The sequence below is a fragment of the Fundicoccus ignavus genome (assembly GCF_009659375.1).
GTDB lineage: Bacteria > Bacillota > Bacilli > Lactobacillales > Aerococcaceae > Fundicoccus > Fundicoccus ignavus.
In genome coordinates, this window is the sequence record NZ_WJQT01000003.1 from 115344 (window position 1) to 173014 (window position 57671).

General features: G+C 35.1%; 49 protein-coding genes and 1 tRNA gene (2 of these 50 cut by a window edge). 39 read left to right on the forward strand and 11 right to left on the reverse strand.

The genetic code is table 11. The features are described 5' to 3' along the window. Positions 1 to 2178: the 3' portion of a glycoside hydrolase family 2 TIM barrel-domain containing protein gene (locus tag GF867_RS03710; protein ID WP_153831769.1), read on the forward strand. 831 nt of this gene lie to the left of the window's left edge; only the last 2178 of its 3009 coding nucleotides appear in the window; its start codon lies off the left edge, out of view; the stop codon is at positions 2176 to 2178. 77 nt (positions 2179 to 2255) lie between these two features. Here the strand turns inward: GF867_RS03710 and GF867_RS03715 are convergent, their stop codons facing one another. After that, positions 2256 to 3089: an AraC family transcriptional regulator gene (locus GF867_RS03715; RefSeq protein ID WP_172973949.1), complete on the reverse strand. Its 834-nt coding sequence runs from the start codon at positions 3087 to 3089 to the stop codon at positions 2256 to 2258. A gap of 118 nt (positions 3090 to 3207) precedes the next feature. Between GF867_RS03715 and GF867_RS03720 the strand changes: the two genes are divergently transcribed. The 3 genes from GF867_RS03720 (at position 3208) to GF867_RS03730 (ending at position 6285) form a co-directional block, all read left to right on the forward strand. Continuing rightward, the gene (locus tag GF867_RS03720; RefSeq protein WP_153831771.1) at positions 3208 to 4476 is read left to right on the forward strand and encodes an ABC transporter substrate-binding protein; all 1269 of its coding nucleotides are present in this window, start codon (positions 3208 to 3210) and stop codon (positions 4474 to 4476) included. 107 nt (positions 4477 to 4583) lie between these two features. Beyond that, entirely contained in the window at positions 4584 to 5465 is an 882-nt protein-coding gene (locus tag GF867_RS03725) for a carbohydrate ABC transporter permease (protein ID WP_172973950.1), read from the forward strand. Then, positions 5458 to 6285 carry a carbohydrate ABC transporter permease gene (locus GF867_RS03730; protein WP_153831772.1) on the forward strand — a complete coding sequence of 276 codons (828 nt, stop codon included), beginning with the start codon at positions 5458 to 5460 and terminating at the stop codon, positions 6283 to 6285. Before GF867_RS03725 ends, GF867_RS03730 begins: the two co-directional genes overlap by 8 nt. Before the next feature lie 526 nt (positions 6286 to 6811). Here GF867_RS03730 and GF867_RS03735 read toward each other — a convergent pair. Continuing rightward, on the reverse strand, positions 6812 to 7855 hold the full coding sequence (locus GF867_RS03735; protein WP_153831773.1) for an aldose epimerase family protein: 1044 nt from the start codon (positions 7853 to 7855) through the stop codon (positions 6812 to 6814). A 138-nt stretch (positions 7856 to 7993) separates the two neighbouring features. Between GF867_RS03735 and GF867_RS03740 the strand changes: the two genes are divergently transcribed. Then, positions 7994 to 9169 carry a galactokinase gene (locus GF867_RS03740; protein ID WP_153831774.1) on the forward strand — a complete coding sequence of 392 codons (1176 nt, stop codon included), beginning with the start codon at positions 7994 to 7996 and terminating at the stop codon, positions 9167 to 9169. Positions 9170 to 9238: 69 nt separating this feature from the next. Here the strand turns inward: GF867_RS03740 and GF867_RS03745 are convergent, their stop codons facing one another. Then, positions 9239 to 9691 carry a MaoC/PaaZ C-terminal domain-containing protein gene (locus GF867_RS03745; protein WP_153831775.1) on the reverse strand — a complete coding sequence of 151 codons (453 nt, stop codon included), beginning with the start codon at positions 9689 to 9691 and terminating at the stop codon, positions 9239 to 9241. Between the two features lie 135 nt (positions 9692 to 9826). Between GF867_RS03745 and GF867_RS03750 the strand changes: the two genes are divergently transcribed. The 15 genes from GF867_RS03750 to GF867_RS03820 all read left to right on the forward strand — a co-directional run bounded on the left by GF867_RS03750 (position 9827) and on the right by GF867_RS03820 (position 24522). Beyond that, entirely contained in the window at positions 9827 to 10354 is a 528-nt protein-coding gene (locus GF867_RS03750; protein ID WP_153831776.1) for a GNAT family N-acetyltransferase, read from the forward strand. Positions 10355 to 10366: 12 nt separating this feature from the next. Beyond that, a complete protein-coding gene (locus GF867_RS03755; RefSeq protein WP_153831777.1) occupies positions 10367 to 11152 on the forward strand; it encodes an MBL fold metallo-hydrolase in 786 nt (261 codons plus the stop codon). 28 nt (positions 11153 to 11180) lie between these two features. Then, entirely contained in the window at positions 11181 to 12146 is a 966-nt protein-coding gene (locus GF867_RS03760; protein WP_172973951.1) for an ATP-dependent 6-phosphofructokinase, read from the forward strand. Between the two features lie 9 nt (positions 12147 to 12155). Then, positions 12156 to 12614: a YaiI/YqxD family protein gene (locus GF867_RS03765; RefSeq protein WP_153831779.1), complete on the forward strand. Its 459-nt coding sequence runs from the start codon at positions 12156 to 12158 to the stop codon at positions 12612 to 12614. Positions 12615 to 12651: 37 nt separating this feature from the next. Then, the gene (locus tag GF867_RS03770) at positions 12652 to 13599 is read left to right on the forward strand and encodes a LacI family DNA-binding transcriptional regulator (protein ID WP_436718596.1); all 948 of its coding nucleotides are present in this window, start codon (positions 12652 to 12654) and stop codon (positions 13597 to 13599) included. A 341-nt stretch (positions 13600 to 13940) separates the two neighbouring features. Continuing rightward, positions 13941 to 15182, forward strand: coding sequence for an extracellular solute-binding protein (locus GF867_RS03775; protein ID WP_153831780.1), 1242 nt, complete (start codon positions 13941 to 13943; stop codon positions 15180 to 15182). 132 nt (positions 15183 to 15314) lie between these two features. Beyond that, a complete protein-coding gene (locus GF867_RS03780; RefSeq protein ID WP_153831781.1) occupies positions 15315 to 16619 on the forward strand; it encodes a carbohydrate ABC transporter permease in 1305 nt (434 codons plus the stop codon). Between the two features lies 1 nt (position 16620). Beyond that, positions 16621 to 17472 (forward strand): sugar ABC transporter permease, encoded by an 852-nt coding sequence (locus tag GF867_RS03785; protein WP_153831782.1) that lies wholly within the window; start codon positions 16621 to 16623, stop codon positions 17470 to 17472. A 102-nt stretch (positions 17473 to 17574) separates the two neighbouring features. Continuing rightward, a complete protein-coding gene (locus GF867_RS03790) occupies positions 17575 to 18474 on the forward strand; it encodes a hypothetical protein (protein WP_153831783.1) in 900 nt (299 codons plus the stop codon). Positions 18475 to 18718: 244 nt separating this feature from the next. Beyond that, positions 18719 to 19534, forward strand: a complete 816-nt coding sequence (locus GF867_RS03795) for a metallophosphoesterase (RefSeq protein WP_153831784.1) — start codon at positions 18719 to 18721, stop codon at positions 19532 to 19534. A 91-nt stretch (positions 19535 to 19625) separates the two neighbouring features. After that, positions 19626 to 21122, forward strand: coding sequence for a UDP-glucose--hexose-1-phosphate uridylyltransferase (gene galT / locus GF867_RS03800; protein WP_153831785.1), 1497 nt, complete (start codon positions 19626 to 19628; stop codon positions 21120 to 21122). 159 nt (positions 21123 to 21281) lie between these two features. Continuing rightward, positions 21282 to 21434: a hypothetical protein gene (locus GF867_RS03805; RefSeq protein ID WP_153831786.1), complete on the forward strand. Its 153-nt coding sequence runs from the start codon at positions 21282 to 21284 to the stop codon at positions 21432 to 21434. 903 nt (positions 21435 to 22337) lie between these two features. Next, the gene (locus GF867_RS03810; protein ID WP_153831787.1) at positions 22338 to 23057 is read left to right on the forward strand and encodes an HAD family hydrolase; all 720 of its coding nucleotides are present in this window, start codon (positions 22338 to 22340) and stop codon (positions 23055 to 23057) included. A 16-nt stretch (positions 23058 to 23073) separates the two neighbouring features. Further along, positions 23074 to 24042 carry a sugar-binding transcriptional regulator gene (locus GF867_RS03815; protein WP_153831788.1) on the forward strand — a complete coding sequence of 323 codons (969 nt, stop codon included), beginning with the start codon at positions 23074 to 23076 and terminating at the stop codon, positions 24040 to 24042. A 15-nt stretch (positions 24043 to 24057) separates the two neighbouring features. After that, positions 24058 to 24522 (forward strand): S-ribosylhomocysteine lyase, encoded by a 465-nt coding sequence (locus tag GF867_RS03820; RefSeq protein WP_153831789.1) that lies wholly within the window; start codon positions 24058 to 24060, stop codon positions 24520 to 24522. Between the two features lie 61 nt (positions 24523 to 24583). On the opposite strand, the gene GF867_RS03825 is transcribed toward GF867_RS03820, so the two are convergent. Together GF867_RS03825 and malQ are read right to left on the reverse strand one after the other, a co-directional pair. Beyond that, complete coding sequence (locus GF867_RS03825) at positions 24584 to 26857, reverse strand: glycogen/starch/alpha-glucan phosphorylase (protein WP_153831790.1); 2274 nt, start codon at positions 26855 to 26857, stop codon at positions 24584 to 24586. Between the two features lie 126 nt (positions 26858 to 26983). After that, complete coding sequence (gene malQ / locus GF867_RS03830) at positions 26984 to 28552, reverse strand: 4-alpha-glucanotransferase (protein WP_153831791.1); 1569 nt, start codon at positions 28550 to 28552, stop codon at positions 26984 to 26986. Positions 28553 to 28773: 221 nt separating this feature from the next. Between malQ and GF867_RS03835 the strand changes: the two genes are divergently transcribed. Further along, entirely contained in the window at positions 28774 to 29772 is a 999-nt protein-coding gene (locus GF867_RS03835; RefSeq protein ID WP_153831792.1) for a LacI family DNA-binding transcriptional regulator, read from the forward strand. 90 nt (positions 29773 to 29862) lie between these two features. Here GF867_RS03835 and GF867_RS03840 read toward each other — a convergent pair whose 3' ends face one another. Next, a complete protein-coding gene (locus GF867_RS03840) occupies positions 29863 to 30693 on the reverse strand; it encodes a DUF368 domain-containing protein (protein WP_246168124.1) in 831 nt (276 codons plus the stop codon). A 263-nt stretch (positions 30694 to 30956) separates the two neighbouring features. On the opposite strand from GF867_RS03840, the gene GF867_RS03845 reads away from it, so the two are divergent. From GF867_RS03845 to GF867_RS13810, 15 genes are all read left to right on the forward strand, one after another. Beyond that, complete coding sequence (locus GF867_RS03845) at positions 30957 to 31775, forward strand: hypothetical protein (RefSeq protein WP_153831794.1); 819 nt, start codon at positions 30957 to 30959, stop codon at positions 31773 to 31775. A gap of 400 nt (positions 31776 to 32175) precedes the next feature. Continuing rightward, entirely contained in the window at positions 32176 to 33633 is a 1458-nt protein-coding gene (locus GF867_RS03850; RefSeq protein ID WP_153831795.1) for a hypothetical protein, read from the forward strand. A gap of 96 nt (positions 33634 to 33729) precedes the next feature. Next, positions 33730 to 34011 carry a glutaredoxin gene (locus tag GF867_RS03855; RefSeq protein ID WP_153831796.1) on the forward strand — a complete coding sequence of 94 codons (282 nt, stop codon included), beginning with the start codon at positions 33730 to 33732 and terminating at the stop codon, positions 34009 to 34011. 30 nt (positions 34012 to 34041) lie between these two features. Next, positions 34042 to 34455, forward strand: a complete 414-nt coding sequence (cdd, locus tag GF867_RS03860) for a cytidine deaminase (RefSeq protein WP_153831797.1) — start codon at positions 34042 to 34044, stop codon at positions 34453 to 34455. A gap of 30 nt (positions 34456 to 34485) precedes the next feature. After that, positions 34486 to 34866, forward strand: a complete 381-nt coding sequence (gene gloA / locus GF867_RS03865; RefSeq protein ID WP_153831798.1) for a lactoylglutathione lyase — start codon at positions 34486 to 34488, stop codon at positions 34864 to 34866. A gap of 1461 nt (positions 34867 to 36327) precedes the next feature. After that, positions 36328 to 38235, forward strand: a complete 1908-nt coding sequence (glgB, locus tag GF867_RS03870) for a 1,4-alpha-glucan branching protein GlgB (protein ID WP_253940720.1) — start codon at positions 36328 to 36330, stop codon at positions 38233 to 38235. 81 nt (positions 38236 to 38316) lie between these two features. Next, positions 38317 to 39468: a glucose-1-phosphate adenylyltransferase gene (locus tag GF867_RS03875; RefSeq protein ID WP_153831800.1), complete on the forward strand. Its 1152-nt coding sequence runs from the start codon at positions 38317 to 38319 to the stop codon at positions 39466 to 39468. After that, positions 39452 to 40615 (forward strand): glucose-1-phosphate adenylyltransferase subunit GlgD, encoded by a 1164-nt coding sequence (gene glgD, locus GF867_RS03880; protein WP_253940721.1) that lies wholly within the window; start codon positions 39452 to 39454, stop codon positions 40613 to 40615. Before GF867_RS03875 ends, glgD begins: the two co-directional genes overlap by 17 nt. Then, positions 40612 to 42048 (forward strand): glycogen synthase GlgA, encoded by a 1437-nt coding sequence (gene glgA, locus GF867_RS03885; RefSeq protein WP_153831801.1) that lies wholly within the window; start codon positions 40612 to 40614, stop codon positions 42046 to 42048. The genes glgD and glgA overlap by 4 nt, the downstream gene beginning before the upstream one ends. A gap of 361 nt (positions 42049 to 42409) precedes the next feature. Further along, entirely contained in the window at positions 42410 to 44545 is a 2136-nt protein-coding gene (locus tag GF867_RS03890) for a transglycosylase domain-containing protein (RefSeq protein WP_253940722.1), read from the forward strand. 118 nt (positions 44546 to 44663) lie between these two features. Further along, positions 44664 to 45011, forward strand: coding sequence for a YlbF/YmcA family competence regulator (locus GF867_RS03895; RefSeq protein ID WP_153831802.1), 348 nt, complete (start codon positions 44664 to 44666; stop codon positions 45009 to 45011). Positions 45012 to 45151: 140 nt separating this feature from the next. After that, positions 45152 to 46429 (forward strand): metallophosphoesterase family protein, encoded by a 1278-nt coding sequence (locus GF867_RS03900; protein WP_153831803.1) that lies wholly within the window; start codon positions 45152 to 45154, stop codon positions 46427 to 46429. Further along, positions 46419 to 49295 (forward strand): ATP-binding protein, encoded by a 2877-nt coding sequence (locus GF867_RS03905; RefSeq protein ID WP_153831804.1) that lies wholly within the window; start codon positions 46419 to 46421, stop codon positions 49293 to 49295. Before GF867_RS03900 ends, GF867_RS03905 begins: the two co-directional genes overlap by 11 nt. A gap of 11 nt (positions 49296 to 49306) precedes the next feature. After that, complete coding sequence (locus tag GF867_RS03910; RefSeq protein WP_153831805.1) at positions 49307 to 50251, forward strand: 3'-5' exoribonuclease YhaM family protein; 945 nt, start codon at positions 49307 to 49309, stop codon at positions 50249 to 50251. 16 nt (positions 50252 to 50267) lie between these two features. Then, entirely contained in the window at positions 50268 to 50852 is a 585-nt protein-coding gene (locus GF867_RS13810) for an SRPBCC domain-containing protein (RefSeq protein WP_153831806.1), read from the forward strand. A gap of 451 nt (positions 50853 to 51303) precedes the next feature. On the opposite strand, the gene GF867_RS03920 is transcribed toward GF867_RS13810, so the two are convergent. From GF867_RS03920 to GF867_RS03930, 3 genes are all read right to left on the reverse strand, one after another. After that, entirely contained in the window at positions 51304 to 52320 is a 1017-nt protein-coding gene (locus tag GF867_RS03920) for a peptidylprolyl isomerase (RefSeq protein ID WP_153831807.1), read from the reverse strand. Positions 52321 to 52448: 128 nt separating this feature from the next. Next, on the reverse strand, positions 52449 to 52787 hold the full coding sequence (locus GF867_RS03925) for a YtxH domain-containing protein (protein WP_153831808.1): 339 nt from the start codon (positions 52785 to 52787) through the stop codon (positions 52449 to 52451). Between the two features lie 32 nt (positions 52788 to 52819). Continuing rightward, a complete protein-coding gene (locus GF867_RS03930; protein WP_153831809.1) occupies positions 52820 to 53239 on the reverse strand; it encodes an HIT family protein in 420 nt (139 codons plus the stop codon). 298 nt (positions 53240 to 53537) lie between these two features. On the opposite strand from GF867_RS03930, the gene GF867_RS03935 reads away from it, so the two are divergent. Beyond that, complete coding sequence (locus tag GF867_RS03935) at positions 53538 to 54245, forward strand: hypothetical protein (protein WP_153831810.1); 708 nt, start codon at positions 53538 to 53540, stop codon at positions 54243 to 54245. Between the two features lie 86 nt (positions 54246 to 54331). On the opposite strand, the gene GF867_RS03940 is transcribed toward GF867_RS03935, so the two are convergent. Further along, positions 54332 to 54892, reverse strand: a complete 561-nt coding sequence (locus GF867_RS03940) for a Gx transporter family protein (RefSeq protein ID WP_153831811.1) — start codon at positions 54890 to 54892, stop codon at positions 54332 to 54334. A 130-nt stretch (positions 54893 to 55022) separates the two neighbouring features. Beyond that, positions 55023 to 55094 (reverse strand) — tRNA-Arg (locus tag GF867_RS03945). A 291-nt stretch (positions 55095 to 55385) separates the two neighbouring features. Here GF867_RS03945 and GF867_RS03950 point away from each other — a divergent pair. Together GF867_RS03950 and GF867_RS03955 are read left to right on the forward strand one after the other, a co-directional pair. After that, on the forward strand, positions 55386 to 57263 hold the full coding sequence (locus tag GF867_RS03950) for an NAD(P)/FAD-dependent oxidoreductase (protein ID WP_153831812.1): 1878 nt from the start codon (positions 55386 to 55388) through the stop codon (positions 57261 to 57263). A gap of 189 nt (positions 57264 to 57452) precedes the next feature. After that, positions 57453 to 57671 carry the 5' portion of a polyprenyl synthetase family protein gene (locus GF867_RS03955; protein ID WP_153831813.1) on the forward strand. Its footprint extends 759 nt past the window's final position, so 219 of the gene's 978 nt are visible here — the first part of the coding sequence; it begins with the start codon at positions 57453 to 57455; the stop codon falls past the right edge of the window.

Sequence of the window (57671 nt, forward strand, 5' to 3'; positions counted from 1 at the left end):
CAACCAGCATTGTGGGATGCGGAACATCCAAACTTATATTTATTAGTGATTCAAGCTGGAAATGAGTTTTATCGCCAAGAAGTTGGGTTACGACGCGTAGAAATAAAAGATAAACAGTTGTACGTTAACCATCAATCGATTAAATTAGTCGGTGTCAACCATCATGATACGAATCCAAATACGGGAGCGACAGTCACAATTGCTGATCAGATTCATGATTTAGAGCAAATGAAATTGTACAACTTTAACTCGATTCGTACAGCTCATTATCCTAAGACTGCAGAATTTTATGAGTTAACAGACCGTATGGGCTTCTATGTGATGAGTGAAGCAGATGTTGAGACGCATGGAGTAGTTGATTTATATGGAGTAGGTGGCAATGACAACTATAACTTAATCGCAGATGACCCACAATTTACGGCTAGCTTTGTCGATCGTATGGATGCAAGTATCGTTCCGTTTTATAATTATTCATCTATTATTATGTGGTCAGCTGGAAATGAATCTGGTTATGGATGCGGTATTGAGGAAATGTTGCGTCATGCTAGAGGTCTTGATTCAATTCGTCCATTACATTATGAAGCTTATTGGTACCGTGATCGTTCAATTGATTTTAATGATGAGTTTATTGATATGTATAGTCGCATGTATCCTTCTGTTGATGAGATTGAAGAACTATATTTTAAAGATGGTATTGATCGTCCATTTATTTTATGTGAATACATTCATGCAATGGGGAATGGGCCTGGTGACATTAAAGAATACTATGACTACATGATGTCGAAACCTGAATTTATTGGTGCATTTGTTTGGGAATGGGCTGATCACTCTGTAAACTTAACAAGAGGTACTAATGAAGATCCGGTCTATCGTTACGGAGGAGACCACGGGGAATATCCGCATGCTGGCAACTTCTGTATGGATGGTTTAGTCTATCCAGATCGTACACCACATACAGCGGTACTTGAGCATCGTCAAATCTTTAGACGCATTCTATTGACTGCATATGAATTAGATACGTTAAGTTTCACATTTAAAAACTTATATGATTTCAGTAATGCAAGTGAAAAAGTACAGTTATCAGTTGAATATTACGATGTGCGAGGTCGTTTGCTCGAAACTAAAGTACTTTCTGATTTTGATGTAGCACCACAAGGAGAAACAACCATTATATTGGAAATTCCAGCTCACTTATCGGATAAGGTCGCAAGCATTCGTTTTGTTACATCAATGGTCAATCAACCTGGTTTTGAAGGGCGTGAATTAGGTTTCGATCAAGTTATTCTGAAGGAATTTGAAACTGATTTAACATCTGTTCCGTCAATTAAAGCGATTAAAGTTGAAGAAACTTTAGGTGAATATATCGTAACAATTGGTACAGATATCGTGAAATTTAGTAAACGTAATGGTGCAATTAGTCAAATTAACCGTAATGGACGTGATTTATTAGTTCAACCAGGAGAGTGGTCAATTTGGAGAGCGCCAATTGATAACGACCGCAACATTAAGAAAGAATGGTATCAAGCTAATTACGATCGCGCACAAACTCGAGTTCATTATTCTGATTATGTTGACCACATGGATGCACACATCATTACATTTAGAGGAGTTATTAACTCAGTAGCAAGACAAGACATTGTTAAGTTTGAAGTAAAATGGTTTGTTAAGCAAGATGGATCAATTTATCTAGATTTAGAAGCTGAGAAAAATCCGTTAATGCCATTCTTGCCTCGTTTCGGTATGAAATTACCGTTAATTTCTGAGTTTGATCAAGTATCTTATTATGGAAACGGACCATTTGAAAGTTATGAAGATAAACACTATGCTAGCTATTTAGGTCACTTTGAAGGGAAAGTTGCTGATTTCTATGAGCCTTATGTTACACCTCAAGAAAATGGTAGCCATAACTTCGTCAAAAATCTAATAGTAGCAAGTCAAAGTGAAAAGCTAGGATTCACAAGTGAAATGAGTTTCTCATTTAACGTTTCGAATTATTCTGTAGAGCAATTGACAGAAGTAATGCATAGAGACTTATTAGAAATTGAAGATGTAACTTATTTACATTTAGACGTTAAACAGAGCGGTTTAGGTAGTAATGCGTGTGGACCAGTCTTACATGAGAACTATCAATTTAATGACCCACAATTCATCTTTGGGTTAGGTATCTTTTTGATATAACAGACTAGTAAACATAAAAGACCGAAGCGAAATTTTCGCTTCGGCTTTTTATGTTTAATCGACATAAAAATTTGAAATCATTCGTGTTCAGTTGTCATTTCTCGATAACGCGTCGGACTCATACCAAACTCTTTTTTAAAGTTTTTAGAAAACAGTAGCTGGTTTTCATATCCCACGCCGTAAGCAACTTCATTAATCGTCTGGCTCGTGTTTTTGAGGAGTTTTTTGGCTGTTTGAAGGCGTTTCTCTTGTAAAAACTCTTGAGGCGACAATTCATATTTATGCTTAAATAAGCGATAAAGATAACTTCGACTAATGCCGATATAGTTTGCGACATCGGTGATGGTCATTCTTTTTGTATAATTTGATTGAATATAATCGAACGCAATTTCTTCGTAACTACGTTGAGGTAGTTCTAAAGAATAATCTTTATCACGGAATTCTTTCGATAAAATCCATAGTAGTTCGTAAACTTTGAATTTATACCAGACGGTATTGCTCGAAGAATCTTGATTATTTTTAGTGAAATGACAAATTTCCATAATAATACTTGCTGCTTGGCTATTATCCGGATACTTAAGCACAACTGAATCTTTAATCGTTGTTAAACTAATGTAGCTTTTCAAATGACGACCACTTAAACCTACCCAATAGTATTTCCATGGATTCTCTTTGTCGCCATAATAGGTTACTTTAGTCCCACGGCGTACGATAAAGCCTTCTCCAGCAGACAGTGTATAACGCTCATTATTAATCTCATAATAGCCTGTACCGGATTCAATATAATGAAGTACAAAATTTTTATAAGTAATGTAAGCGTAGGCTTGATTTGGGAAGAATTGTTGGATACCGCATTCGTCCAGACTAATATCATGATCATTTTTTTCGAAATATTTCCAAAGCTCTTTCATAGATATCTCCATTCTAAGAAACATTTTGATATATACTGTACCCATTATAACATATTAGTAAGCGTTTTAAGACGATATAATAAATATAAATAAAACGCTTACAGAAAGGAATGTCAAAATGAAGAAAGTTGTTAAGTTATTTGCACTGTTCGCTTTACTGATGAATGTTGGAGGATTTACTGCTCAAAAGGTAAACGCTCAAGAAGAGGTCACTGTTTGGGCTTGGGATCCAGCTTTTAACATCCGTGCTTTAGAAGTCGCTCGAGATATTTATTTAGAAGAGAATCCTGATTTTAATCTCAATATTGTTGAGAGTGCTCAAGATGATATTGTCTCAAAATTAAACACATCACTTAGTTCAGGAGTAACTGTCGGTTTACCAAATATTGTGTTAATTGAAGATTACCGTGCACAAAGTTTCTTACAATCATATCCGGATGCGTTTTTCCCATTAACAGACTTCTTCAATGTGGAAGATTTTGCAGAGTATAAAGTTACGGCAACTTCATTGGATGGTGTTAGCTATGGTGTGCCATTTGATACAGGTGTAACTGGCTTATATGTACGTGTAGACTTATTAGAGGAAGCTGGTCTTACATTAGAGGATGTAACAAATATCTCATGGACAGAGTTACAAGAAGTCGGTCAAGCAATCTATGATGCAACAGGTGTTAAATTATTATCAATGGACTTAAATGACTTAGGTTTATTAAGAGCAATGATTAACGCAAGTGGTTCATGGTATACAGAAGATGATGGTGTAACACCTAACATTACAAATAATGATGCCTTAAAAGAAGCGTTCGCAACGTTTAAATCAATGTATGAAGCTGATTTAGTAAATGTGCATAATGACTGGGCACAAATGTTACAAGCATTCAATACAGGTGTTGTTGCAACAGTACCACAAGGAAACTGGATTACGCCATCAATTACAGCAGCAGAAGATCAATCAGGTCAATGGGCTGTTGTGCCTTGGCCACATCAAGATATTGAAGGATCAGTTAACGCATCTAACTTAGGTGGCTCATCTTTCTATGTGCTAAACGTTGACGGAAAAGAAGCAGCAGCAGAATTCATTGGTGCAACAGTAGGTGGTAATGAAGAATTCTACCGTACAATTATGACTGAAATTGGTGCTTTGGGCACATACTTGCCATTGTTAGAAACAGACGCTTACGATATTGAATCTGAATTCTTTGGCGGCCAAACAATTTATGCAGACTTTGCTGAGTGGGCTGGACAAATTCCATCAACTAACTATGGTTCACATACTTATGCAATCGAAGATATCATGAAAAATGCGTTACAACAATATTTATCAGGTGGCGACATCGATGAAATCTTTGAACAAGCTCAACAACAAGCTGAAAATCAATTACAATAATACGTTTAGATTAAACTAGTAGTTCAATTTGCTTGTAACCAAATATTTCTGGTCATTACTTTGCGACAGCGATATTTGGTTACTTTCTTTATATCCAAGGGGGGATTATGATGCATATGAGTAATACGAAACGAACTAAAGTTATGGGAATGTTGTTTATAGCAATCCCAACGCTACTCATTCTATTATTCTATTTTTATCCTATGCTACGTTCATTTTTATTATCATTACAGAGTGGTATGGGGGTCAATTTAAGCTGGGTTGGTTTTGCTAACTATCGTCGTTTGCTTGCCGATCCTGTATTTAAACAAGCATTTAGTAATACGCTGATTTTCTTGATTTTCCAAGTGCCAATCATGGTAGTGCTAGCGATGTTTTTTGCAGTTTTATTAAATCAAAAAACTATAAAATTACGAGGGTTATTTAGAACAATTGTTTATTTACCTTCGGTAACATCCCTAGTAGCTTACTCTTTAGTCTTTAAATATTTATTCTCAAATAGTGGAATTATCAACCAATTTTTAATGAGTTTATCGATTATTGACTCACCAATTTTGTGGTTGTCAGATCCAGTCTTATCAAAAATTGTGATCATTATTGCAATCACTTGGCGATGGACGGGATACAATATGATTTTCTTCCTGTCAGCACTACAGAATGTTGATCCAGGTATTTATGAAGCAGCTGACATTGATGGAGCAAATAGCGTACAACAATTCTTTAAAATTACAGCACCTTTATTGAAACCAGTGATACTTTTTACATCCGTAACGTCAACTATTGGTACATTACAACTATTTGATGAAACGATGAACATTACACAAGGGGGACCAGGAAATGCAACCTTAACTGTCTCTCAATATATTTATGACTTAAGTTTCAAATACACACCTGACTTCGGTTATGCGTCTGCAGTATCCTTTGTGATTGCCGTCGTCATTATTGTCTTATCAGCATTACAAATGAAAGTAGGTAATCGCAATGACTAAAAAATCTAACAAAATACTTACTTACATCTTCTTAGTGTTTATGTCGATTGTGTTTGCATTTCCATTTTATTTCTTAATTGTAAGTGCGACGAACACAAGTGTTGATGTGACCAGTGGACGTATGCTTCCAGGAGCGGCTATCTTAGAGAACTGGAAAGCTTTAGCAGAAAGAACAGATTTATTAAATGCTTTTAAAAATTCTTCAATTGTGGCGTTTGGACAAACTACTTTAGCTTTGTTAGTGGGCTCAATGGCAGGTTATGGCTTTGAAATTTATCGTACTAAAACAACGGACTTTATTTTTAATTTCTTGTTAACCTCTATGATGATTCCTTTTGCAGCGATCATTATACCATTATTCCAATTATTTGGTTTAATCAGCAATATAGCGCCTGGAATCGGTATTAACTCATATGTATCAGCATTCTTACCATACATTTCAACAGCATTTTTAATTTTCTTTTTCCGTCAGAATACAAAAATGTTCTCACGTGAATTACTCGAAGCAGGTCGAATAGATGGCTTAAGTGAATTCGGCTTGTTTATCAGAATTTATCTACCAACTATGAAAAATACATTTGCTGCAGCAGCTATCATTACGTTTATGAACAGCTGGAATAACTACCTGTGGCCTTTAATTACGTTGTTAACACCTGATAAACAAACTGTACCTTTACTATTATCAAACCTCGGTTCAAGTTATGCGCCAGATTACGGAATGATGATGTTAGCCATTCTAATCTCAATGGTGCCTACTTTAATTATTTTCTTTGTACTACAAAAATATTTTGTAGCAGGTATGTTAGGTTCAGTTAAGTAATTATCTTTGAATGACTAATAATGGTGGAGCATATATTACCTCTACTATTATTAGTCTTATTTTCTCTTAGGTTACGACTGAAGACAGATCATACGATTCATGCCAAATAATATTTGGTAAGTTATTTTGTGAAGTTGAACAAAGAAAAGAGGGAGGACGTTTAAACTTAGAAGAAGCGTCTTATGTGAAAGGAAGTAATCGTCATTTAAACAAGCAGTCACTAAAAGTTTACGGTTTTATTCATTTCGGCATGAGTATATTTACGAAAAGTGTAATGGGGACATGATCATGAAGCACCAGAATCGAAGAACTCGTAATTTCAGGTAAAATAAATGGTGAATGGCAACTACTAAAGGAAACTGGCTCAATCGGTTTTAAACAAATCATTGAATTTTCACCAACTGAATTAGAAGGCCTCAAACTAAAATTTACTCAGTACAGAGGTTTCCTTGCAATTAATTATCTACAAGCTCTAAACATTTAAAAAATCCCACCAAAATATTTGGCAGGATCATGTTCGAATTAATTATAGACTAAGATGATAACGAGTAGTACTTTCGAAAATTTCACCTTTTTCAAGGATAACATTTCCGAATTGAGGTCGATTAATGGCATCAGGAGCAGCTTGTAATTCAATTGCTACACCTGCATAGGGTTCTAAGTCGTGGCCCCAAACCGCCATTGGAACTGGAATCGCACTGTGTGTATATATGACCACAATCGGTCGGTCAGTCGTCACTATAATAGAACGTTTATTATCAGGTTGTTCGATTCTTAACGCATAAGGTGATTCATTATCTAAAACAAACGGATGATCAAAACCATCAACTAACTTAAATTGAGGGTGGTCACTCGATAATAAGTCACCAAATTTTACAGGTGAGCGTAAATCGAACGGCGTATCATCAACTATCTCGATTTCACCAGTAGGAATCGCATCCTCTTTCGTTGGTAAATAATGAGTTGCTTTAACTTCAAATAAATGGTTAGTAATTGCTTCATGATTGCTACCATTTAAGTTAAAGTAAACATGATTCGTCGGATTATAAATAGTCGCATCTGAACTTTCAGCATAGTAATCAATTGTCCAATTATTATCATCATCGAAAGTATGCGTAACACGATTATAGATATCAGCTGGGAATCCACTTGTCCCGTCTTTTTCAGTGTAATTGAAGATAACTTTAATTGAGTTTTCTTCTTCAACAATTTCATAATGCCATTTTTGGATATCATAACCATCAGCACCACCATGAAGATGGTTATCATTATTATTGATATCTAATTGATAGTCTTGATTATTTAAACGGAATTTCCCTTGTTTAATTCGACCAGCAATTCTACCAATAGTAGCACCATAGTAATAAGTACGACCTTCAAATACTTGGTTTGCATCATCATAACCTAAGATAATATCATCTTTAGTACCATCAGCATTTGGTACTTGCCAACGATTGATGCGAGCACCTAAATCAGAGAAGCTAACCACGACACCGTGCTTATTTTCAATAAAAATTTCATCGAAGCTTTGACCCTTGTATTGGCCAAAAGATTTAATTTGAACTTTCATAAAAGACTCCTTTATTACAATATTCTTTTATCGAATCATCGATAATGTTGTTGCTAATAATTCAGGAATATTATACCATATTATGGTAAGGTTTTCACAATTAAAGATTTAATAAATAGATAGTTAGGAGAAATATTAATGACGTCAATCATTTCAGAATTACAAGCAAAATTTCAAATAGTGTTTAACCACAAAGAAGCAGGTAGTGCTTTCTTTTCACCAGGTCGTGTGAATTTAATTGGAGAACACACGGATTATAATGGAGGTCATGTATTCCCGTGTGCCATCACTCAAGGAACCTACGCGGTAGCAAGTAAACGTGAAGATCGCGAAATTCACTGCTATTCCATGAATTTTGAAGAAAAAGGCACGATTGTGTTTAACTTGGATGAATTAACTTACAGAGAAGAAGACAGCTGGGCTAATTTCGTCAAAGGTATGGTGAAGTATTTAATCGAAGCAGGGCATTCAATTGATACCGGCTTTGATGTACTTATTTACGGTAATATTCCTAATGGAGCGGGCTTATCTTCATCTGCATCACTTGAACTATTAATTGGAGTAATTGCAGAGGAATTATTTGCATTAGAGATCGAACGCTTAGATTTAATTAAATTAGGTCAGAAAACTGAGAATCAATTTATGGGTGTCAATTCAGGTATTATGGATCAGTTTGCGATCGGTATGGGACGCAAAGACATGGCAATATTCTTGAATACTAACACTTTAGAGTATGAATTAGTGCCTGCAGAATTCGGTGATAATGTCATTTTAATTATGAATACAAATAAACGACGTGAATTAGCAGATTCGAAATATAATCAAAGACGTAGTGAATGTGAAGAAGCATTAAGCCGTCTACAAAAAGAATTAGATATTCACAGCCTAGGTGAATTAAGCGAAGCTGAATTTGAAGCTAAGCGTCATTTAATTAATGATGAAGTCCTAGAAAGACGTGCTAAACACGCAGTTTATGAGAATATTCGTACCGTTAAATCTAAAGAAATTTTAGCAAAAGGTGATTTAGTTGGGTTCGGAGAACTATTAAATCAATCACACATCAGTTTACAAAACGATTATGAAGTAACTGGAGAAGAACTGGATACATTAGTTTCTGCAGCTTGGAAACAAGAGGGCGTATTAGGTGCTCGAATGACTGGTGCAGGAATGGGTGGATGTGCGATTGCATTAGTAAATGAAGATAAAGTAGAAGCAGTTAAATCAGCTGTACAGAAAATTTATACAGATAAAATTGGATATGCTGCTGATTTCTACGTCGCTAAGATTGGTGATGGAAGTAAAGTATTAGCTTAATTATATAAAATCTGACTAATAAAAAAGGACCATTTTTTCATTCAGTTGAAAATTTGGTCCTTTAGCTATTTATTCGGTTGGTCTTCTAAACACTAGAATATTTGCACGACAAATTTGACGAATCTCTTGATGCTGATTTTTAGTGACAGTTTCATAAGTCACAATCCCTTGTTGTGGTTTACTCTTAGAAGGAATAATGTCGACAATCGTAATAACAATTGTTAATTCGTCTCCAACTCTTGTTGCTGAAGGCCATTTTAAATCTGCATTAGCACCAATTAAACCTTCAGCTATTGGAAAAGCTTTGGCGGTTAAGTGCATACTAATGGCTGCTGTTAACCAGCCACTTGAAGCTAAACCGTTGAAGAAAGTTTCTTTAGCTTTTTCTGGATCAGTATGGAAAACTTGTGGGTCATACTGTTTAGCAAATGCAATAATTTCTTCTTCAGTTACTTCATAAGAATCATTATTAACAAATATATCGCCAATCGTTAGGTCATCTAAATATAATTTATCTATCAAAATACTCCTCCTTAATACTTGTAATATATCTATTTTACAGTTCTTGTTTTTAATAAGGTAATTCGACTTTATAATAGAATTTATTACTTTTACTTAGATGTTACATGGTATAATAGTTAAGGTGGAGGCGATAACATGCAAATAAGAAAAATTTCCAAAAGTAACGACTTGGACTTAAAACTTCTAAATGAACCATTTGAAATAAAGGGTAAAATAATCGTTACACGTGTACAAGAAAAGTGGCAGTATCGTTTTCAAGAAAATAAAGAAACTTACTGGATGAGTTTTCCGGATGAAGACTATCAAATGGAGGATATCGACGCAAAGGGCTTCGCCTTAGGTGCCTACAATAATGGTGAATTAATTGGCTTAGCTATTTTTCAGAATAATTGGAATCGCTTTTTATATTTATCTGACTTAAAAGTTAAAAAAGATTTCCGAAGAAGAGGCGTTTCAAAAGCATTAATTAACAAAGGCTTTGAAATAGCTTGCCAAGAAAAATACAAAGGTCTGTATACGATAGCCCAAGATAATAATATTGTTGCTTGTCAATTCTATCTCAAACAAGGTTTTGCTATCGGTGGTTTTAATAATCGTGTTTATCAATATACGCAGCAAGAAGGAAAAGCGGATGTCTATTTTTATTTAGATAAATTAGATTAAAGAGGTGACGGTTTGCAAATACAACATGAGTGGTTTGATGTCGCAGAAATTGGACCTCAAACTTACGCAATTAGTGAGTGGGGTCATTGGGAGAAAGTCCATTCATTTCTTTTAATAGGCGATAACAAAGCTGTGCTAATTGATACAGGTTTAGGAATTGCGAATATAAAAGAAGTTACGGATCAATTAACTTCTCTACCAATTGAGGTTATCACAAGTCATGTTCATACCGATCATATTGGATCACATGCCTCTTTTGATAACATATTTGTACATGCCGAGGATAGAGATTGGTTAGAAAATGGGATTCAAGGCCCAAATTTAGAGCAAATTCGCTTCAATCTGATGAGAGACATCGCGAAGGAAGTACCAGAGGCATTTGATATTAATGAATTTTATCCCTATCAAGGAGAAGCAAAAGGTTTATTAATTGATGGACAATGGGTTGAATTAGGAAATCGATCGATTCGAATTATTCATACACCAGGACACTCGCCAGGGCATATCAGTATTTGGGACCAGTTGACAGGTTTTTTGTTTACGGGTGATGTACTTTATTTGGAGACACCTATTTACGCTTTCTATCCTTCAACAGATCCAGTCCTATTAATAAATTCTTGGAAGAAGTTATTAACCATCAAAGGTGTGACGCGTCTTTTTGGTTCACATAATCAATTAGGTTTCGATATTGAGGTTTTAGAGGATGTTAAAACAGCCATTGCCTATTTAGAACAAAATGATTTGGTCAAATGGGGCACAGGCTTACATTCTTTTAAACATATTAGTGTTCAATTTTAAAAAAATTACGATGAATAAAGGAGTAGCTATGAAAAAGATTGGGATTTTGACTAGTGGTGGCGATGCACCAGGAATGAACGCAGTAATTAACGGAGTTGTTACTGCTGCAAGTGAATTAGAAATTGAAGTAGTAGGGTTTGTGAATGGTTATGATGGTTTAATAAATAACGAAGTGATGCCGCTACCGATTTCTTATGTTAAACAGATTAATGCTTTAGGTGGAACAGTGCTTGGTACAGCACGCTCAGCTGAATTTATGAAACCCGAGGTTCGTGAAGAAACTATTGCGAGATTAAAAGCTGAGGGCTTTGCTGGTTTAGTGGTTATTGGGGGCGATGGTAGTTATAAAGGTGCAAAAGCAATCATGGATTTAGGTTTACCAGTTGTAGCTTTACCAGGGACAATTGATAATGATATTCCAATGACTGATGCGACGATTGGGTTTAGAACTGCATTAAATAATGTGATGGATTCTGTTGATCGCATTGTAACTTCAGCTGCCAGTCATGGACATAATTTTGCGATCGAAGTAATGGGACGTCATGCGGGCGATATAGCTTTATGGTCTGGTTTAGCCTTGGATGCAGATGTGATTATTACGGATAAAGCAGAATTTGAAGCTGCGAACGTAGTCACTGCATTAGAAAAATCTAAAGCATCTGGTAAGAAATATCGTTTAATTATTATTGCAGAGGGTGCAATGACAGCAGAAGCTTTTAAAGAAATTATTGAAGCAGAATCTGACTTTAAAATCCACCCATTATTATTAGGACATATTCAAAGAGGCGGAATGGCATCACTAGATGATCGAATTATGGGCAAACTATACGGAGAAAAAGCAGTTCATTATTTTGAAAATGGTGGTACTGGTTGTTGTATGGGCATTCAAAAGGATCAAATCGTGATTCAAGATTTAACAGAAGTATTATCAGCACATAAAGAAATGATTTTACCTTTCGACTATACAGGTGCTAAATACCGTTTAATTGATTAGGAGTCAATCATGAAGATTTTTATTGATGGAGATGCTTCACCTGTAAAGCAAGATGTCGTTGAAATTGCTATTAATCATCAAGTAGAAGTAGTGATTGTGACGAGTGTCGATCATTTCACAACAAAAGAGTACCCGGCTAACGTATCGGTTGTATATGTAGACAAAGGACAAGACATGGCTGATTTTAGGATAGTCTCTTTAATACAAAAGTGTGATATACTAGTTACACAGGACTATGGGTTAGCGTCATTAGTATTGGCAAAAGCAAGAGTGATTCACCATTCTGCTTGGGAATATACAACGGATAATATTGATTTATTATTAGCCCAGCGTTATCACGGTGGACAACTGCGCAAAGCAGGGCACCGCACTAAAGGACCAAAACCTTATACTGATGAACAGAGATACTCATTTAGAAGAATTTTAACTAAAGTACTTAATGAACAGTTGGCCATTAATGCTGATTAATGCTTAAGTTATGTAATTGAGTAAGGGGGAAAAGACAATCGCAACTTTAAAAGATGTCGCACAAAAAGCAAATGTATCCAAGATGACAGTTTCGAGAGTCATCAACCAACCTGAACTTGTAACTGAAGAACTGAAAACGCTAGTTTATCAAGCAATGAAAGAACTGAATTATCGACCGAATACTGCAGCAAAAGCTTTAGCTCGTAATCGAACGATGATCATTAAAGTTTTAATACTAGAAAAGATGGATATTACGGAACCGTATTATATGAATCTGTTAAATGGTATTGCGCAAGAACTAGATAAGTACAATTATGCTTTACAGTTAATGACTGAAAATTCAGTTGATTTAGGTAACTGTGATGGCTATATCATTACTGGAACGCGTAAATCCGACTTCGAATGGATTCCACAATTAGATAAACCAGTTGTTCTGTTTGGCGAGAATGATCGTCAAATACCCTTTGTCGATTCAGATAATGAAGCAGGTATTGCGACTGCAACCCAATATGCAATCGACCGAGGTTACGAGCATGTGCATTTTATTGGAATCGATGTGCCTGAATTGTTTGAAAAGTCACGTGAGAAAGGCTATTTATCTGTTATGGCTCAGTATCCAGATAAAAAGCAAGTTATTCACCGCATAAAGAATAGCTCATCTCTTTCAGAACGGCTGATCCGTGAAGAAAGCAAACTTGAGTCTAATACTTGTTTCATTTGTGCGTCAGATAGAATTGCCATTGGTGTAGTACGCGGATTACAAGCTGAGAATTATGCTATCCCACAAGAATATGGCATTATTGGTTTCGATGGTGTTTTTCTTGATCAAATTGCATCGCCAAAATTAACAACGATGAAACAAGATATAGTAGGCATGGGGCAAACTTGTGTGAAACAATTAATGCGTTTAATTGACAAAAAAAAGCTTAAGAATAAGAACGAATTATTTTTTGCTAAGTTAATTGAACGAGGTACAACCAAATAGACCATCTTTAGGACTTCTAGAAAAGAGAAGTCCTTTTGTTGATTAACGGGGATAAAACAAAAGGATTCTAACTTAATAAGAATCTTTATGTACAACGAAATTGTTATATGAATATTGATGGTTAAATTTATATTAAAACTACACATAAATCATTGATAATCATATTTATATAAAATTAAAGATGTAATTATTAAAATTAAAAAATAATATGACTAGACCATCTCAACAAAGATGTTAACGGTAACAAATGAAAACGCTTGAAAATACTATTTTATTAATGCATAATGTATTTAGGGAATAAAACGGTTGCATCAGTAACCATAAAATAAGGAGGATCCCAAATGAAATTAAATTGGAAGAAATTAGCTTTAGCTTCTGTTTCAGCATTAGCCGCTTTATCAACTGTAGCAGGTACTGTGACTCAAGTTACAGCCCAAGAAGGTGAAACCTTAATTGTTTCAGCAGCAGGCGTATACGATTATGTTAGCGCACACATCGCAGAATTCGAAGAAGAATACGGTGTAACTGTAGAGGTTTTAGATGCTGACATGTTTGAAATGTTAGATGGTATTGCTTTAGATGGACCTGCTGGAACAGGTGCTGATGTCTATATATCACCATACGACCGAATTGGTTCTTTAGGAATGACAGGTCAGTTAGCTCCTGTAACATTGATTGATGAAGCTGGTTACGATGAAACAGATATTCAACAAGTATCTGCAAATGGTCAAGTTTTTGGAGCGCCAGCAGTAATTGAAACTTTAGTTATGTTCTATAATACTGACTTATTAGATGCAGCTCCAACAACTTTTGAAGAATTAGAAGCAATCGCTCAAGATGAAGCGTATGCATTTGAAAATGAAGAAGGCAAAAACGTTGGTTTCTTAGCTAAATGGACTGACTTCTACATGTCATACGGATTAATCGCTGGATATGGTGGCTATGTGTTCGGATCAGATGGTACAGATTACACTGATGTTGGTTTAAACACTCCAGAAGCAGTTGAAGGTATTGAATATGCTGTTAATTGGTTCCAGAATACTTGGCCACAAGGAATGCAAGATGTTACAGCATCAGGAGACTTTGTTATCCAATCATTCATCAATGGTGACACAGCAGCGATTATTAGTGGACCATGGGATGCAGCTGCTTTTGAAGATGCAGGTATTCCTTACGGTGTAGCTAAAATCCCTACATTACCAAACGGTGAAGAATATACTCCATTTGGTGGGGGTAAAGGTTGGGTAATTTCTAACTATTCTGAGAAAAAAGATTTAGCTCAATTATTTATTGACTGGGTTTCAACTGAAGAACAACAAACACACTTATATAATGAATTAAACGAAGTCCCAGCAAACCACGCATCTCGTGATGCAGCAATTGAGATAAATAATGAATTGACTACTGCGGTAATTGAAGTATATGCTAACGCAGAACCAATGCCAAATATCCCACAAATGTCAGAAGTTTGGGTTGGCGCTGAGAACTTAATGTTTGACGCTGCGTCAGGTAATAAAACAGCTCAAGAATCAGCAGATGCTGCTGTTGAGTTAATTACTCAAACAATTGAACAGAAATACTAAAAAAAGAGTCGAAGTATTTGAGAAAGGTCTGGTGGGCTATAATTGCTCACCAGATTTTTGTTCAAATTATCAATAATAAGAAAGAAAATGTGCGAAAAAGTGGTCAACTCGCACACTAAGGAGGTTTTTGACATGGATCAACTAGCAAAGCCAAATCACAAACCAGGGACAGCAAGAATGCTTTCGATTATTCCTGGTTTAGGTCAGTTCTATAATGGACAGTTAATAAAAGGTATCTTATTTTTAGCCATCGCACTTCTATTTATTTATGAAATGATTACATATGGAATTTCAGCTTTTACAGGCTTAATCACACTTGGAGAAGTTCCTGGAGAAGATCATTCATTATTTCTCATGATTCAAGGGACGATTCAAATCTTAGTGACTGTAATTTTTGTAACTTTTTATTTCTTTAATATATATGATGCAGGGAAGGTCGCTAAGAATAGAAAACTTGGTTTAAAAGTTAATGAAACATTCGGTGAATTGTTCAGTAACATTTATCTTAATGGTTTCCCTTATTTATTAATTATACCAGCTTACTTATTTATGATTTTTGCCATTGTATTTCCGGTATTAGTTACAATTTTTATGGCTTTTATGGATTATGACTTTATGACGACACCTCCATTTAATTTAATCAGTTGGGTTGGAATGGAAAACTTTGCTGATATTTTCTTCTTAAGTACTTTTAGAGATGCTTTTTTCTCAGTACTTAGTTGGACGATTATTTGGACGGCTTGTGCAACAACGTTACAAATTGTATTAGGTGTACTTACTGCGGTAGTTGCGAATCAAAAATTTATCAAAGGTAAACGTATTTTTGGCGTTATATTCCTATTACCTTGGGCAGTCCCAGCTTTTATCACAATCATGACATTTTCTAACATGTTCAATGATTCAATTGGAGCGATTAATACACAAGTTATTCCGTTCATTAATAATCTACCTTTTGTAAACATTGGCTTAATTGCATGGAAAACTAATCCATTCTGGACAAAGGTTGCGATTATCATGATCCAAGGTTGGTTAGGCTTCCCTTATATCTATGTAATGGTGACGAGTATTTTGCAATCTATTTCAGAGGATTTATATGAAGCGGCGCGTATTGATGGAGCTAATGCCATTCAGCAGTTTAAGAGTATTACATTGCCAGTTATCTTGTCTGTTGCAGCGCCAATCTTTGTCACACAATATACTGGGAACTTTAACAACTTCTCAATGATCTACCTCTTTAATGATGGAGGACCGGGAAGTGCCGGTGGTGGGGCAGGTCAAACTGATATTCTAATTTCTTGGATTTATAAGTTAACAACGAGTGGTACTCCACAGTACTCAATGGCTGCTGCTTTAACGCTAATCGTTTCTTTAGTTGTTATCTCAGTCTCATTAATCGTATTCAAACGTACGAATGCGTTCAGTATGGAGGATGTTTAATATGAAAAATCTCAAAACTTCAGCGAAATTTGGTAAGTATTTAGGACGTTTTTTTACTTATTTATTCTTAGTTACTTTATCTGTGATTATCATTTATCCACTAGCAATTACTGTTACATCAGCCTTTCAACCGGGTAATACAACTGCGTTTTCATTGAGATTTGATACCAAATGGACATTGGAAAACTTTAGAAGATTATTTGAGGAAACACGTTATTTAACGTGGTATAAGAATACATTGATTGTTGCGATTACGACCATGGTAGCTCAGGTATTTATTGTAACTATTGCTGGTTATGCTTACTCTCGTTACAATTTTATCGGCCGCAAACAGAGCTTATTAGTTTTCTTGGTGATTCAGATGGTGCCAACTACGGCAGCTTTAACAGCCTTCTTCGTTATGGCATTGTTATTAGATGCGATTAATGAGTTTTGGTTCTTATCTTTCCTTTACATTGGTGGGGGAATTCCGATGAATACTTGGTTAATGAAAGGCTACTTTGATACAGTACCTTATGATTTAGATGAGTCGGCTAAGTTAGATGGAGCAGGTCATTTTAGAATCTTCGGTCAAATCGTGTTGCCGTTAGTGCGTCCAATGATTGCTGTGCAAGCATTATGGGCATTTATGGGACCGTTTGGAGATTATATGCTATCAAAATTTATCTTGCGTAATCAAGAGTACTATACGGTAGCGGTTGGTTTACAGACATTCATAAATGATGCACGAAATCAACGTGTTGCATTATTTGCGGCAGGCGCAATATTAATTGCCCTACCGATTTCAATTTTGTTCTTTATGTTACAAAAGAACTTTGTTTCTGGTCTGGTTGCGGGTGGAACTAAAGGTTAAGGATTCGAGAAGGTATCTCAATTTCTTATGTGAAATTGAGATACCTTTTTATTTAATAGATATGTTACAATTCAGTAAGTTAGAATAAAAGAGGTGTAAGTTGTGGAAGTATTCCCATTAAATTATTTACGTAATAGTTTTTTGCCAAAATTAAGTTTTAAGAATCGCAATTATTTAAAAATTTGGCAAATGATTGTATTAATCTTAGTATTAACGGGCTGTCTCTTGATGCCTATTTCAATTAGTTTAGGAAAAATTAATCAAGTGACTTTGATTGATTATGTTCCTAAGGCAATGAATCTGGTTTCAGAAGAATTAGTTCAGGAAATAAATCAACTCTCATTTAATGAACAAACATTGCTCATAACTGAAGAGCAGATACTGATGGACAATGACGAAGGTTTGCTTGCTTTGTATCCAGAAGAGGTGGATCTTCCAGTGGCTAAAGATTTTATAATCTTTACTCCAACCACTTTTTATATTCAGGAGGTTGATCGCCCTTTAATTTCGCAACCATATCGATCTGTTGAGCGTTTGACATCAGTCAATTCAACAGAATCGTTGATTCAAGAATTGTCCCAACAATGGTTTGAAAGTAACCGTATGGCAGTTGTTTTGACAAACTTTATTAATGTATGGGTATTAATATTCTTGAGTACACTGATGGTTATATTAGGTTCAAGTTTATTTATTTCATTTATGCGTTTTAGCGATATCTTTAGTATTAAGAGCTACCGAGAAGCAATACATTTAAGTTTACATAGTATGTTGATACCAACACTAATAGCAGCGTTTGTCGGCTTGTTGACACAAAATCCTACAACCATGCTAACATTACAAGGCATTGCTTTTGTGCTCGTCTTATTATGGGTTTATTGGAAAACGCACTTTAGAGATGAATATATTTTAAAGCAAGAAGAGAAAGAGAAGCATAATATTATTAACTCTGGTGAAAAATTAGTTGAAACAAAAAGTCAATATCACCAAAATAAACGTAAGTAATAGTCTAAAGAAGTTAAGAGCTCTTAAGTAGCTTGCTCTTAGCTTTTTTTGATTATATAGGAATATAAGTTTTATGTTGATTTATCGACTTTTTGCTTGGCTCAGCGTAGTGTTTTTCCAAGGCGCTGAGCTATTTTAAGTATTCCAACAGAAGTAAATTCATAATCACGGGACAATGCCCGATTTTTCTTAGTGTGTTGTAAATATGGTACAATGAATGAAATAATAAAAGAAGGTGAGCGAATTGAAACAAATTGGTTTTATATCGGATTTACATATTGACTCAAGCCATAAATATCAACCAGCAGATTTTTTAAGTACGCTCGCCCAATTAATGACGGATCGTCGTCTTGATCAATTAGTGATTGGCGGAGATATAACTAATCATTACAGTACGACAATTCAGTTCGTTGAAAAATTACAAAATCAAACGGGAATACCGGTTTATTTCATACCTGGTAACCATGATTACTGGGAAATGGGGGAGAGAACTCCGGATTCTGAAAAAGTTCACCAAATATTTGTCGATCATCCGCAATCTCTTATGAACAAACCTTTAATTTTAAATGATGAAATAGGTCTTGTAGGTAATCCGGGTTGGTACAATCATGCCTATCACGATAAACGCTTTTCGAAAGAGGAACTCGAAGTAGGTAAATATCGTATGGCAACTTGGCAAGATAAGGTTTACACAAGATGGCAACAATCGGATGCAGATTTATCTAAAAAGTTTATTTTTGATACAGAACAAGATATTCTGCGTGTAGAGCGACCAAAAATTATATTAGTCACACATGTTATCACGATTCCTGAGTTTACCATTCCACTACCTAATAAAATTTTTGATTTTTTTAATGCTTATATTGCAACCGATGATTTCGATGAAATTTATCAGAAATACAACGTCACCCACAGTATTATGGGGCATGTTCATTATCGAGGAGAAATTAACCGAGACGGGACTCGTTTTGTGACAAATTCACTTGGCTATCAAAAACAATGGTGGACAAAAGAATTGTATCGAGAACTAACGGACTCTTTATGGGTATTTAACTATTAATTATATAAAATCTAATAATCGTGTTGAGTTATGGTGTTCAAATTGAGATAATAGCTAAAAGGGTTTAAATTTTCGTTCAAAGGAGTAAAGTATGCATATTAGTAATGTTATTGTTGCGTTCGTCAATCAAGTAATCGTAGAGAACGATCAATTTGAAGTGATGGATCATATTTATCTATGTAATCAAGTGTTAGCACTTATCGGAGAAGAGGATTTTTCGCCAAACGAAGAATCTGTTGAAACATCTGAACTAACACTTTTAGCATTATTGGATATTTTAGTGGATAGAGCAGTGGAGAATGGTATTGTTGAAGATTTCCAATCTTCACGTGAAATCCTTGAGAGTCAGTTAATGAATCTGCTTACACCACCACCATCTCAAGTTAATCGTAAATTTTATGAGCTTTATGAAGCATCAGCAGAAGCTGCGACAGATTATTTCTATGATTTAAGTCGCAAAAACGACTATATTAAAACACGAGCAATCGCACAAAATATTGAATTTTCTGCAGATACTGAATATGGTCAATTAGAAATTACCATTAATTTATCTAAACCAGAAAAGAATTCAAAACAAATATTAGCGGAAAGCCAAGCACAGACATCGAAATATCCTCAATGTCACTTGTGTATGGAAAATGAAGGTTATTTAGGTAAAGTAAGTCATCCAGCAAGAACAAATCACCGTATAATCAGAATTGATTTAGATGGAGAAGGCTGGGGCTTCCAATACTCACCGTATGCTTATTTTACTGAGCATGCTATTTTCCTTGACCAAGAACACTCACCGATGGCAATTACTAAAAAGACGTTTGCTAATCTATTGAATCTGGTTAAAGTTTTCCCGCATTATTTTGTCGGTTCGAACTCAGATTTACCAATTTCAGGTGGTTCAATTTTATCACACGATCATTATCAAGGAGGACATTATGACTTCCCTATGGCGAAAGCTGAGATTGAATATACATTTGAACTAGACAAATGGCCAAGTGTTCATGCAGGCATTGTCAATTGGCCGATGTCTGTTATCCGATTACAAGGTGAAAGTATCGATGACTTAGTCGAAGCTGCTAATCATGTTTATGAAGAATGGAAACAATACTCTAAACCGGAATTATCAATTGTAGCCTATACAGAAGATGGGGTACGTCATCATACGTTAACACCAATTGCACGACACAATGGTCAAACTTTTGAGTTGGATTTAGTATTACGTGATAATAATACATCAGAAAAATATCCTGACGGTATCTTCCATCCCCATCCAGAAGTACAGCATATTAAACAAGAAAATATTGGTTTAATTGAAGTGATGGGCTTAGCAATTTTACCACCAAGATTAAAAAATGAACTTGCTGAAGTAGAAGCATATTTAGTTGGTAATGAAAACCAACTAGATGAGAAACACAAATCATGGGCAGATGAAATTCAAGCTGCACATGAGATTACAAGTGATAATGTTGATAGTATTATGAAAAGTGAAATAGGGAAGCGTTTTGCGACAATACTTGAACACGCTGGTGTATTTAAGCGCAATAACGAAGGAATTGACGCTTTCCGTGAATTTGTGAATCTGTTAAATAACTAATAGAAAGTGAGTTCTGTCTATGATTGTAAAAGAATACGCTTTAGGAATTGATATCGGAGAAACTAAAATGACCATTTCTAATATTGATAAAAATGGTCAATTATCTCAAACTTATATTGTGACTAGTAATGTCTAGGATTCGGAGCATTGTTTTAATGTATGTATGTATTTTCAGGTAAAACTGGCTTCTTGCCGACTTATCAAAACGGCAAGATGGCTAAACATGAAGATGTAGATGCAGAACAGACAATACAAATAGCAGGGCAAATTGCTTACGCTGATACTACTATTACGACAAAGGAACTTTACTAGATGCGCTGAAGAGGACGACCAAGCTGTGGCTATGATTGAAATTTGGGCAGATAGCAAAACTTCTACTATCTATTCAATTGTTTGCATTATTTACCTAGGCTGTATATGTTGGGTGGGAGCGTCGCATTCAATCAGCCAAATTTTGTTGAATTAATTAAAACAAAACTAGCCACAATAGTACATGAAGTACAAAGTAGCCTAGTCGATAATATTCATGTAACAAAACTAGGTAGTCATCATGGTGTGAAAGGCGATGGTTTGATGTTTTTTATCATTAAACCGTTCTATAGAGTAAATTATAAAGAACCTCACAAGAGATTTTAATAGTCTCAAGAGGTTCTTTTGTCTTTTAAGCTTGCAGATAACTGAGTAGCCTTCGTTCTTCAATATAAGTAAAGCTATATGATCAAGTTAAACTGCAAAACGGACCGGTGGATTAGCTTAATGAAGCTAGCCACTTCTAAAAATTCATAGAATATACTACGGAAATTTCATATTATATTGAAGATACCACTAAACCCCAATCGACATGGATGAATTCACATGATGCAAACACAGTTTAACATAGACTCACGAAAAGTATAACACCCCTCTTATCAAGAGAGAGGCAAAGTGCGATTCTAAAAAGCGTATTCCAACCGAGCCATTGTTATGTTGATTAATTAAGCATGATACTTCACGCATCAAATTGTTTACAAGGCGTTGACTGTCTTCACAGCCTTACATTTGGTATTTCACGTACAATTCACGGTCCATAATATAATAAAAGATGCAGAACAAATCTTAAGCATTCTGGCGTAGTTCGTATTTTCATACTTGGATTTCGAATCAACATTCTAAAAAGAATAATGGTATAATATTTCCATATGTTAGTTTGGCGAATAAGTATAAGGAAGGTTATATATGATAAAGAAAGAATTATTCATTTTTGATATGGACGGCCTGATGTTTGATACAGAAAGACTGGTTTATGAATGTTATCTGGAAACTGCTAAAATTCATGGTTTTGAAGTGAAACCTGAAGTTTTTAACCATGTTTTAGGAAAAACACAAGGTGATATCATTAAAACACTTCAGTATATTTATGAGGTTGAAGAAGAGGTTGTGAAGTGGCGCAAAGATATTGTTGATTTGAAATTTCAATTGATTGAAGAGCGCAAAACGGTAAGAAAGAAAACAGGCTTACTTGAAATATTGAACTTTGCGAAAGAACAGCAAATTAAAACTGCTGTCGCATCTTCATCTAAAAGAAAAGTCATTGATTTATATTTAGGCTTAGAGGATATTACACCATATATTGATGTGATTGTAGCTGGGGATGAAGTCTCAAATGGCAAACCTAATCCAGAAATATTCTTGACTGCTTGTCATAAATCAGGTGTTAGTCCAGACAAAGCGATTGTGATGGAAGATTCACCTGCCGGAATTAATGCTGCACTCAATGCTAAAATTACTTCATTTCACATTAAAGATGATTTGTCAGATATGCCTTCAGTTAATGGACCAATTAAAATTGCGAAGAATATTAAGGAATTAATTTTACCATCCTTGAAACCAGATTATCGAGTAAAAAGTCTATTAGATGTTCGTGATTTCATGCAAACTCATGAACTGACAATTTAGATAAGGAGTTATCTTATTGGAAAAACTAAACGAAAAAGAAATCGTTAAGATTGCTTCAATGTATTACGAAGAAGGCTTAACACAAGCTGAAATTGCGAGACAAAGAGGCGTTTCACGCTCTCTCATTTCTAAAATACTGTTAGATGCAAAGAATGAAGGCATTGTTGAAATCATTATTAAAAGTGAGAATGCTTATACAGCAAGTTTAGAAAGAAAATTAGAGAAACAGTTCAATCTTAAAAATGCAGTGGTAATTGATACTTTCAATTTGAAACATGAAGAAATCAAAAAAATTGTTAGCCAACAAGCCGCATTGTATTTGAATAAAATCGTACAAGATTACCGCAGCATTGGCATATCTTGGGGGAACTCACTAAGAGGTTTGGTGGATTATTTTGCCTATACGAATCATCCAGATGCCACGATTATTCCTTTAATAGGAGGCTTGAGTGATGATTATTTCGATATTCAATCGAACCAATTAAGTTACGATCTAGCACGAAAAATGCGTGGGAAGGCGAAATATCTTTATGCGCCTGCTTTAGTTTCCAATCATTTATTACATGAAGAATTAAGTAACAATCGTGCCATTCAAAGTGTCTTAGAAGAAGGGCGATTTGTGGAATTAGCTTTAGTTGGTATCTCGAGTTTAGATCAAGAGACCAACATGCGTAGAATTGGTTATTTAAGTGTTGATGATGTTGTTGAGTTGACTGAAAAAGAAGTTGTGGGAGTTATTAATTCAAGATTCTTTGATGCGAACGGCTTAGAAGTTGAAGCAGATATTAATCAGAACGTTTTGGGTTTGAGTCTTAAAGATTTAACTCGAATACCAATGGTTATGACGGTTGTTTATGGAGACCGCAAAGCTGAAGCTGTAAAAGCTGCTTTAGAAAATCAATTAATTAATGTCATTGTGACAACAGATACTTTAGCTGAAAAAATCATTAAATCAGTTGAAGAAGTTGAAAAAGAGAGTAAGTAGATTGGAGAATATATTATGGCAAAAGTAGAAAGTTTTTCATTGGATCACGATATTGTAAAAGCACCATATGTACGCTTAGCAGGAAAAGAACAACATCAAACAGGGGCAGTCATTCAGAAATATGACTTGCGTTTCTTGCAACCGAATAAAGAAGCATTAACAACTGCGGCGGTGCATACCTTAGAACACTTCTTAGCGATTCACATGCGTGACGAGCTAGAAGGCTTAATTGATATTTCACCAATGGGTTGTCGAACTGGTTTTTACTTGGTAATCTGGGATGAACATACGCCTGCTGAAATAGCACAAGCTTTGAAAAATGTTTTAAATATTGTTTTAGAGGCAGATACAATTGAAGCAACGACCGCAACAGAGTGTGGTAATTATAAAGATCATTCATTGTTCAGCGCAAAAGAATATGCCAAACAAGTATTAGCTGATGGTATAAGTATTGACGCATTTGAAAGAGTTGTAATCTAGAATAAATACGCAAAAACCTCGAACTATTCGGTTCGAGGTTTTTGTGTATTTTGCTAATTACTTAATTTTTATGTGGTGTTAAATGCCAAATCTCTTCGTTATATTGATTGATCGTTCTATCTGAAGAGAAGAAGCCAGCTTTTGCAATGTTCACAATCGTTTTCTGAGTCCATGCTGTATGATCTTCATACTCAGCAAGCATTTTTTCTTTGGTTTCGATATAATCTTCTAAGTCTAAAAGAGCCATGAACCAGTCTTTAGAAATGATATCGTTATATAAACGATTTAGTCGAGTACTGTCACCTAACGCTAACATTTCATCGCTAACGATAAAGTCAATGATTGGCTTAATTGTATCACGTTGGTAGAACGCGTTAGAGTTGTATTCACCAGTATTATATAAGTTAATGACATACTCACTTGATTTACCGAATGTATAGATATTCTCATCACCAACTAACTCATGAATTTCAACGTTTGCACCATCCATTGTACCTAAAGTTAATGCGCCGTTTAACATGAACTTCATATTACCAGTTCCACTTGCTTCCTTCGAAGCTAATGAAATTTGTTCTGAAATATCTGCAGCAGGAATTAAGTATTGAGCGTGAGAAACATTATAGTTTTCGACCATTACTACTTGCAAGTGTGGACTTACTTCTGGATCGTTCGCAATCAATTCTGATAATGTCAAAATCAAGTGAATAATATCTCTAGCAATTGTGTAGGCATTCGCTGCTTTACCACCAAATAGAATTGTGATTGGTGTTGCTGGAATATTACCCGCTTTAATATCAAAATATTTATAAATGACATACATTGCGTTCATTTGTTGACGTTTGTATTCATGGAGACGTTTAATTTGGACATCAATTATTGAATGCTCATTAATCTCAACACCCATAGTATCTTGAAGGTGTTTCTTCAAACGTAATTTGTTATTGAATTTAATAGCACGTAATTTTTCAATGACTTCAATATCATTTTGGAAATCTAATAAACTTTCTAGGTTTTCATTGTTACGCCATTCAGTTCCGATTAAATTGTCCAAGTAGTCCGCTAACTCTTTATTCGCATCCATAATCCAACGACGGAAAGTGATTCCGTTAGTTTTATTTGAGAATTTCTCTGGATAGATTTCATAGAAGTCTTTTAATGTTTCAGCTTTAAGAATATCACTATGTAATGCTGCAACACCGTTGACACTGAAACCATAATGGATGGCAATGTTAGCCATATGTACGTTACCGTGAACGTCGATAATTTCAACAGCTGTATTACCAGGGAACTCAGCATTCTTGCGTGCGTCTAATTGACGAATAATTTCAACAATTTCTGGTATAACATCTTCAAGTGCATCAATAGGCCATTTTTCTAATGCTTCAGCTAAAATTGTGTGGTTTGTGAAAGCGGTCATTGATTGAACGATTTCTACTGCTTCATCAAAATCGATACCACGTTCTGTTAATAAACGAATCATTTCAGGAATAACGAAAGCAGGGTGAGTATCATTAATTTGAATGACAGCATAGTCTGCTAAATCATGCAAGTTACTGCCTTTTTCAATTGCTTCATCAATAACTAATTGAGCACCATTGGATACCATAAAGTATTGTTGGTAAATACGTAACAATTCACCTTCATGATCTGAATCATCAGGGTATAAGAATAATGTTAAGTTTTCTAAAATATTTGTTTTATCAAAGTCTATTGTACCATCTTCAATGATATCTGCATTCACAGAGTCTAAGTCAAATAATCTTAAACGATTGCGTTTGTTTTGGTTATAGCCTAAAACGTCAATATCATAAAGTGTTGATGTTAAAGTAAAGTTTTTAAAAGGCACATCATAGGTTTTACTGCTCTTAATTAACCAATCATCGCCCGTAATCCAAGGGTCTTTAATCGCGTGTTGTTGATTTTCTTTAAATACTTGTCTGAATAAACCGAAATGATAGTTTAAACCAACACCGTCACCATTCAAACCGAGGGTAGTAATTGAATCAACAAAACAAGCTGCTAAACGACCTAGACCGCCGTTACCTAATGAAGGTTCAAATTCTGCTTGTTCAATATCCATGATATTTTTACCGTTAGCGATTAATTCATCGTTAACTTCATCGTAAATGCCTAAGTTCAATAAATTATTCGATAATAATTTTCCGATTAAGAACTCAGCTGAGAAATAGTATAATTTTCTTTTATCTTCGTGTGTAGGTAAGTCTTGAGAAGAATCACGCACTAAATCTAATAAAACTTTGTATAATTCTTGGTCCGTACATTCTCTAATTGGTTTATTAAATAAGTCTAAAGTGTACTGTTCTAATTTTGTCATTGTTTTTCTTTCTCCTTTTTGGTTTGCCTTGCGCCAATTTGAATTTTAAATTTGCTACCTGCTAAGTAAGGGTGTAAATGTGTGTGTGTATGGTATTTAGGTTACTTAGCAAATAACTTTTAACCATTAATTAATTTCTGTTACTAAAGCATCTTCATTTGGCTCAGAAACTTCTGTTTCTTCTGTAATAATATCATTTGTTTGGTTTTTTACATTTAAACGGAAGTAAGTATCCGTTAAAGCATAAAGATCACGTGCTAACTCATCAGTAATCGCATTGTCTAACATACGCCACTTCCAGTTAATTCCAATTGTCGATGGTGTATTCATTCGTGCTGAATTATCTAAATTCAATAAGTCTTGCATCGTATAAACAGCCAAATAACTTGGTGAAGCAGCAATTCCACGGTTTAAAGCTTGAGAAACTGTTTCAGAATCGTGGCGATGTAAGTAGCGATTTACTTGTGCCTGAACTTCTGGGGAAGCAGAATCTTTATACCAGCCAAGAGCTGTTTCGTTATCATGCGTTCCTACATATGCTACAGAGTTTTCTACATAGTGGTGAGGTAAGTCAACACTGTCAACAGTACTAAAGCCGAATTGAAGGATACGCATACCAGGATAGCCTGTGCCTTCGCGCATATCGATCACTTCTTGAGTCATGAAACCTAAATCTTCAGCAATAATTTTCACATCACCTAAACGGTCTTGGATTGTATCGAAAAGTGCAATTCCAGGCCCTTTTGCCCATTTACCAGAAGCAGATGTTTTTGCATCGGCAGGAACTTCCCAATAAGATTCGAATCCTCGGAAGTGATCTATACGAACAACGTCATACAGTTTAAAACTTTCTTCCATTCGCGTCACCCACCAATCGAAGTTATGACGTTTCATATACTCCCAATCGTAAATTGGATTACCCCAGAATTGTCCATCTTCAGAAAAGTTATCAGGGGGTGTACCAGCGATAACAGTAGGGCGTTTCTTAGAATCAACTTTAAAGAATTGAGGTGTTGACCACATTTCTACACTGTCACCAGCTACGTAAATTGGCATGTCACCTATAATTTGAATATTCTGTTTGTTAGCATAGCTTTTTAATTCATTCCACTGTTTAAAGAAGAAAAATTGTGTGACACGATGAAAATTCATTTTTTTAGCTAACATCATACGATACTTTTCTAATGCATCCTCATCACGGTAACGAATGTCTTCATCCCATTGATCCCAAGATACTAAACCAAAATGTTCTTTAATTGCCATGTACTCTGCAAAGGGTTCAAGCCAACTTTCATTTTTTTCGACGAAAAATTTAAACTCATAAATATCTTCACTATTTAAAAAGTTTTTAACTGCAGTTTCTAGAATCGGTCTTTTGACATTAAAGATTAAACCATAATCAATGTTTTCTGGATCTTGACCAAAGTCTACACCAGCAAAATCAGAATCTTTTAAATAACCATCTTTAACAAGCAAATCAAAATCTATGAAATGAGTATTTCCAGCAAATGCTGAAAATGACTGATATGGAGAATCACCATAGCTAGTTGTTGTTAAAGGTAATATTTGCCAATAAGTTTGACCGGACTGAACGAGAAAATCAACAAAATCATAAGCTGATTGTCCAAATGATCCGATACCAAATTTATTCGGTAAAGACGAGATGTGTAGTAACACACCACTCGTTCTTTCCATAGAAATCCCTCCTTAAATTTTTTTACAATTTCATTATAATGTTTTGCAACGCTAAACGCAAACGTTTTCGTAAAAATTAGTGAAATTCTAATAAACTTAATAAGCTGAACAAAAATTAAACATTATAATTGCAACCTTTAAAGCGGTTCCGTATAATGGAATTATAGGCGCTAACGTTTGCGCAATTGAATTTCAAAAATAAATATTAGGGGGTTGAAGTCTTGGCTGTTACAATTAAAGATGTAGCACAAAAAGCAGGTGTGGCACCTTCCACAGTTTCGCGTGTTATCCAGAATAATCCTTCGATTAGTGACGCAACAAAAGAAAAGGTTCGCCAAGCAATGAAAGAACTTAAATATTATCCAAACCTTAACGCAAGAAGTCTAGTAAGTAAGAAGTCTTTTGTTATCGGTTTGGTTTTACCAGATGCAACGGATGCTTTTTATCAGAATCCCTTTTTCCCCACGGTACTGAGAGGTATCAATGATGAGGCATCAAAATCAGGTTATGCATTACTGATTGCAACTGGTCAAACAAGTAATCAACGTCATGGGAATGTTGAAAAAATGGTGCATGGCAGGCAAGTGGATGGTTTAATCTTTCTTTATGCTTCAGATGAGGATCCAATCTTTAATTTAGTTCAAGATTTGGATTTTCCTTACGTAGTGATTGGAACACCGTCTTCAAAATATGTTAATTTCGTTGATAATGATAACCAGGGTAGTTCGTTTGAAGGGACAAAGTATTTAATCGAGAATGGTGCTAAAAATATAGCGTTTATTGGAGGAGATACTAATCGAATCTTTATCCGTGATCGTTTAATGGGCTATCAACAAGCGTTGAAAGAAGCAGGCTTAACACTAAATGAACAGTGGGTTTTTAATGAAGTGCAATTTGTTCCTGAAGATGGGTTTCATTATTCTAAAATCATTAAAGAGCTTGACTGTATTGATGCGGTTGTAATTGCCGATCAATTAGTAGCAAAAGGTTTTAAAGCTGGTTGGAGACTTCAAGGAGAAGAAACGATTCCTGCTTTAACATTTAAAGCATATGACTCAAGTGATTTGTTGATGACGCATGAAGATGCGTTTATAGATATTCAAGCCCAACAATTAGGACAAGTAGCATTTCAAATGATGATGGGAGTGCTCGAAACCGAGAATGTTAAACCTAGAAGATTTGCACATGAGTTTATTCCACATGTGCTTGTAGAAAAATAAAAAGAAGTTACCGAAAGCCAAACGAAGCATACTACATGAACTCTATAGAGTCAGTGTAGAAAGTTCGTAAAGCATAGGTAACTTCTTTTTTTATTTGTAAGTTTCTTCTAATTTTGACATCCATTTTCCAAGAGCAGTTCCTAAAACAAGCATTAAAGCACATAAAAGGTATTGAACAATTGAAAAACCGGCATAATTAGTTGGGATAATCATAATAGTTGAAGCAATTACAATTCCTACAATGAAGTGGAAGAAGTAACTATAATAACGTTTAAAAATAGCTTCAATTAATTTAGATAAAACTAAAATGGTAACTAATCCACCAATTGCAATCGGAATAATTACAGATAAATCTAAGCTTTTAAAACCATCAGCCATTGCTGTGTAAAGTCCCATATAAACAATAAAATTTGATGGACTCAAGCCAGGAACTAAGACTCCTAGGGCAATTAAACCACCTGAGATGAACCAAGAGATGAAACTTGGCGCTACAGAACCAGTAAATTGTTGATTACCTATAAACAATAGTATAAAACCAACGATGAAAGACAGGAAGAAAACACCAATATCTTTCTGGCTGCGGCCTTCTTTACCAGCTTCTTTCCATAAAGAAGGTGCTGTACCGACGATACAACCTACGAAAAACCACAAGATAATGGTTTCGAAATTGCCGAGTAAGAAACTCACTCCAAATGATAGAATGACAATACCTGACAAGCCACCTAATCCTACTGGTAAAAAGAATAGAAAGTTATCTTTAAAATCTTTTGTGATATTGGCTAAGAATCGAATGATTCTTTCATACATTCCGAAAATAGCAGCCAGTGCGCCACCACTAACTCCTGGTAAAATAAAACCAGATCCGATAAACATACCTTTAATAAATCTGAGTATCCAGTTTTGTGAAGATGATTCTTTCATAAATTCCTCCATAATAAATGTTTACTTAACATAACACTTTATCATTTTAGCGTAACTTTGAAAAGACATCAATGAATCAAAGCAATTGGTTATAAATTGTTTATAGATAAGTCACTATTTTGGAAAGAGTTTTGTTGATTGTATAAATTTGATAGGACTCCATTAGTGATAGTCATATTGCTCGAAATATTCTGTAAGGTTTTAGTATAATAGAAGAAAGTTTAAGTATGTTACAAAAGTTAAGTCAGGTGAGGAGTGATTGGATGGAAAATAGAATGCGAAGATGTTTAACGACGGCGATGGTCTTGATGTTAACTGGTTGGGGGTGCGTACATTCTACCGCATCAGCACAAGACTCGACAGACAATGAAGAGACTACTAGTGAAACTGTCGAAAGTTCAGGGTCGGCTAATGATAACGAGAATGTTAAGTATGAGCTTTCAGAAGAACAAGCGAATGCTTTAGCTTTTTATTTGCAACCTACTGAAGATTTTGACCAGAATTACAATTTAAGCCATAAAGACATAGAAGAAAAATATTGGGCTTTAGTTGAAGCTGGGAGTAATGGGGAGCCAATATCAGAAGAAGCTATCATTGAAATTTTAGGTGAACCTGGTTATGAGAGTAGCTATGCACAAAGTCGTTTTCTTCATTATTTAGCTATAGATGCTGAGTCAGCCATTCAGGTGAAAGTACAATTGTATGAAGGTGAAGGACTCTATCAAGTAACAAAAGAAACACGAGACTTAAGTGTTTTCGATAGTTTGAATATTACATCAGAGGAAGCGATTGACTATCACGAAAATAAGGGTGTTACTTACGAAGAATTACTTGAGAAGTTAGGTGAACCTACACAAACGGGCTACTTTTTCGGAAGTGAAACTTATGAAGTCATTTGGTTGTCGCGTAATATGACGACCACATCGACCGATGAAGAAGATAAAGTTGTAAGGTATATTGCAGTGAATTTTAAAGAAGCTGATGAAGAAATTACGAGTTTTTATTCAGATGCAAGCTATGATGCTTTAAATTCTTCAGAAGATGACACTCAAGAGGAAAATGAAACTAATTCAGAAGAATAATAGATGAAGCGTTACAATTTATCTTTTTGTAACGCTTTTTTATAACATAAGGTTTTATAGGATTTATGTTGATTTACCAATCTTTGTTCTTCGCTCAGCTTGTTGTTTTCCAAGGCGGTGGTCGCTTTCAAAGCCTCATTGACGATTGTGCTTTTCCAGCTCAATCGGCTAGGCTCTGTCTACTTCGCTTTCTTTGTTGATAGACAGAGCAAGCAATTCTGTTAGTAACGATGGATTGCCCTTTGTACCGCTATGGAAAATAAGTCGCTGATCTATATTAAATATTCCAACAAAAGTAAAGCGATATAATCAAGTAAAACTGCTAAACGGAATTTAAAGTTTTCGGAATCGTCCGAGGTTTTCTGACTAATAAATATTCAAAAGTATTGGAGTGAGATGGATGAATAGAAAAATAATCATTTTAATGATGAGCATAGCTACTGGGATAGTAGTATTTTCGACAACACCTTTTGAGGTAAGGGCTAATCAATTGAGTGTGGACCTATTGAGTAAAGTAACTGACGAAAATTTAGATAGTAAATACATGATTGAAGCATTTGATGTCTACCAAGACGCCGTTAAGAATATGGAGTTCCATTCTCTTGGGTCTGGTGAGTGGACGGGAGACAGTATAGAAGAAGTGCGAGCGAAAGTCTCAACAGACTTAGAGCCAGTTGAATCAACTATTGAGGGTGCTTTAGATTTTCGTTTCTTATTGTATAGCTTCACGGATAGTGCATTGGATGTTGCAGAAGTAGGTTTTTTATTTGCAGAAGGGCATTTAGTTTTTGTAGGTCTAGGTAATATTGTGACGAACTTTGATGATAATATCTTAGCAAATGAAATCGCCGATGAATTGGCTAATGCTGGTACGGATTTTGCTAAAATTGTTGATTCTAATGCTGTAATTAAGGCCTTTGGACATATTTCAGTTGACGAAGAAGGTCGTGATATTGTAGCCATTGATAGTGGAGAATCAAGTATGGAAGCTAACACTTATTTCTATATGTTAGCTGATGGGAAAGTCGAAGCTCATGATAAAATGGATATATTCTCAGCAATGCAAGGTATTCAGACAATAATGTTCGATCAACTAGCTTTTCATTACGTAGATGGTCAAATTGGTAGTGTGTCGGAACCAACAGCTGTTAGTCTAGAACCAATAACAGTTGAAACAGATTTAACGGTGGATCCTTTAAAAGACTTAATGACAGACACTACTATTACAAATCCCAAATTTGTGGAAGCATGGGAAGGTTATCAACTTGCTTTATCAGACTTAACATTTCGTGATTTAGCCTCAGAAGAACCACTAGGTTCATTAATAAAGGATGTAGAAGAGAACTTTGATCCAGGGATTAAGCCACGATATGTAGAATTTCCAGATACACCAATCAAACTGTTGGTGTATACTTACGAAGATTCTGAGGTTAATCCTAATACTGGTATGCCTGATGTAGGAGAGTTTGCTTTGTACTTTTTTGATGATTTATTAGCATATGCGAGTGTTGCTAATAGAAGTTTAGTAATCGAAGCAGAACAAGTTTTATCCATAGAAGAAATCGATCAATTAACTAAAGAATCAGCGTCCTTAGATGCGTTAATTTCATTAAATCCACAAGTTATCTCAATGGGCTATATGTATCAAAATACTGAACCACGTTCAATTGTCGCTATTCAAAGTGGTGATCCTTATGAAAATCGACAAGTCTCTTTCCTTTTTTTAAGAGATGATTTAATTCGTGGACAAGAAACCTACGCAATAGAAGAAGTGATGCAAGATATTCAAACAAACATGTTATTTAGTACGGGAGATTTCTTTACTAATGAAGCGAGACAATTAGATCAAACAGAATAAACGTTATTGAAAGCTAATGAGATAATATTACTAGTATCGAATGTGATATAATTTTGTTATAATAGTGAGACATAACGAATAGATGGAGGGATTATTTTGGCAAAGCACGTACTATATTATAGTGATAAATGTCCAGATACAGCGGCATTTGTAGAAGAGTTAGATAAGCAAGGTTATGAGTATGAAAAAGTAAATATAACAGAATCGATGGGAAATCTGAAACAATTTTTAAAATTACGCGATACTCGTCCGCAATTTGAAGATCGTAAAATGTGGAATATGGTAGGAGTACCTGTTCTGCATTTAAGCAATAATAATTTTATCTTTGAATTAAATGACTTGAAAGGTTTTTCTTGTACGTTAACAGAAACTAACTAGTCGAAAAGCAAATTCTTATGAGAAAGTAGGATGAACGTGGAAGTTAAACAAATTGAAGAGTTGATGTCTCAAGCAAGGGAAGTTATGAAAAATTCATACTCTCCTTATTCAAAATTCCCTGTCGGAGCAGCACTGCTGACAGAAGACAATCAGGTATTTACTGGAGTAAATATTGAGAATGTTTCGTTTGGTGTTACAAATTGTGCTGAAAGAAGCGCAATATTTACGGCGGTTTCAACTGGTTATCGACCTGGCTTTATCAAAGCAATCGCAGTAGCAGGGGACACTGAAACTTTCTTATCACCGTGTAGTGTTTGTCGTCAGGTAATGGTTGAATTTTGTAAACCGGATACACCAGTGTATTTAACACGTAACGATGGCGAAATATTTACTACAACTGTAGAAGAGTTAGTACCCTTTGCTTTTGAAAAACTAGATATGTAGTTACATTAACTTTTAAGGAGAGAATTTGATATGACACAAACATTATTACACGCTTGTTATCGAGTGCATGATTTAGAAGCATCATTAAAATTTTATACAGAAATATTCGATTTTGAAGTAAGTCGTGAGAGAAAGTTTCCTGAACATGGTTTTGACTTAGTGTATTTAGTGGTTCCAGGAAGTAATTTTGAATTAGAGTTAACTTATAATTATGGAGCAGACCCATATACAATTGGTGATGGTTTTAGTCACTTGGCGCTAGGAGTGGATGATTTAGAAGCTGTCCACGCGAAATGTTTAGCTTCAGGTTATGCAACTACAGAAATGAAAGGTCTACCAGGAACACCGCCTACTTACTTCTTCGTAAGTGATCCAGATGGATATCGTTTGGAAGTTATGTTAAATAACTAATTGTTTAACGATTGTGAGTTAATCTTATGAAAGATTGGCTTGCAGTTATTGAATGCTTGTGATAATATATTGTTCATGCGATGAGTCGAATAACAATCAGATAGATTGTGAAGGCAAGGTATCAGAGTTTAAAACTCAGCCAGGAAGGCGATACGATTACTGATTGCTGTGAACAATCAGTTTTAATTATTAGCAATAATAATTTTGCCGCTCGAAGAGTGTTTAACACTCATAAAAGACTTTAGACCTAATAGGTTTAAGGTCTTTTTTTATTTTAAGGGAATTTAAGTTTTATGTTGAATTACCAGGTGTGTACTTCGCTCATCTTGTTGTTTTCCAAGGCAGTGGTCGCTTTCAAAGCCTCACTGAAGTTCGTGCTTTTCCAGCTCAATCGGCTAGGCTCTGTCTACTTCGTTTTGCTCATAGTCAGAGCAAGCTACGCCGATTGCCCTTTGTACCGCTATGGAAAACAATTCGCTGATCTACGTTAACTATTCCAACAAAAATAAAGCGATATAATCAAGTTATACTGCTAAACAGAACGGCCTCATCCGAGGTTTTTTGAGGTGCGTGGACTTGACGGAATTTAGTTCTAACGTGTCGACTGGCGAACTGAGTTGGCGCGTTGGAGTTCCAACGTGTCGACTCAGAATCTGAGTTAGTACATTAGAAAATATTAGTGAAATATCTGGTGGATTTTGCCTGTGAATGGGTGTATTTGTCTATAAAAAGGTAAGGGAAAGCAAAAATTTGAAGTGGATATTGTTGAATTTATTTCTAACGTGTCGACTGGCGAACTGAGTTGGCGCGTTGGAGTTCCAATGTGTCGACTCAAAATTTGAGTTAGCATATTAGAACGAATGCGAATCAAGATAATGATAGAATAGGTGAATAAAACGATAATAATTGGGGAAGTACTTAAATTCAGCTCCTAACGGCAATCTTGAAAAATTGCTGCCTATCGAAAATTCCCTTTTTAAGGGTGACTTCTTTAGAAAAAGAAGTCATTCTACAAAGATCTTTATTAAGTGACTGTACTAAACCAGAAATTAATCCCGATTTATAACGATGTAATTAGCTATTTTTTAGACTAAAACTCAAGAACGAAATGAAAGCGGAGACATTGTGTCGGGAAGTAGCTTAAATAAAATGGTGTTTGAGATTATTATATATTAAACATATTATCCTTGAACTTTTGAATGAATAAGGTTAGAATTTAGTTAAAATAAGATTATAGTTTGATAAATAAAACAAATGTCATGACAGATATTATTTTTTATGAATACTTTTTAAAAATTGCTTCGAATGTTTTGTTAATCTGTTAAATAAAAGTTCAGTATTTAAAGAATTTTTATTTTAGTTACTCGATTCTATTTGTTTTCATGGAAAATATTAAGATTATTCATGAAAATAAAACGCTTACATGATATAATGTTTTTAACTAGGAAGGAGTCAAAATCTATGGAACAGTCTATCGTTACATTGCCAAATTTCGAAGAAAATATTTATTTTTTTAACCATGGTAATCATGCAGAATCCTATCGATTTTTAGGAAGTAAAGTTCACGTGCACGATGGTGTTAAAGGCTATCAATTCAGTGTATGGGCTCCAAATGCTTATAAAGTATATTTACAAGGTGATTTTAATCAGTGGGCCAATCAAGCAATGAATCAAATTCCTGGAGGAGTATGGACATTGTTTGTCCCAAATGCAGAGCAAGGACAGTGTTATAAATATGGGATAGATCATGGCAATGGTCATATTGAGTATAAATTAGACCCTTTTAGCAATCGTTTCGAAATAGCGCCTAAGGATGCAAGTATTGTCTGGGATCTTTATGATTTTAAATGGCAAGATGACGCGTGGATGCGACGACGTGCTAAGAAAAATAAATATGAGACACCTCTACAAATATATGAAGTTCATGCTACTTCTTGGAAGCAACATGCTGATGGAACGTATTATAGTTTTGCAGAACTGGCAGCATTCCTGATTCCATATGTTAAGGAGATGGGTTATACACATATTGAGTTTTTACCATTGATGGATCATCCGCTTGAAGCTTCTTGGGGCTATCAAATTACTGGTTATTTTGCTGTAGGTGGACGATTTGGCACAAACGAAGAGTTTAAAGAATTTGTTAATTTAGCACATCAAGCTGGAATTGGTGTTCTATTAGATTGGGTTCCAGGACATTTTTGTCGAAATGCTAATGCACTTGCTTATTTTGACGGTACACCTACTTATGAGTATCCGGATGTTAATCAGGCTAACAATATCGGCTGGGGGACATTGAATTTCGATTTGGGTCGCGACCAAGTGCATAGCTTCTTAATTTCGAGCGCTTATTATTGGTTAAATGAGTTTCATGTAGATGGTTTAAGAGTTGATGCTGTCTCAAATATGCTCTACTTAGATTTTGATCAGGGACCTTGGACACCTAATGAAGACGGCACGAACGAGAATAAAGCCGGTGTCAGATTTCTCCAAAAGATGAATCAAACGATTCATCAATTACTTCCAGATGTACTGATGATTGCTGAAGAAAGCACTAGTCGAGAGAAAATAACTCATCCAGTAGAAGAGGGCGGTTTAGGCTTTGATTTCAAGTGGAATATGGGATGGATGAACGATACCTTAAAATTTTTCGAAATGGATCCTCTCTATCGGCCAGCGAATTTAACTCTAATTACTTTTGTTTTCATGTACCAATTTAAGGAACGCTATATACTTCCCTATTCTCATGATGAAGTTGTCCATGGAAAAGCGTCAATGTTAGGTAAAATCCCTGGAGATCGCTTTAACCAATTTGCGACACTCAGAGTCATTCATGGCTACATGTTAGCTCAACCTGGTAAGATGCTACATTTTATGGGGAATGAGATTGGACAGTATTTAGAGTGGAGATATTATTCAGAACTTGAGTGGATTGATTTAGATAGGCCATATAATACGGAATACCAACATTATATGAAGACTATTAATCAAATAGGCTTAAAAGAAAAAGCCTTTTATCAGTTAGATCATGACGAAGCTGGTATTACTATATTAGATGCTGATAACTATGACGAAGGCGTTTTAACGTTTATTCGTCATGGCAAACGAGCACGAGATTTTGTAATTGTTGTATGTAACTTTGTGCCTGTGCGACGTAGCTCAGTAAGAATCGGAGTACCTTATCATGGACAATATGAAATTTTGATGAATTCTGATGCCAAAGAATTTGGTGGGGAATTATTAGATAGTCACCAAGTATTTAAAACAGAGCCAAAGGCATTTAATAAGCAACCGCATTCGATTGTGGTTGATGTACCTGCCTTGTCAGTTCTTTATATCCGTCCCAAAAGAATTTATGGCGTTAAAAAGTAAGGAAAGGGGATAGAATATGATTAAATCAATTAATTGTTTTAATCCGTCTAGCCAACGTACAACATATTCTGACAAAGCTTAATGAAAAAAGAAATTATCTCTATGATACTTGCAGGAGGGCAAGGAACTCGTTTAGGTGTTTTAACTAAGCAAACTGCCAAACCTGCAGTGCCATTCGGTGGAAAATATCGTATCATTGATTTTGCTTTAAGTAACTGTGCTAACTCAGGCATCCGCAATGTAGGAGTGGTTACACAATATCAACCTCTAGAATTAAACGACCATATCGGAAATGGTAGTGCTTGGGGGTTAAGCGGACGCGATAGTGGTGCCACAATATTACAGCCTTATTCAAGTTCTGATGGTGAAAAATGGTTTAAAGGAACAGCGAACGCTATTTTTCAGAATATTGATTACATCGATTTAATGGATCCTGAATATGTTTTAATCTTATCTGGAGACCATATTTACAAGATGGATTATAGCGAAATGTTGGAGCAACATAAAAAGAATAATGCCAGTTTAACGGTAGGTGTAATACCAGTTCCTATTAAAGAAGCTTCGAGGTTCGGTATTATGAATACAGATCAAGCAAATCGAATTATTGAATTTGAAGAGAAACCAGCTGAACCTAAGAGTAATTTAGCTTCAATGGGTATTTATATCTTTAATTGGGCAACGCTAAGACGTTATTTAATTGAAGATCAAGCTAAAGCTCGTGAAATGGAAGACTTTGGAAAAAACGTCATTCCAACTTATTTGGAAAATGGTGAAAATTGTTTTGCATTTGCGTTCGAAGGTTACTGGAAAGATGTAGGAACAATCGAAAGTCTCTGGGAAGCGAATATGGAATTTTTAGATCCAGACCACCCATTGAATATCACAGAAAAAGAATGGCGAGTGTATACGTCGAATCGAGTTGCGCCACCACAATTTATAACAGAGCACGCAACATTACGTTCATCATTGATTGATGATGGTTGTTATATATCGGGGAATATCCAACATTCTATTCTATCTCAGAATACTAAAGTGGGTGTTAACTCACTGGTGAAAGATTCAGTGATTATGTCGAATGTGACAATTGGAGAAAATTGTCAAGTCGAATATGCGATTATTGGAGAAAATGCTGTAATTCCAGATGGTGCTAGTGTGATTGGAACAAGAGACAATATAGCGGTAATTGGGTATGCAGAAATAGTAGGGGGGCCAAAATATGATGGTGAAGAATAGATTAGCAGCAATACTAAACTTAACAGAAGACAATGCAGCCTTTAAACCATTAACGAATACACGACCAATAGCGGCATTACCATTTGCTGGCCGTTATCGTATAATTGATTTTTTATTATCCAGTATCTCTCATGCAAACGTTCCATCTGCAGCTTTGTTTATAGGTGATTCGGGACGTGCTATATATGATCACATACGATCTGGAGACGCCTGGGATTTCGATTCACACACACAAGGAGGTATTTTTACTTTTTCTCAACAAAATTGGAAATTATCTCATCATGAAGAAAATGATGATGAAGATTTCTATTATAACCATCGAATTTACATGCATCGCTCTCGTGCTAGTTATGTTTTTGTAGCTGGTAGTAAAATTATTGCTAATATAGATATCAAGTCAGCTCACAAACAACATCTCGAGAGTGGAAGAGATATTACAGTGATTTATAAAGTTTTAGATAGAAATCAGATTGGTAAATCACATCCATTTGAAAGATCTTTAACATTAAATGATGAGCGTGAAGTAGTAGGTTTAAAAGAAAATGGCCAACTAACTGATGAAGTAGTGGTTAATCAGAGTTTGAATATGTACTTGCTATCGATTGAAACTGTGAATGAAATTATAGATCAGGCTATTGAAGACGGCGTATATACGAGTTTGGATCAGGTGATTCAACGCTATTTATTGAATTATTCAGTAAATGTCTATGAATATACAGGTTATATTGCAAATATTGATTCAATCGAGAGTTACTATCAAGCAAATATGGATATGTTGAAACGTCAAAACTTTTCGGCATTATTCTACACGAGTCAACCAGTTTTAACTAAAAGTAAGTATGGTAGTCCAACGTATTATTGCGAAGGTTCTGATGTTAATTCATCGATTGTTGCTACTGGATCATCAATTTATGGAACTGTGAACAATTCAGTTATTCATCGACGAGTCAAAGTTAATCGGAATGCAGTTGTTAAAAATAGCGTCATCATTCAAGGGACAGAAATTGGTGAAGGTGCGCATGTTGAATATGCAATTATTGATAAAGATTGTATTATTCAACCAAATGCACGCGTGATCGGAAGTCCCGATAATTTAATCGTCATTGGAAAGAATACAATAATTGAGGCAGTGGAGGATCAAGCATGAAAGTACTATTCGCATCAGGAGAAGCAGCACCTTTTTTCAAAACTGGAGGCCTAGGAGATGTTGCCTATGCTTTACCTAAGGAAATGGTGAAGCAAGGGGTTGATGTTCGAGTAGTCTTACCGAATTATTCTCAAATGCCACAAAAGTATCAAGAGCAACTAACTGAATTAGTTCACTTTAGATTTCAATTAGGCGATAAGAATGTCTATTGTGGTATTAAAACTTTAAATCACGAAGGTATTCTATACTATTTTGTCGATAATTTGAGCTATTTTGATCGTGCAGGTATTTATGGTGAATGGGATGATGGCGAGCGTTTTGGCTTCTTTTCAACGGCAATCATTGAAATGTTAGAGGTGATTGACTGGATTCCAGATATTATCCATTGTAATGATTGGCATACTGCGATGGTTCCTGTTTTATTAGTGGATCGCTATCATTGGAAAGAGAGATTACGTAATATTCGCAAAGTATTAACGATTCATAATTTGCGTTTCCAAGGTGTTTTTGATCCAAGTATTCTGACTAATGTTTTTGGAACAGGGTACAATACTTATACAGATGATGGTTTGAAATATTTTGACCGAGCTAATTTTTTAAAAGGTGGAATTAATTTCTCAGATCGTGTGACGACGGTAAGTCCAACGTATGCGATGGAAATAACTACTCCAGCATTTGGAGAAAATCTTGATGAGGTTCTGAGATATAATAATTGGAAAATCCATGGGATAATTAATGGCATTGATTATGATTTGAACAATCCGAGTACAGATCCGATGATTCCTCATCACTTTGATGCTAAAGATTTGAGTGGTAAGTACTTGAACAAAGCTGAACTTCAGAAACAAGTAGGTTTGCCAGTCAAGGATGACGTTCCTTTAATTGGAATCGTTAGTCGATTAACCGATCAAAAAGGCTTTCAATTAATTGAGGAGTTATTGGACGGCTTACTGCATGAAGATGTTCAAGTGGTTCTGTTAGGTACTGGTGATCCTCATTTCGAACAAGCATTCCATTATTTTGGTCAGAAATATCCAGATAAAATGAGTAGCAACATTACATTTGATGTCAAACTGGCACAACTAATTTATGCTGGAAGTGATTTGTTCTTAATGCCGAGTGCGTTTGAACCTTGCGGTTTATCTCAGATGATGTCTATGCGCTATGGAACTTTACCAATTGTGCATGAAACGGGTGGTCTAAAAGATACTGTTGAGCCGTATAATAAGTATACTGGCGAAGGCACAGGCTTTAGTTTTTATGGATTTAATACGCATAATTTATGGGATACGATTCAAAGAGCATTAGACGTCTACCGTAATAATCAATTTGCTTGGCGGACATTAGTGCAAAACGCTATGAATAAAGATTTCAGCTGGGAAAAACCAACAGAACAGTATATTGCTCTGTATCAAGAGCTGCTAGATGAATAAATTGGATGTTAAGCTGAGGCGAACTTTGAGTTTGTCTCAGCTTATTTTTTTCTATGCGGTTGCTACTAGTATCGCTTAGGAAAATCAATCAGCTAAATAAAGCCATTATTATTCAGCCAAAATACGATTTCAAACGGCATGTATGTTGGGCAATGCAATAAAAGCTAAAGAAAGAGAATGGTTCACAGCATATGTTAAATTTGCTTTAAAACTTTCTAGCAAATTCACGAGAAATTAAGCGGAAGTATCAATAATCAGTTATAATGAAGTTCGACTATTAAAATCAGTCGCTAGCATGAGGAATCTAGCTGGATTGAATGAGATAATCTAAATAAATTGTATAAGAAAGTGAGGCATGACAATGAGTGATCATTATTATAACCCACATGAAATGTCTCGGTGGAAAAAAATATGGCAAGGCTTTAAGAACCTTTGGGTTTATTATCGAGGCTGGAAATGGTTAATATTTCTCGGGATGTCATTAGCTTTAATGATGTCGACGTATTTAGTAATTATTGCTAAAACGACCAGTGTCGAAACTTTACAAGATGGCTTGATGAATCAAACAACGGTTTATGATGTCTATGATGAAAAGGCTGGGACGCTCTGGGCTCAAAAAGGAACCTATGTCACATTAGATCAAATATCGCCACAAATGCGAGAAACATTAGTCAGTACAGAGGACAAACGTTTTTATGAACATAATGGTTTCGATACGATTGGTATCGGGCGTGCGTTTGTTAGTTTGTTATTGAAACGTGATTTGTCGGGTGGTGGGGGTAGTACCATTACACAACAGTTGACTAAAAATGCCTTTTTAACACTAGATCAGACTTTCCAAAGGAAATTTAAAGAGCTGTTTCTAGCGCTAGAAGTTGAGAAGCACTATACCAAAGATGAGATTCTTGAAATGTACTTGAATAATGCCTATTTCGGTAATGGTGTATGGGGCGTTGAAGATGCGTCGATGAAATACTTTGGACATTCAGCTGTCTATTTAGATTGGAATGAAAGTATGGTTTTAACGGCTACTTTGAACGGTCCTTCCATATTTAATCCAATCGATGATTATGAGGTTGCAATTGAAAGACGTAATGCGATTGCAGAATATCTAGCTTCTGAAGGAATCATCTCTCAAGAAGATTCAGCTTATATTCAGAGTAGTGCCATCGAGTTATATGATGCGTATATTCAAACAGAACAAGGACATGAATATCCGTCATATTTTGATGCGGTAATTAATGAGGCTGTAAGTCTTACGAACATACCTGAATCTGATTTGTTATCGAAAGGTTATCAGATTTATACGAATTTAGAACCTTCAGCGCAACAAATGTTGAATGCTTCTTATGATAATAATAGTTGGATTTTCGGTGATGATGGGACAGGAACTCCGCTCGTGCAAAGTGCAAGTGCTGTCGTTGATCCAGATACTGGTGGGGTAATGGCAGTTTATGGTGGTCGTGGTGACTATAATTATCGTGGTTTTAATCGTGCCACAGATATGTATCGTTCACCAGGATCGACAATTAAACCTTTAGCAATCTATGTTTCAGCCCTAGAAGCAGGCTATAGTATACATTCTGCTGTACCTGACGTCGTCCAAAGTTACGGAAGTAATAACTATACGCCAGAAAACTATGACTTATATACAGACCCAAGCGGAGAAGTAGAATTATATTATGCTTTAGCTCAGAGTAAAAATACGTCAGCAGTTTATTTAATGAATGAACTGGGAATTAATCGTTCTGTGCAAAAGTTAAAACAATTTGGAATCAACGTTCCTCAAGCAGATCAAACGTTGACTCTTGCTTTAGGTGCGCTTCAAACGGGTGTGACACCTGTTCAATTAGCGAGTGCGTATGCAACGTTTGCGAATGAGGGTGTACGAATTGAAAGTTATTTCCTTCGTCGTATCGAGGATTCATCAGGTAAAGTCGTTTATAACAACGAAAAACCGGCCCGCCACATGGTGATGACTAAAAACGTAGCCGCGGATATGACTAGTATGATGTTAGACTCTTATAGTGGTTATGGTACTGGTTATGGTGCTGGTCCAGATTGGGGTCAAATTGCTGGTAAAACAGGTAGTACTGAAGTATCTGAAGGTAACATGGAAACGCGTGATAAATGGATGGTTGGTTATACGCCAGATTTTGTGATTGTAACTTGGGTAGGTTTGGATGAAATTGGAGAAGAGTCGTTAGATGATTTGATGCCTTCAGGAATGGGGACATTATTCAATATTCAAACAACGAATCTGATGTCTGTATCAGAACAGACACCATTTGATGTGACTTATGCTTCTCAAATGAATGAAACAACCAATATCTTGCAAACAACTAGTTGGTCCGATGATTGGCAAGAAGCTTTTTCAGAAAATTTAGATTTAGCTCGAGAGAAAGCAGGAGAGTTGTGGCAATCAACGAAAGAGGTCACCGTTGATCTGATTAATAAAGGTTCAGAGTGGTTGGAGACGATCGACTTACCATTTTAAAAAATTGTATTGTTTACTCAAGGATTATTAAAAATATTTTGTTAAAATTACGTCTTGTTTCATGGAAAGTAATAGCAATATTTGCTATGATAGATAGTGAGTAGAAAGGGAGTATGACATGACAGCAAATAATATTTATGACACAGCAAACCAATTAGAACGAGATATTCGTAATTTACCAGTATTTAAGGACTTGCAAGAGGCTTATACTGCAGTACAATCAAACGAAGCATCCAAAGAATTGTTTAATCAATTTAGAGACACATCACAAGAGTTACAAATGAAACAAATGCAAAATCAAGAAGTAGGCGAAGAAGAAGTAGCTGCACTTCAAGAATTATTCATGAAAGTAACGACTGATGAAGCTATTTCAAAATTAATGAGTAGCGAACAACAATTAAGCCAAGTGATTGAAGATATTAATAAAGTTATCGTCAAACCACTTAACGAATTGTATCAATCTTAAAATTGATGATAAGACTTTGTAGTCATTTTTTTGTATCAGCTGAGAGTCAATCGAATGCATTCGATTCAACTTTCAGTTGATTTTTTTCAATTATGTATGTTGAATCGTAATGACTAATAAGGAAAGGAGTAGTGCTTTTAATGAAAATTATGCATGTTGCTGACTTGCATTTAGATAGTCCGTTCAAAGGAATGATGAAACAAAGTAAGGCGATTCATAAGCAATTAATCCAGGCGCCTTATCAAGCTTTTGAGAGATGTGTATCAATCGCTATTAACCAAGAAGTTGATTTCATTGTAATAGTAGGCGATGTTTATAACGCCGAAAAGCAAACGATTTATGCTCAAAACTTCTTTATGAACCAATTGACTCGTTTGAACAAAGCAGGTATTCCTGTAGTGTTAAATCATGGTAATCATGATTATCTGAGACCAGATAAGAAATCACCGATTTACCCCGATAATGTGTATGCCTTTCTTTCTGAAGATGTAGAACAATTTGATTTAACATCAAAGAATCAAGAGACTGTGCGTTTTTATGGCTTTAGTTATCTACAAAAATGGATTAAGGAAAGAAAATCGCAAGAGTTTCCTCTAAATCCCAGAGAAACCGACTACACAATTGGATTATTACATGGCGCTTTAGCTGATGGACAAGCCAAAGATGCGGGTAATTATGCGCCGTTTACAGTACAAGAATTAGTAAGCAAGCAATACGATTATTGGGCTTTAGGCCATATTCATCAAGCGGGCGTATTGAATTCAGTCCCTTTAATTCAATATTCAGGAACTATCCAAGGTAGACATCGAAATGAGTTAGGTGATAAAGGGGCGTACATTGTTGAGCTAACAAAGAACTCACCGGCCAAAAATGAATTTATTTCATTAGCGCCGATATTGTGGCAAAGTGCTACAATTGAGTGTCAACAAGATTGGCAAGCGAATGATATTGTTCAACAAATTGAACAAGTAATTGCTAACTATCGCAGTGAGGCGGAAGCATCTTCTCAGTCACAAATTTTGACAATTACACTATCAAACGGACAAAGATTAACTCAAGAACTACAAGAGCAAATCGAAAAAGGTGAACTTTCTTTTGCTTTTGAAACAAGTGGTGTTGAAGTAGATGTGCCTTTTGTGGCGGTGGCCAAACTTTATTTAACCCAGAATATGACATTAGATGCTTTTCAATATGATGAAAATCTTAACCAAAGTTTTCATGCAGCCAGTCAGCGCCTAATTGAAGGGAATGCTTATGATGATATCATGAAAGACCTTTTTCAACATAGTATTATTCAGAATTGGTTACCAGAGTTTAAGGATGATGAAGAACTCAAGCATTCAATTATTGAGTCAGCTCAACAATTAATGATTCAAACAATTGGCTTTGATATCAAGGAGGTAACCCATGAAGATTAAAACATTAGATATTTATGGATATGGTAAATGGGTTAACCAAAAATTTGATATTAGTGATGGCTTACAATTATTTTATGGACAGAATGAAGCTGGAAAATCGACATTACAATCGTTTATTAGAAGTATGTTGTTTGGTTTTCCAACTAAAAGACGACGTGTGAATCAGCTAAATCGTTATGAACCTAGGCACGGAGAAGTTTATGGTGGACGACTATTACTAACAGATACTTCATTCGGAAGTATTTGGATTGAAAGAACGAACAAAATATTCACCGTTACTACAGAAGAAGGCGAACGTTTACCAGATAATACATTGGAAAAAGTATTAGGCGGCCTAGATGAAACACTATTTGATAATTTTTATGCATTCAATTTACAAAATTTACAAGAACTTTCTAATATTGATGCAGATAAAATAAGTGATTATTTCTTAAGTATTGGTGCACTTGGAAGCGATAAGTTTTTAGCTATTGCTAAAGAATATGAAAAGGAAACAGATGGCTTATATCGCAAACAAGCTCAAAATCGTCCATTAAATCATATGCTTTCTGAATTTGAATCACTTGCGGAAAATATTCAACGAATAGAAACGAATATGGCACGCTACGATTCTTTAATTGAGCAACAAGCTCATCAAGAAACAATCATTAGGAGTCTTAATCAAGAGATTAATCGTTTGGATCTTGAAATAAGAGAAAAAGATAAGTTAGTTGGAAGGTATGATATTTACTTAAAAGATCGTGCTGCCAAAAGAGAATTGGAACAACTTGTTTATACAGAAATTCCAGAAAAAGGGATTGAGCTTCTTGAACTTAATCGTAAACGTATTGAAGATAGTAATACTGCAATTATTCAAAATGAAGAACGTTTGCGCAATTTACAAGGTGAATTAGGAACCTTAACACGCTTGAATTGGGCTAATAATCATGTAGATGAGCGTAGAAAATGGATTGTTGAAACTCAGAAAACTAAGGAAGCGCAAGCTAAATTTGAACAGACCGTTGAAAGAATTCAAGAACAAAATGAAACGATGTTGCAATTGGCACGCCGCGGTCAATTCTATCCAGAAAAAGTATCGCAAGATTTAGAATACAATGAAAAAGTTGAAGAAGGCTTAGCAATCCAATCTCAACTTGATGATTTAGAAAAACACCAAGAAGCTGTAAAAGCAGAGCGAAAAGTTTATATAGATCAGCGAAAAGAACAACAAAACTTCAGTGCAATCGTGAGGCAGCAGGTTGCGAAACTAGAAAATCAGCGTTTAAACGAAGAAGCACAATTAATGCAATCAACTAGCTTAAATCATTATTTCTTAGGGTTTATATTCTTATTAGTTGGTATTGTTGTTGTGATGATTAATTTCTTTTCAAGTGAAGGCGGCCCATCCATTTATACTTGGCTTGGCTTAGCAATTGCAGTATTAGGTTTCCTTAGTATTACTTATATATTTATGGAACATCGTAAACACCATGCTGCATTTAAGAACAGCCCTATTATTGAGAAAATTACAGAACTACGTAAAAAAGAAGTTCAGTATCATGAACAAAGCAAAGCGTTAGGAACAGAGATTAATGAAAGAGAATCAGCATTAGAGGCTATTACAGCTGAAATTGAGAATGTACTAACTCAACAAAAGCGTTGGTTAGTTGCAATTGGTTTTTATCCAACTGCCGATCCTGAAATTATATTAAAAACTAATCCAGTCAAACAATATTTCGAAGCCAAAACCCAACGAGCTCATTTTGAAGCAGAGCGTGAAGCATTGAATGAAAAGATATCTAAATGGCGTTCAGAAATTCAGCCATTACTTGAAAGATTTCCGCTTGTTGATGATAGTACCCGTTCGTTGATTCGTCATGTTGAAGAAGTTGAGGTAGCACTTGCTCGTTCACAAGAACGTGGAAAGGCTATTCAAGAAAGAATGGAACAATCACGCGAACTCATTGAGAAGAATAAAGTTCTAATCAAAGAGAGCGAGGCCATTATTAGTAAGTTATTTAAGGAAACTGATAGTGAAAATGAATTGGTTTTCCGTCATAAAGTATCGACTAATCGACTGATTGAAGATTTGCAAGAAAAACGTACACTGTATAAAGATCAAATGCAAGGTTTCGAAGAAGCGTTAGCTGAAGTTGAAACTAAACAAGCACTACAGGAAGAGTTTCAAAGTTTAGAACAAGAACTAATTTTAACAAAAGAAAGATTGACACCACATCATAATGAACGTGCAAACTTGATTGTTGAAATCAACTTACTTGAACAAGACGGAACTTATCAAGAGCAAGTTCAATTAATGGAGAGTAAAAAAGAAGAACTACGCGAATCGATCTATGAGTGGGGACGCAAACGTGTGGCAATGGAATTGATTTATCAGACATTAAGACACGGTATGGATAATCCGGTTCCCGAAATGAATCAACAAGCCGATGAAATATTCTCAACATTAACTTATGGACGTTATACTCAAATTAAGTTAAATAAAACTGGTCTAAAAGTTAAACAATTTAGTGATATCTTATTTGAACCACATGAATTATCTCAAGGTACATTGGAGCAACTTTATGTAGCGTTAAGATTGGCTTTCGTTGAAAATGCCTTAAAAATGATTAATATGCCGATTCTAATTGATGATGCATTTGTAAACTTTGATGAGATTCGTAAAACTAGTATGTACCAAGTACTAGAGAGGTTCTCAGAAAAACATCAAGTGTTGTTCTTTACCTTCGACTTACAAGCTAAAGAATCTTTTGCAGAACAACAGAGAATTGATTTAGATGAAATTGATCACACGGTAGAGAATATAGAAAATTCTAATGAAAAAGACAGTGAAGAGTCTGAAAAACTTCAAATAGAATTGGAAGATTAAGGAGGAGAGAGATGACACAATTATATGATTTACAGAATGGCGAAGAATTTAGTTTGTTTGTTCTAATTAAATCAGCGGATGTTAGAATTGCTAGAAATGGCAAACCATTTATCGCATTCAGTTTTCAAGATCGTTCCGGCTCAATGGATGGAATGTATTGGTCTGCAACTGATGAAGAGATTGCTCGTTATCAAGCTGGACATGTCGCTTTCTTAAGAGGTGAAAGAGATACTTATCAAGGATCACCACAAGTCAAAATCAAAGCTTTACGTTTGGCTGAAGAGGGAGAACCAAACGATCCGACTTTATATGTAGAGAGAATCTCTTTGAAAAAAGATGATATAGATGCTGAGTTAAAAGAAGCGTTATTTTTAATTCTAGAACCAAACATCGCAAGAATCGTCCGCAAAATATTACATCAGGTTGATGAAGATTTTTATACGTATCCAGCAGCTAAACGTCATCATCATGCGTTAGCAGGAGGTTTAAGTTTTCACACAATTAGTATGTTAAGAATTGCGCGCTCAATGCTGAAAATTTATCCACAATTAAACGCAAGTTTATTAATAGGAGGAATTATTCTTCATGATATTGGCAAAACGATTGAGTTAAGTGGACCAATTTCGACTGAATATACTTTAAAAGGTAAATTGATGGGGCATATCGTGATTATGAGTGAAATGATTGATCGTGCATGTGTAGAAATTGGCATTAATCCTGATAATGAAGCGGTAGTATTATTGAAACATGTCATTTTAGCTCATCATGGTAAACAGGAGTATGGAAGTCCGGTCTTACCTCAAGTTTTAGAAGCTGAAGTTATTCATCAAATTGATAATATGGACGCAACAATCAATATGATGACGACCGCTTTAGATAAAGTCGAAAAAGGAAATTTCAGTGAGCCGATCTATGCTTTAGAGCGTAGACAGATATTTAAACCTGATTTTAAATAGGAACTGGAGTGAGAATATGTCAGAACAAAATCATCATCATGACCATGAACATCACCATCACCACGAACATTGCGGTTGTGGTCATGACCACCATCATGATCATTCGTCAAGCTTAGACGATCTATCAGTTAAACAGGGGTTAACGATTGAATTTTTTGGCACTTTTAATGCCAGTCCAGACTTACTGTGGAAAATGCTGACAGAAAATAGCCAGTTAAAACGATGGTATCCTGGTTTGGAATTTAAACAATTAAAACCCGGAGGTTCTTTATTAGTTAAGCACAATAATGGTGAGTTAGAGGAAATGATGGTTCTTGATGTAGAACCTTCGAATTATTTGTCTTTTGCTTGGGGAATGAATACTATTTCTCTTGAATTAAATCCATCCGAAAAAATCGATCAAACGGATTTAATTTTTACCAAGTGGTTAGCTGATGTTGAAGAAAAAAGTGCAGAAGAAGTAACCAACTGGATGGTGCATTTGCATTCATTAGCAAACCTTTTGGAAGAAAAAGCAATTGTGTCTTATGAAGAAAAGTATCAAGAATTATATCCACAAGTAGTGGAGATGATCAATCAACAAAACGAATTTGAATTTTAAATAAAACCATCTTTAAAGCATTTTAAATTAATTGCTTTAAAGATGGTTTTTAATTGTATATTGAATTATAAATATTATGTTTTTATCAAGTATTGTGCTTCGATCAGGATTGTTTACCAAGGCGGTGGTCGCTTTCAAAGTCGAAAAGCAAGTTCGGCTTTGAAAGCTCAATCGGCTGGGCTCTGTCTACTTCGCTTGGCTCATAGTCAGAGCAGCTGTGCCGATTGCCCTTTATAGCGCTTTGGAAAACAAGTCGCTGAGCTACGGTTAGAATTCCAACAAAATTAAAGTGATAGAATCAAATTAAAACCATGAAACTTAATTTAAAGTCCTCGGAGTAGCTCGAGGATGGGATTATAAGTTTGAGTTAGAGATACTACGGAAAAGATTAGGTCTTTCCAAAAAATAAAAAAGAGAAGTACCATTAAAGTACTCCTCTTAAATATAGTTATTATTCTGCGTCTTCAGTAGTTTCTTCTGTTACTTCCTCTGAAGATTCTTCAGTAGTTTCTTCTGTTGTAGTTTCTTCTGTTGTAGCTTCCTCTGTTGCAGCTTCTTCTACAGGTTGATTCGCTAAATCAATTAAATCTTGAATTGCTAATTTTAAGTCTTCATCGTTAATTTGTACGTCAGCAGACTCAAGTAATTTTCCAATTACAGTATAAGAGAAATTAGAGTCAGCTAATTTACTTTCAATGTATAGGTTTGTTACTTCTTCTTTAATGTCCGCTAAAGGAGCTTTTTCTCCGTTATCAAGTGTTTTAATTACATGATAACCATATTGAGATTGAACTGGTGTTTGTGTAACTTCACCATTAGCCTGTGCCTTAACTGCTTCTTCAAATTCAGTAACCATTTGACCAGTAGTGAATGGACTTAGTAATCCACCGTTAGATGCAGAAGAATCAAGTGATAATTCTTGAGCGACAGCATCAAACTCTTCACCACCATTAATTCTTTCGATTGCTGCTAGGGCTTCCTCTTCAGTTTCAACTAAGATATGTTGAGCCTCCATGGTTGGTGAATACTCATTGTCATAATATGTTTGGATTGCTTCATCTGATGTATCAACTTCGCGAGAAACAACTTCTTCTAACATTAAACTAACGTAGATTTGGTGTGTGAATTCTTCAATTGATCCTAAAGATTGGTAAGCAAGTAATTGAGTGAAGACTTCTTCACCACCTGATTGTTCCACTTGTAGGGCAACTTCTTCTTCAGCAGCAGCTAAATTAGCAGCTGAATCTTCTACTGATTGCTCTAAGACTGATTCTAAAATTAAAGTACGTAAGGTAGAATTACCGTAATAAGCTTTCATTTCTTGATAAAAGTCTTCTTTAGTAATTTGTTTTTCACCTATTGTTGCGATTATGTCGTCTTGGGCAAGAACAGCGGTTTGAATAGGTGTTGCAAATAAAATTGTTAATGCAGCTGCGCTTGTCGCAACTCTTAATAATGCTTTTTTCATATGGATGATCCATCTCCTAAAAATATAATTTAACACTTCTATTAAATGAAGTAGTTTTGTTGCTTAATCAATACTATAACATAATGAACCTTAACTGAAGCTTAAAATTTCAATTAAGCACATAAAAATCAAATGTGTGAATTTTTCTCTAAGTTTTTAACTAATAAATCTGATTTATCCATTACTCTACGAATTCTTGGTTGAGTTTCTTCATTAAAATGTTGAAGCGTTGTTTGGATTTCCTCATTAATAATCTTAGAACTTTTGATGCTCTCTTGTTGTAAACGTTGAATTGCCACTTTAAGATTATCTACTTTAAATCTGAGGTCATTAACGTCATCAGTTGTTTGAGTAATATAATCTTTAAGCATCTCACGTGTTTCTTTTCCGGGACGAGGGGCATTCATTAAACCAGCTAAACCTCCGAAAAATGCTCCCCAGAGTAAACCGCTTTTAAAGCTTGACATAAATATCTTCCTTTCTATACTAGAAACAAAATTTAGATATTTTGAGAAATTTTGTTTGCTCTGTCAGCATATTCTTCTTGAGAGTATGATGTTTGATTATTCTCAAAGTTTATTGCAAAATTATCTTGTTCAAAGCGTGGTATCAAGTGAACATGTGAATGGAATACTGATTGATAAGCAAATTCACGATTGTTATTCACAATATTCATTCCTTTTATTTCAGGAAAGGCCTTTTCTATTGCGCGTGCAATTTTAGGTACTCGAGCAAATAAATCTGCTGCTGTCGATTCATCCATAACAAATACATCTTGCACATGTTCTTTAGGAATTACTAAGGTGTGTCCTGGTGTTGTCTGAGACATATCTAGAAAAGCTAAAACTTTTTCATCTTCATATACCTTAGCGCTTGGGATTTCATTATTAATAATTTTACAGAAAATACAATTTGTCATAATCATAGCTCCTTTATAAAACGCAAAAATAGTTAGCGTATAATTTTCATTTCTATGATAGAATAACATATTAGAGAGTGAACATAAACGAAAGAACCGTTCAAGTTAACAAGACGATATGAAATCTTCATAAAAAAAACATATTTTATTCATAAACTTCAAAAATAGTGCGTATAATTTCAAAATTATTTCCACTAAAACTCACTTAAGTCGAGAAAAGAATATGCTATAATATGTTTGAACAGAAGGTAATCGTATAGAATTTATACTTATTACTTAGAAAGGGAGGGAACAATTTTTGACTGAAATACTAACTTCTAATAAGTTAATTAAAATATCAAAAGTTGGACTAATGTTACTAACGTGTGTGTTAGTTACAAGCTGGCAACCAGAAATAATCTTTGCGAATGAATCTAACTCGACTGAAACTGAACAGGTGGTTAATAAAAATGTATCCTTTAGTGAAGTCGTTCCATATTCACAATTTTTAAATTATCAATATCTAGGTGATGGAAGTGAATTCTCATCTCAAGATATTATCATGGAATATACTCCAGACGCGAATGGAATCTTTCAAGTAGCAGCCTTTACAGAAGCCAAAGCTGTAGCATATGTTTATCAAATTAGAAGTTCTGGATTATATGAATTAGCTTTTTATGATAACTATAATGTCGTTCAGGATTTAAGATACTCGGAACTTGCGAACGATGGGAATGAATCCTTAATTTTATCGAGTGATTTAAGTGTGGGATCTTCATTTTATTCCGGCTATCAAAATGAAAAAATAAGAACTGTAGTTGATGTGATTGATTATTATGTATCAGGGAATACTCCTTATGAAAATGTAGTAATTGTTTCTGAATCACAACACGTTAATGGTCAAGCCATTCAATTGAATTATTATATAGCACCTAATTACGGCATTGTTTCTGTAGAACGAACATATGGTGATGGTAGTGTTGCTAGAATTTTAGAATTAGTTGATACACAAGGTTTCCTTAATTAATTAGTCATTGATTGATTTTATTGGTCTCTCAGAAATAAATAAATTGAAAAAAGCTTGCAGTCATTTAAATGACTGCAAGCTTTTTATTATTCTAACCAACTGATTTGATTTGTGTTTGAAATTAATTCTTCATGATAAATTCGTAAGCGACTAATTTTGCTTAATAAGTAGTTGCCAACAAAGCCAACTGCAAATCCCGCTAGAATTCCACTAACAGCAAGAACTGGCATGTAATTGAAAACAGACCATGATCTAGCAAAGAGAGCAGCAACAGCCAATTGGCCGAAGTTATGCATAACGCCACCCATAGTAGAAATTCCAATTATACTAACACGGTTAGGACCTAATAATTTTACTAGTAGCATTGCAAAGTAGCTCAGAAAACCACCAATTAAACTATACATGAAAGTAGAAAGCGTACCACCTACTAACATAGTCACAACAATTCTAACCGCAACCACTTGAAAACTGTATTTATTAGGTAAGGTGAAAATAGCGATCACTGTGATTAAATTCGCTAGTCCCAATTTTGCTCCTGGAGCAAAAGCAAATGGAGAAGGTATCATTTGCTCTAGAATGCTAATAACTACAGCTTGAGCAGCAAGCATAGCAATGTAGACTAATATTTGATACTTACTTTTTCTCATAAACTGTTCCTCCATAGAGATAAAATGTACGAACTAGAAAAGCTTTGTGAAAGGCTTTTAAACCAATTGATTGAAAATCTAAAAAAGCTTTATAACAAGCTTTTTGTTTAGCTTTACTAAGTAAAATGAACGCCTCTGAAGGGAATCGAACCCCCATTTCAAGAACCGGAATCTTGCGTGATATCCATTACACTACAGAGACTTAACTACTCAATAATACACAGATTCAAATTCATTTGCAAGAAAGGAAATGATTTTATTGAAGAGAATATACATAAAATTGAGACTAATAAAATCCAAAACGATTGTTTGTTCAATCACATATTTAACCTATAATTATTAGAAAATTAGAAACAAATCAACTGAGTAAGGATTTAATGAGCTATTGCTACTACTGAACTAATATTTAAATTAAAATTAAAAATTAGTTGTCTTTTCCGCTTGTGAAAGGTATACTTAATGAGGATAAATTTTGAAGGGGGAAGTGGAAATTTTGGCAAAAGAAATTGTTATTGTTGGGGCTGGGTATGCAGGTATAGCTGCTGCTCAAAAATTAGGTAAGAAGTTTAAGAAAGATGATTCTGTAAATATCACTTTGATTGATAGACATTCATATATGACTTATATGACAGAACTACATGAGGTTGCTGCAGCGCGCATCTCTGCTGATGAAATCAAATATGATTTACAACGTATCTTTAACAAATACAAGAAAGTTAATCTTGTAACAGACTCTATTAAAGAGGTTGATCACGATAAGCAAGAATTAGTTGGGGAACAACGCAATTATAAATATGATTATTTAATTTTAGCTATCGGTGGTGAAGCCAACGACTTTGGTGTTGAAGGTGTTAAAGAACACGGATTTACTTTATGGTCAATGGAAGCAGCTGAGAGAGTACGCAATCATGTTGAAGAAATCGTATATGCAGCATCGCGCGAACATGATGAAGTAAAACGTCGTGCAATGTTATCATTTGTAGTCTGCGGAGCTGGCTTTACAGGTGTTGAAATGGTTGGAGAATTAAATGAATGGTTACCAATCTTAGCAAAAGAATACAAAATTAATACAAATGAAATTTCAGTTCATAACGTTGAAGCAGCACCTTCAATCTTAAATACTGTTACAGAAGTTGAGCAAGAACGTGCATTAAAATTCATGCGTAAAGAAGGTATTCAAGTTTCATTAGGCGATGGAATTGTAAAAGTTGCAGAAGACCACATTGAATTAGCTTCAGGACGTAAAATTCCATCTTATACTACAATCTGGACTGCTGGTGTTCAAGCAAATCAAGAAGCAGCAGAATGGGGATTTGAAAGAGCTCGAGCTGGACGTTTAGTTGCAGATGAATTCATGCAAGCTAAAGGTTATGATAATGTATGGATGGCAGGAGACGTAGTTTATTACGAAGAACCTGAAACTGGACGTCCAACACCTCAAATCGTTCAAGCTGCTGAACAAACTGGACATACAGCTGCTGTAAACTTAATTGCAGCAATTACTGGAGAAGAAAAAGAAGCTTACAAAGGGAAATATGATGGAAACATGGTTTCAATCGGTTCTCGTTACGGCGTAGCTTTATTATATGGAAAATATCATTTACAAGGTTTCTTAGCTATGTTTGTTAAACATGCAAGTAACGTAATTTACTTTTTAAGTATTAGAAGTTTATACTATGCGGTTAGATATGTTAAAGATGAATTCTTCGATGTAAAACATAAACGCAATATCTTCCGAGGGCACACATCAACTAAAGGAAATATTCTTTGGTCAGTTCCTATGCGCTTGTTCTATGGTGCAATGTGGACTGTTGAAGGATTGAAGAAAACTTTCGGTATGTTCGATGGTACATCTTGGTTTGGAGATACTGTAGTATTCCCATTCCCATGGCTACAAGATGTTGTATCAGGTGCATCAGAAGCAACTTCATCAGCTTCAACTGCTGCAACAGAAGTTGCTAATACAGTATTTAGCTTGAACTATGTATATGGTGAAGAACCAATGTTAGTATTCGATTCAATGCCAGGTTGGTTTGCTTCAATCATGGAGTTCATGATGCCAAACCAAGATGTTGCATTATTTATGCAAAAAATGATGTCATTAGTAGAACTAGGAATTGGTTTATGTTTAATGGCAGGTCTCTTCACTTGGTTAGTAAGTGCAGTTACAATTGCATTAGTAGCAATGTTCTGTCTATCAGGTATGTTCGTATGGGTTAACTTATGGTTCGTTCCAGCTGCTTTAGCAATTATGAATGGTGCAGGTAAAGCATTTGGATTAGATCACTGGGTGCTACCTTGGTTAGGGAAAATCCTAGATAAATGGGCTTATGGCACACCTAAACATATTTACAAGCAAGGTGTCCAATAATTAATAGACTTTAAATAACAGTACTGGTAATACTTTGGTGAGAAAGGTTGGCACATGATACGTCATAGCTGCTTAAATCACCGTAAGTACTATCAGTACTTTTTTATTTTTGAAACTATAATATATTTCGTTGTTTACCAATCAATGTAGTATAATATAACAATCATAGTAGAACGGGGAGAGATAGGCTTGGTACATGCAATTTGGCGAAATTACCCTGAAATAGAAACAGCCTTATATGATGTGAAGAAGATAATTCACGATGAATTAGCGATAAGTTCTCCCTCTGTAAGTAATAAAATACGAGAGTATGTAGATGCACCAGGAAAATACACTAGAGCAGGTCTTTGTTTAATGTTTGCAAAATTAAATTATAAGAAATTGCCGAAAGAAATACTATATGTCGCA

Excerpts from the sequence above, each read along its gene's own strand:
- GF867_RS03890 (WP_253940722.1), top strand. The coding sequence starts at position 42,410 with ATGAGTGATCATTATTATAACCCACATGAAATGTCTCGGTGGAAAAAA.
- gloA (WP_153831798.1), top strand. The coding sequence starts at position 34,486 with ATGACACAAACATTATTACACGCTTGTTATCGAGTGCATGATTTAGAA.
- GF867_RS03940 (WP_153831811.1), bottom strand. The coding sequence starts at position 54,892 with ATGAGAAAAAGTAAGTATCAAATATTAGTCTACATTGCTATGCTTGCT.
- galT (WP_153831785.1), top strand. The coding sequence starts at position 19,626 with ATGCATATTAGTAATGTTATTGTTGCGTTCGTCAATCAAGTAATCGTA.
- GF867_RS03905 (WP_153831804.1), top strand. The coding sequence starts at position 46,419 with ATGAAGATTAAAACATTAGATATTTATGGATATGGTAAATGGGTTAAC.
- GF867_RS03730 (WP_153831772.1), top strand. The coding sequence starts at position 5,458 with ATGACTAAAAAATCTAACAAAATACTTACTTACATCTTCTTAGTGTTT.
- GF867_RS03820 (WP_153831789.1), top strand. The coding sequence starts at position 24,058 with ATGGCAAAAGTAGAAAGTTTTTCATTGGATCACGATATTGTAAAAGCA.
- GF867_RS03845 (WP_153831794.1), top strand. The coding sequence starts at position 30,957 with ATGGAAAATAGAATGCGAAGATGTTTAACGACGGCGATGGTCTTGATG.
- GF867_RS03875 (WP_153831800.1), top strand. The coding sequence starts at position 38,317 with ATGAAAAAAGAAATTATCTCTATGATACTTGCAGGAGGGCAAGGAACT.
- GF867_RS03735 (WP_153831773.1), bottom strand. The coding sequence starts at position 7,855 with ATGAAAGTTCAAATTAAATCTTTTGGCCAATACAAGGGTCAAAGCTTC.
- GF867_RS03785 (WP_153831782.1), top strand. The coding sequence starts at position 16,621 with ATGAAAAATCTCAAAACTTCAGCGAAATTTGGTAAGTATTTAGGACGT.
- glgB (WP_253940720.1), top strand. The coding sequence starts at position 36,328 with ATGGAACAGTCTATCGTTACATTGCCAAATTTCGAAGAAAATATTTAT.
- glgD (WP_253940721.1), top strand. The coding sequence starts at position 39,452 with ATGATGGTGAAGAATAGATTAGCAGCAATACTAAACTTAACAGAAGAC.
- GF867_RS03850 (WP_153831795.1), top strand. The coding sequence starts at position 32,176 with ATGAATAGAAAAATAATCATTTTAATGATGAGCATAGCTACTGGGATA.
- GF867_RS03720 (WP_153831771.1), top strand. The coding sequence starts at position 3,208 with ATGAAGAAAGTTGTTAAGTTATTTGCACTGTTCGCTTTACTGATGAAT.
- GF867_RS03805 (WP_153831786.1), top strand. The coding sequence starts at position 21,282 with ATGTATGTATTTTCAGGTAAAACTGGCTTCTTGCCGACTTATCAAAAC.
- GF867_RS03765 (WP_153831779.1), top strand. The coding sequence starts at position 12,156 with ATGAAGATTTTTATTGATGGAGATGCTTCACCTGTAAAGCAAGATGTC.
- GF867_RS03920 (WP_153831807.1), bottom strand. The coding sequence starts at position 52,320 with ATGAAAAAAGCATTATTAAGAGTTGCGACAAGCGCAGCTGCATTAACA.
- GF867_RS03840 (WP_246168124.1), bottom strand. The coding sequence starts at position 30,693 with ATGAAAGAATCATCTTCACAAAACTGGATACTCAGATTTATTAAAGGT.
- GF867_RS03740 (WP_153831774.1), top strand. The coding sequence starts at position 7,994 with ATGACGTCAATCATTTCAGAATTACAAGCAAAATTTCAAATAGTGTTT.
- GF867_RS03725 (WP_172973950.1), top strand. The coding sequence starts at position 4,584 with ATGATGCATATGAGTAATACGAAACGAACTAAAGTTATGGGAATGTTG.
- GF867_RS03775 (WP_153831780.1), top strand. The coding sequence starts at position 13,941 with ATGAAATTAAATTGGAAGAAATTAGCTTTAGCTTCTGTTTCAGCATTA.
- GF867_RS13810 (WP_153831806.1), top strand. The coding sequence starts at position 50,268 with ATGTCAGAACAAAATCATCATCATGACCATGAACATCACCATCACCAC.
- GF867_RS03760 (WP_172973951.1), top strand. The coding sequence starts at position 11,181 with ATGAAAAAGATTGGGATTTTGACTAGTGGTGGCGATGCACCAGGAATG.
- GF867_RS03810 (WP_153831787.1), top strand. The coding sequence starts at position 22,338 with ATGATAAAGAAAGAATTATTCATTTTTGATATGGACGGCCTGATGTTT.
- GF867_RS03925 (WP_153831808.1), bottom strand. The coding sequence starts at position 52,787 with ATGTCAAGCTTTAAAAGCGGTTTACTCTGGGGAGCATTTTTCGGAGGT.
- GF867_RS03900 (WP_153831803.1), top strand. The coding sequence starts at position 45,152 with ATGAAAATTATGCATGTTGCTGACTTGCATTTAGATAGTCCGTTCAAA.
- GF867_RS03715 (WP_172973949.1), bottom strand. The coding sequence starts at position 3,089 with ATGAAAGAGCTTTGGAAATATTTCGAAAAAAATGATCATGATATTAGT.
- malQ (WP_153831791.1), bottom strand. The coding sequence starts at position 28,552 with ATGGAAAGAACGAGTGGTGTGTTACTACACATCTCGTCTTTACCGAAT.
- GF867_RS03910 (WP_153831805.1), top strand. The coding sequence starts at position 49,307 with ATGACACAATTATATGATTTACAGAATGGCGAAGAATTTAGTTTGTTT.
- GF867_RS03895 (WP_153831802.1), top strand. The coding sequence starts at position 44,664 with ATGACAGCAAATAATATTTATGACACAGCAAACCAATTAGAACGAGAT.
- GF867_RS03750 (WP_153831776.1), top strand. The coding sequence starts at position 9,827 with ATGCAAATAAGAAAAATTTCCAAAAGTAACGACTTGGACTTAAAACTT.
- GF867_RS03825 (WP_153831790.1), bottom strand. The coding sequence starts at position 26,857 with ATGACAAAATTAGAACAGTACACTTTAGACTTATTTAATAAACCAATT.
- GF867_RS03780 (WP_153831781.1), top strand. The coding sequence starts at position 15,315 with ATGGATCAACTAGCAAAGCCAAATCACAAACCAGGGACAGCAAGAATG.
- GF867_RS03930 (WP_153831809.1), bottom strand. The coding sequence starts at position 53,239 with ATGACAAATTGTATTTTCTGTAAAATTATTAATAATGAAATCCCAAGC.
- glgA (WP_153831801.1), top strand. The coding sequence starts at position 40,612 with ATGAAAGTACTATTCGCATCAGGAGAAGCAGCACCTTTTTTCAAAACT.
- cdd (WP_153831797.1), top strand. The coding sequence starts at position 34,042 with ATGAACGTGGAAGTTAAACAAATTGAAGAGTTGATGTCTCAAGCAAGG.